Raw genomic sequence first — 56,219 nt, 5'->3', positions numbered from 1 at the left:
CGTGCTGGCAACGCCAAACGTTGCATTCACAATGATTGGCCCCATTACATTTGGCAAAATATGCTTCATTAGTATTCGCGGAGTGTTGTATCCAAGCGCAACGCCGGCACGGACAAAATCCATTTGTTTCATGGATAATACGCTTCCCCTGACAAGCATTGCTATTGTTGGCCATTTGAAGAGTGCGAGAACAAGGATGATCGTGGTTGCACTTGCACCCAGCACGCTCACGATGACCAACACAACCATCATGTAAGGAAAACTTAAGAAAATATCAGTCAAACGCATAAGTGCCATATCCAGCCATTTGCCATAGTAACCAGCGATTAGTCCAATGAATGTTCCGAAGGTTACGTACAAAGCAACTGTAAAAAAACCAATCATCAAAGATACCCGTGTTCCATAAATCAACCGGCTTAATACATCCCGCCCTACTTGATCTGTGCCTAACCAGTGTGTAAGCGAGGGATGGGCTGAGAACGCATCTGTAATTTCATTAGGATGACTCGGTGCAAGCCACGGAGCAAAAAGCGCGATACTAAGCAGCAGGAAGGTAGTTGCAAGTCCCCATACCGCCAGCTTGTGCTTGATAAACTTACGCCTCACTATTTGGGCATGACTCTCTATTACATCCACTGACAGTTCGTCTTCATCACCATGATCTGAAGAAAATGCATCTTTCCTCATCCATGGCATTTCACTAACGGACATTGGCTATCCCCTCCAATCAGCTGTATTTAATGCGTGGATCAACGATTGAATAAACGATGTCGGTGAACAAATTCGTGAAGAGTATGACGCATGCAGCAATCAAATTAATGCCCATTAAAGTCGGATAATCGCGTGAGAGAATGGCTTCCATCGTTAATTGCCCGATACCCGGCCATTGAAATACTTGCTCAATAATAATGCTGCCGCCTAATACCAAAGGAATTTCTGCACCGATGATCGTTATGATCGGGATTAAGGCATTGCGAAGCGCATGCTTATTCGTAACTAGAAATTCACTAAGGCCTTTCGCTCGGGCTGTACGCAGATAATCCTGATGGAGTACATCGAGCATACTGGCGCGAACATAACGAACCTTTTTACCTGCAATCGTAATACCAAGCACCATGACAGGAAGAATCATATGCATGAGGATATCTCCGAAACTTCCAGAGCCACCTAACGTTGACATTCCCCCTGTTGGAAGCCACTTCAGCTTAATTCCAACCACATAGATGAATCCAAGGCCTAGGAAAAAGGGAGGAATCGAGGTGCCTAGGAAGGATAACCCTGTCATGACATAATCCAATTTTGAATTCTGTTTGACAGCACTGATCACCCCTACGGGTACGGCAATCAATATCCCAACCAGCATCGATGCTGCAGCCAGCAGCAAGGTAGGTCCGATTCTGGCGCCAATCAGCTGTGATACGGGGGCGAAGCTGCTAAATGAATAGCCGAGTTCTCCTCTAAAAAAACCGCCCAGCCATTTTACATACTGTATATACAATGGGTCATTCAGACCAAGCAGCTCTTTTTTAATCTCTAGCAGCTCTTTCGGGATATTAGGATTGATTAACATATCCACGGGATTCCCGGGAGCCATATTCATGATAAGAAAATTAAGCAATGTGATTCCAAGAAATACTGGTATGGAAATCAGCAGCCTTCGAACGATATAATGGCCCATCGATGCCTTCTCCTTTCCTAGCCTTTGTGCTATGCAAGCGGATAGTGGCATGCAACAGAGTGATGCTCTTTCGTAATTACCGGTTCTGTTGTTCGGCACAGCTCTTGCACATAAGGACAACGAGTATGAAATCGACAACCAGATGGAGGCTCAGCTGGGCTAGGCACATCTCCTTGAATGATGTGACTGTTCGTTGTTCGAAGCGTTGGGTCCGGCGGAGGATACGCATTTAATAGAAGCTGCGTATACGGGTGCTTCGGCTTGCGGAATAGCTCCTCTGTAGGTGCCAATTCTACGATTTTCCCCAAGTACATGACGGCGATTCTTGTACTGATCTGTTTAACTGCTCCAATGCCATGGGCGATAAATAAATACGTCAGCTTCAACTCATTTTGCAAATCCTGTAAAAGATTTAAAATTTGAGCTTGGATGGAGACATCAAGCGCTGATACTGGCTCATCGCATACGATCAATTTGGGTTTGAATGAAATGGCTCTAGCGATTCCGATCCTCTGGCGCTGCCCCCCGGAAAATTCATGAGGATATCGATTGGCAGCCGAACGCGGCAATCCAACTAATTGAAGCAGGTTATCAACCTCACGCTGCACCTCACTGCGCTTCACCAGCTTGTGAACAATTAAAGGCTCAGCAAGCGTATCGTATATTCGAAGCCTTGGGTTTAAGGAAGCATACGGGTCCTGAAAAATCATCTGCATTCGTGTCCGCAGCGGTTTTAACTGTCGCTGAGAGGAAAATATAATATTCTGATTTTCAAAAAGAATACGTCCAGCTTGCGGATTCTCAAGTCGAATGATTGAACGACCAATCGTCGACTTGCCGCATCCCGATTCGCCAACTAAACCGACGGTTTCCCCTTCATACATCGTTAGGCTCACATCATCAACCGCCTTGATATGGCTGACTTGATTCGAAAACACGCCACTACGTATGGGGTAATACATTTTTAACCGTTCGATTTGCAATAGTGTGTTGAGGCTCATAATCTAACCGCCTGAGTATGTTCTTCATTCGATACGTTTGGAAGGTCCATCAGCCAGCAGCGTACATGATGTCCCTGTCCATTCGTCGTAAGATCAGGCTGTTCTTGCTGGCATCGTGCGATTGTATGTGGACAGCGTGGGTGAAAGCGGCATCCTGCAGGCATCTTCTGGAAAGAGGGAACTGAACCTGGAATCGTCTGCAGCCGCTCCCTGTTGACTTGATCGAGTCGGAGGGTTGATTTCATTAAGCCTTGCGTATACGGATGCTTTGGTGCTCGAAAGAGAGTGAAAACGTCAGCTGATTCGACGACTTGCCCCGCATACATGACGACCACCGTATCCGCCATTTCAGCTACAACTCCTAAATCATGCGTAACTAGCAAGATAGCAGCACCGCTTTCTGCCTGCAGCTGCTTCATCAATGCAAGGATTTGTGCTTGAATCGTAACATCGAGTGCAGTCGTTGGCTCATCGGCAATGAGCAGCTTGGGCTGGCATGCCAGCGCCATTGCAATCATTACCCGTTGTCTCATGCCTCCTGAAAGTGCGTGAGGGTATTCCTTTATAATCGATTCAGCTCTAGGAATACCTACTTTCCTTAACAAATCTACGGCTAAGCGCTTCGCTTCCTTTCGAGACAGGTTCAAATGCTGGCGAATCGTTTCTTCAATCTGCTCTCCGATGGAGAAGACTGGATTTAGAGAGGTCATCGGCTCTTGAAAAATCATCGCGATTTCGCTGCCTCGAAGCTTACGAAGCTGAGCTTGCGAGCAGCTGATTAGAGATGAGCCGTTGAACTTGATTTCTCCTTGACGAACTGAACCATTAGCTCCGAGCAATCCCATGATGGAAAGGGATGTTACACTCTTTCCACAACCGGATTCGCCAACAATAGCGATGGTTTCCCCATGTTCAAGTGTGAAGCTCACATCATCTACAGCGTTCACTTCTCCTTGATCCATCCGAAATGCCACCTGTAATCGATCAACTTCTAATAGCTGTCCTATTGCATTCACCAACTTTTTATCATTTGGTATACGTACTTTACAATCAATCCATATAATTCCTATGTGTTTTATGAACTTTGATTAATCCTAGCATACAGAATTTTGAAAAGATTGAATAATAGAATAATTCTATATATAAATAGAAAATTGTTCCAATCCATACATAAATAGCTACGCAAGCTCGTTATGACTAGCTATTTAGCGGGGTTATTAGGATGATATGGAACATAAAAAAGTGCCGCAATAAATCGTCGCGGCACTTTTTATAAGTTAAATGATGAAATTGATTTTGATTGCAATTTAGTTTTTAGCGGTATGTTTCTTAATTGCAGGCATAATTTCAGTAGCGATAAGTTCTATATTTTTTGCAATTTTATCAAATGGAACACCGCCAAAATCAATTTGAGCCATAAAACGCTGATGTCCATATAATTCATATTGGTAAAGCATTTTTTCAATGATTTGCTGCGGGCTGCCCACCATTAAAGCATCACGATGATCGGTCGACTGAGCAAACTGCTGTTTTGGATATCCGCCTCCACGCAGTGCTTGCATTCCAGCGTTAAGATGTGGATAGTACTCACGAAGAGCGTCTTGTGTCGTTTCTGCCATATAAAATAAACTCGTCGTTGCTATAGGTAAAGCTGCTGGATCAAAACCTTTGCTTGAAGCAGCTTCACGATAAGCATCTACCGAAATTTTAAAGTTGCTTGCTGGACCTCCAAGCGTCGTCAGCATCATCGGAATACCGGCATATCCTGCTTTAATAGCACTTGCAGGAGGTCCGCCTACTGCTCTCCAAATGGGCATATGTCCATTTTGGGGCTGCGGCAAAATCGATGCTTGCTTAAGAGCTGGTCTAAACTGACCTTCCCATGTTATCGTTTCTTCATTGTTTAATTTCATTAGAAGCTCTAGTTTCTCTTCAAATAGTTCTTCATAATCCCGCACATCATAGCCTAGCAAACTATACGCCCCGACGCGTGAGCCCCGTCCTGCCACAATTTCCGCACGTCCCTTGGAAATTAAATCGATCGTTGCAAAATCTTCGTATACTCGAACAGGATCAGATGTACTTAGCACTGTTGCTGAGCTGGCAATCTTAATGTTTTTTGTGGCCTGAGCGATAGCTCCTAAAATCACGGTATGGGCTTGTGTCGTGAAAAATGTTTGATGACTTTCCCCTACAGCAAATACATCTATTCCTGCCTCATCTGCCAGCTTGCTTGCATCAATGAGCTCTTGAATACGCTGTTCAGCACTTATCATTGTGCCCGTATGCGGGTTAGGCAAATGATCCCCAATAGAATACAATCCGAATTCTAAGCCTTTATTTTTATCGATTCGATATTTTTCCATGCGTTCTCTCCCCTTTTGCGTATTAATTCAGCGGTACTAATTTTGCTTCAATATCCGCCCGTCTGGCTTCTAAAAATGGCGGTAAATCCAGTGCTTTACCTAGCTCTGCGACGGATGAATCTTTCGTAAACCCAGGCCCATCCGTCGCTATTTCAAACAAAATGCCATTTGATTCTCGGAAATATAAGCTTTGAAAATAATAACGATCCACAATGCCGGAGGAGTGGAAGCCGCGTTTTTTAACGACCTCATCCCAATAGCGCAGCTCTTCTTCATTTTTAACACGGATCGCTAAATGATGAATGCTTCCTCTTCCAGGCTTCTCGATTGCTCCATCTGCTTGTTTGACCAAAATTTCTCCATAGGAACGGCCGGCAACAGATTGATAAATGGCTTCATTATCCGTACGTGACACTTCGCTATAACCTAACATGCTCGTTAATGTAGCGGCTAAACGATCTAAAGACCGAACGGTCATTTCGACAGTTCCCATGCCAAGAATACGATGATCTTGCTCGATAATTGATTCCTCCCATGCTGCCCATTTCTCAGGAACTTCCTCACCGTTATTGTTTAGTAGAACCATTCGCAAACCTTCTGTATCTTCAAAATGGAGCGCATTTCGCCCCGCATATTTTGTGATTTCGCCGTGTTCTACCTTTAATAATTCAAAACGTTTTTTCCAATAGGCCAAACTTTCTAAAGAAGGCACGAGCAAGCCAATTTGAGTAATCGCATTAGTACCGCGCACAGTTCTTCCTGCATTTGTCATTTCAAAGAAGGATAGCTCCGTTCCCGCACTGCCCGTTAAATCACCGTAAAATAAATGATACATGGATGGATCGTCTTGATTGACCGTCTTCTTCACTCTGCGCAGTCCTAGTACTTCTTGATAAAAATGATTATTAATTTTTGCGTTTTTTGTAATCATCGAAATATGATGATGTCCAGGGATGGTATACATAATTGTTCCTCCTCTATTTAACTTGACTAGTCAATTGATATTGCAAAAAAATTACTCTGACGGCAATTTCTTTTTCTGGCTATGTTTATGGATGCGAGTCATCAATGAGTATAGTGTTTTTTGTTCGTCCTCATTTAATACATCTTCAAAAAATGAAGTTTGAAAAGCAAGCTGACTCGGCATTGCGATATCCAATATGGCTTCGGCCTTTTCTGTTAAACTAATCGTTTTGGTTTTCCAGTCTTGCTTGCGCACAATATAACCTTCGTTCTCAAGTCGTACGAGCATGCGAGATATGCCGCCTTGCGTAACCGTTACTTTCTCGGCCAGTACCATTTGAGTTAGAGGCTGATAGACACGAATTTGCATGAGTACATCAAATTGAGCAGTCGTTAAATCAAATTGTTTTAAAAACTCATTTGACATCTGGTTGCTCTGATTCGTAAACCGCATCAGCCGAAGCCAAATTAACGAACCTAACGTATTATTCTGCATTTCGTTCCCCCTCTCAATGACTATGCCATCACTTTACTACTCAATTGATAAAATGGCAAGTGTGAATGTTTAAGTTTAAAAAGCTACAATTAATGGAAAGATTAATGCACTTAATTAATTATAGTTACTTGACAAAGAAATTTATATTCGCTATTATTATCTCATATTAAAGATACTCAACGTAAAGGAAGTTGGCGTATTTTTATTATCCATCTTTCATTAAGAATAACCCTTCCTTGTTTAAGAAATACTGATCATTAACTATTTGTTATTCTAAGGACGGTTCTTGTTCTAAAGCTTTACAACATGATTTGGCAGTGTCTGCAAAAGGTTTTCTAGACAAATGATTTGGTAGAACAACTATTGAGGAGGAAAAAACAGTGTCAAAATTAAATATCGGTATTATTTTAGGAAGTACTCGTCAAGGTCGTCTTAGCCCGCAAGTTGGTGAATGGGTGAAGAAAATCGCTGATCAACGCGGAGATGCTAATTATGAAATCGTTGATATCGCGGATTTCAAGCTCCCGCTCTTGGGAGAAAGCGATGCTACTGAGCAAGCAACAGCTTGGAATACGAAGCTTGCTAGCTTGGATGGATTCGTATTTATTGTACAAGAATACAACCACAGTATTTCAGCATCACTGAAAAATGCGCTTGATTATGCTCGTGACGCATGGAACGATAAAGCAGCAGGTATCGTAAGTTACGGTTCTGTAGGCGGTGCTCGTGCAGCTGAGCATTTACGTGGAATTTTGGGCGAATTGTCTGTAGCTGACGTTCGTGTACATCCTGCATTGTCACTCTTCACTGATTTTGAGAACGGTTCTGTTTTCAAACCAGCTGATCTTCATCTTACTAATTTGAACGGCATGTTAGATCAAGTACTCGCTTGGAGCGGTGCATTGAAAACATTGCGTTAATCGTCACTACCAACTACCACCTCTTTATGAAGAGGTGGTTTTTCTTTGTGTCATTTAATGGAGCAGATCATTGCCCGGTGAAAAGGGATATAAATTTCCTTCCAAGCTGAAGGAAGCTTGTCCGGTTTCTTCTGATACGATGATAACAAGCGCATCACTTAATTCTGATAAACCAAGACCGGCACGATGTCTAGTTCCAAGCTTCTTCTGCTCGCTGTCTCTTTGCGTTAACGGCAGGACATTGCCAGCAGATATAATTTTATCATTTTGGATTAAGACTGCGCCGTCATGGAGCGGACCGCCAGGGGTGAAAATAGATTCTATTAACGAATGCGTCAGCATGGCAGAAATTAATACGCCATGAGTAATATACCTATCGATTGAATCTGATCTTTGCACGACGAGAAGCGCCCCATGGCGCCGTTTCGATAAATGGGATATTGCATGGGACAGCTCGTCATATTTGGCGGTATAAGGTGCAAGATAACATTTTAAATAAAAGGTTGTTGCAATCGATTCCGTTTCAAAAACTTGTTCTTTCATAGAATGGAACTCATTTAGCAAGCAATTGCCAGCATCATGATCCAAATCCTTTATCAAAGCTTCAAGGGATTCACGCAAATGTAGAAGCTTGCTCTTCACTTCAACTTTCATTGGAGAGAAATCACATTTTATATCATCCATACGTCCACCCCACTCAAGTGACTACCGCAAATTGAAGTTGAATACTTCCTTTATTTTGCTTAGCCCCTCTTTTTTTATACATAATGGCTAATGGCAACAAAAAGACTGGCCCTATAATAGGAACCAGTCTTCTTAAAGTTCTTGTCAGTATATCTGCGATTGCAGCTTACTGATTGTTTTCAGGAATGCTTATTTTTTTGGACCATGTTTTGCCGCCATCGGTTGTTCTGTATACAGCTGCATTAGATAGGCTTGTATCGGCCATCCAGCCTAGCTCCTTGCTTGTAAACGAAATAATGCTTTCTCCCCCAGCGATCGGTGTAAGATTATTCCACGTTTTCCCTGAATCAACCGAACGACCAACGCCAATGACTCCAGCGGCTGGAGAGTAACCTCCGAGTATCGCAGCTCCATCAACAAGCTCCATATTGCTAGGGTGTCCACCAGGCGCAGCAGGTCCTTCTTTAACAAGTCCTGCAGCACCGCCTGGTGCTGGTCCGCCGCCTGCTGTTTCCTGGCTAATTACTTTCCTCCAGCTTGAACCATTATCTGCAGAGGCATAAAGGGAATAAGATTGCTGGGACATCCCTACTCCACCGTAAAATTGTGCCCATATTTGATTTCCCTTTGTGTAAAGCTTACCGCCTATGCTCTCCTCTGATTTAACTGTTAGTTTTGTGGACCAATTCATACCACCATCTGTGGTTTCTGATAGTCGATAGCCAAATCCAGGTACTACGATAAGTGACCATCCATGCTTCACATCTGTAAATTCTGCATAGCGGTTATTGGGAGGAGTAGAGATTTTGGTCCATGTTTTCCCGCCATTTGATGTTTTATAGGCAAAAGCCTTCGTATAGCCGAAGCCATTTGAAGCATCCACAAAATGAATACGTTCAAGCGCGAGCGGATTGGTTACTATTTTGGTGAACGTTTTTCCGCCATCCTTGGTGTGAATTAGGGCATTCGTTCCGGAAGCAGAAGATTTCGCCAATGCCCATCCAGTTGTGTTGGAAATGAAATCAAGCTGTGTAAATTGCCAAGTACCCTTATAGATCGGTTGCCATGTTGAGCCGGCATCAGAAGTTCCAATGAGAAATCCATTGCCAGCAGCGCGTCCGGTTGTACCGTTCAAAAATTGAATATCACTGAAATGGTATGTGGTATCCCCTGCTGGTGTTCCGCTGAAAAGATCCTTTGCTGTTGTGCTGCCTGCTGCTTGCGTTAACGGTGCGATTGCTGTTAGGCCAATCATCAGTGCTGCTACAAGACCGTACTTAAGTTTAGCTTTGATCATGTTTTTCCTCCTCCTGCTGCTAAGTTAGTATTAGAGCCTTTATAGAAGAAAATACCCTGCTTTGATCAAATTGAATCTTAAACGTTATTGATCGTTATGCTGTAACTTTCTTACGAGCACCGCTTATTTTAAATACAATGATGCCACAGACGATTACAAGGACACCTAACCCTTTATTCGTTGTGAAAGCTACTTTTTCGATACCTAGCCACCCTTGCGAGTCCCACAATAAAGCAGTTCCCAGCTGTGCGGTTAGAACGATAGAGATGGCATACGTCGGACCAAGCCGCCTAATGCCTTGTACCAGACAAGTAACAACGCCTACGCCGATTAGACCGCTGAACCAGTACCATGGCTTCATATTTTGTAATGCAAATAACTGTTCGCCTTCGAATACGAATCCGATAACAAATGAGGCAAGGAATCCCATGCCTAATACTAACGCAGTTGTTGTCCATGTATTTATTCGTTCATTGACTTTGCTATTGAATATATTTTGCAAACTGACCAAACAACCAGTGAGAACTGCAAATATAAGTCCAATCATCATGTTTTCTACTCTCCCATTGGCTTATTGATTTGAAATAGCTCATGATATTGTTTTACTCATAAATATTTTGGCTGGCGAGTGCGCGTAGTCCATCCTTGTTTTTAACAAGAATGCCTCCATTTTTTCGCTCAATTAAACCTTTTGCACAAAATTGCTGGACAACCCGATTGAGATGTCTATAGCTCGTTCCGATCAAGTTAGCCGTATCCTTTAAGCTGATTGTTTTCCGCTGCCCTTTAATTAGATATTCTGAATCATCATAGGAGACGGACAATAGATAGCTCGCCAATCGAACCTCCACAGGATGCAAAATATTGAAGCTTAATGCGTTCGAATTTTTCAAAAATTTCCGAGCTATAATTTTTAATAAAAATTGCAGCAGCGGCGAATGATCTTTGCCATATTTATTCAACCACTGATGATGAATGCCAATCATGTATACAGTCGACACGGCTTCGACCGTGTTGATAATGTCAATGTCTTGCACATATTCAATATCCCCTACTACATCAAGGGAGGTTTTGAAAGTAAGAATAAGTGTTTTCCCATCTTTCGAGGTTGTGTAGATCTTTATCTTTCCTTGAACGAGAAAATAGAGATATTTTGAAGATTGACCTTGGGAACAAATAAGCTCCTCATGGTCAAAGCAGAATAGTGATAAATGGGGTAATAATTGTTCCCCGAATGTTGTTTCCAATTGATGCGTTTGTAAAAAATGGTGGAGCTGCTCGCGATCTTTAATTTCTTGCATCTGTACGAATCACCTCCAGAGGAATACGGTTAAGGGCTTGGTATATTTTAACTATTATAACCGCAATATAACCACCCCAGCTATCATCATCCCAATACCGATGAATTGAGGCAGCCTCATCTTCTGCTTTGCAACCCCAAACCATCCTTGACTATCGACGATAAAAGCCAGGCTTAACTGGGCAATCAGCATGGCAGATATGCTAAGAGTAACGCCAATTTGTTGAATAGCAGTGACATTGCTGAAGATGATAATAGCTGCAAAGGAACCGCCGATTAGATATAAGGGTTTTACTTGTTTAAAACCGGACCACTGTTTATCCCTGACGAATAACAGAATAATCAAGGCTGCTATGAATCCGGTGAACTGGGTAATCGTTGCGGTTTGCCAAGTGCCGATATCTTGACTAATTCTTGAATTAGCAACACCTTGTAGTGTAATTAAGACCCCGCCTAAAAATGCGAAAATGCTCCCTTTCATATCATTGCTCTCCTCCATATCAATCTTTCCATCATTAAACGATACATTTCAAGGTTTAGGAAAGGACATATGTCCTAAATCAATGTAAAGCAGTTTTTTGCATAAAAAAAGAACGAACGCTCGATCACTGTTCGTTCAATTTATTCGTTTGGGATAGCCTCCTACTCGCTCCAACGTATCTTATTGCGGAACCCCAGTTCTTTGGAGATGAGATCCGCATACTTTTTTGCTTGCTGACCGTAGCTCTCGATTTTACTTGGCGTAAACCGTATCGCGGGACCAGCTACATTCAGTGATCCAATAACGGTATTATCATAAGAAAAGATGGGAGCCCCGATGCCAGTTGTTCCATCCGTTGCTTCTCCTGATGTGATGGCATAACCTCGGGAGCGAATGATCTCTAGATCAGTCTGAATCATTTCTTTGGATAATGGAATCAGCGACGGTACTGTTGTCCAATCCACACCCTGCAATATAGCTTCCTGCATCGTGGATGGCAAATGAGCAAGAATAGCGCGATTAGATGCTCCTATATATAGTGGCAGCCTAAGTCCGATAGGTTCGGAAATTTTCAAAATTTGCGGTGAATCGATGGAATCAATATAGACGCCTTCTTGGTTCTCTCTTGTAGCCAAATAGATCGTTTCTTTCGTTTTTTGCGATAGTTCGACCATGAATGGTCTAGCCAGTGACCTGAACATTAGACTGTCCCACATCAAAAAACCGTATTTCATAATGGAAAGTCCTAATTTATATTTTTTCGATTTTTTATCTTGAGCAACAAATCCATGTTCGGATAAAGAATGAAGAATCCGATGCGCGCTTTGTACAGGCATGTCGAGTTCCCTGCTGATTTCTGTTGCACTCATTTCTTTCTCGCTGCCATGCGGTACAAGCAGATCCAATATGTGAATAGCTTTGGAAATGACCCCGGACATTTGCTGCACCTCCGATTAGGAATTGATGTTATATTGCTTAACATGATTTTAGCATATAGATCTTAGCAACGAAATATTACTCCGTTGATTCCTCATGATTATGTAGAAGAATTGATAGATTCATGATGTTATCCGAGTCGATTCCCTCATCGGCAAAGCCCACCTTTTTAAAGCATCGGATGCTCGCTATATTTTCAACTTCAATACCTGCTGTAATGATCTGTACGGCATCTAATTCCTTTCTATTCTGCAGCAACTCCAGCATTCTTTTTCCGTAACCCTTATTTCGAAGGCTTGGATTGGTTAATAAGCTTACAGAAGCAGTATGGTCGGGATAAATTTCAACACTGATTTGACCAACGGGTATTTCTTGCTCATAAACTATCCAAGCATAATAATTAGAGCTTTTATTAACGAACTTATACCAGCGTTTTAATGGCAATTTGCCGCTTAACCATTTATAAACTTCTGCATCTTTAAACCAGTCTTCTAATACATACAAGTTGGGCTGTTCCAGCTCCCTAAACTCCATTGTGCTTCATCTCCTATTTTTAATTTATTCATTTATACTAAACGGCTCTCATGAAGGTTTCTATTTTTTTATATCCAAAAAGGCGAAATGATAGAATGGTTTCCTTCTCTTTTTATTCTTCTTTTTCGAAAGTATAATCATTTGCAACAGTACGAGAATGAGGAGAGAAATCACATCATGAAGCGCATAAAGCAATTTGCAGAGCCCGCTGCTCCAACCTTTATTCATTTATGGCGGCATCCAGGATTCCTTATCCTGTTTCTAACAGGTGGAATTATCGCCTTTGGCAACAAAATTTATGAGCTGGCGCTGCCGCTTATTTTGTACGATTTGAGCCACTCTGCGGTGAAAATGTCAACGATGCGCGCCATCGAGCTTCTTCCAAACCTGCTGCTTGCCATGTTTATCGGTGTACTGGTTGACCGCGTGCACAAGAAAAGCTGGTCATTATGGGCCATAGGACTGCAAATCTGCGTTCTTCTAGGTCTATATGCAGTCATTTCCTACGGCAATCCACCCATCTTTGTGCTATATGTAAGCGGCTTTTTGCTCATGCTGTTTGGTTATGCATTTAATAATGCCCGTGTTGGAATTGTGAAGCATTCACTCCCTGCGGAAATGCTGACACCGGCTAACGCTACCTTCAACTTTATGTCAACCTTGGTTGGCATTATGGGTCCTGCTGTAACAGGGCTGCTGCTCATGCTTCCTGTGCTGTATGATGCCTTATTCATTACTTCGTTTTTGTTCTCTATTGCATTTGTTTTGCTGATATTCTTACGCAGCGATGAGCCGCCTAATGCTCAGCAAGCTGGTTTCTGGCGTGAGCTTCGAGCAGGTTGGGCTGAATTTCGCTCTAATAAATTATTATGGCAGTTGACGATCGCTGTAATTTTTTTGAACGCGACGTCAGGCATGGTGGATACAACGATCATTTTCTACGCCAAGGATGCGCTCAGACTGAATAATGCAGAGCTAGGTACCGTGTTGGCAGCAGCAGGTGTAGGTGGGCTTCTTGGCAGTCTACTTATTAGCAGGCTTCGACGCACCTATTCTGTTGGTGTCTTGGTCACGATCACCACGCTATGTGTTGCGTTATCTTATTTACTGATGGCTTTATCGCAATCCAGTATGATGTTAAGCTTCAGCCTGCTGCTTAATGGATGTTTTGAGATGATCAGCACCGTTTGTATTTGGACATTTAGACAGGAATCTACACCACATCAGCTAATCGGACGTATCAGTGGCATAACTGGCTCATTATTCAAGCTTGCTATGCCGATTACGATTGTTTCTGCGGGTTGGATCTCTGAGCTCGCGTACCCAACAGTAGTATTTTGGCTAGCTGCTCTAGGAAACCTGCTCATTTTCAGCTACTGTAGATTTAGCTCATTATGGAGTAAATGATGGATGAATGGTCAGCGTAATAAGCAGTACCTAATCTCAATAAATAACACGTACCTCCGATCGGAAAAGCATCAACGGTACGTGTTTTTTTATGCTATTGATTTATAAACGTTCTCACTCGGTTCTGTATCAGATTAGTAACATCCTTTGCAGTTTATTGTCTTGTAAAGTAAGCTTTGATTTGAATAATTTGTCTCCAGCCGCTACAAAATGTTCTCATTCATCTACAAATAGACTCTTTATTTAGTTATTCTTTACTGTATTCGGTAAATACACATGAAATAAAGTCCCTTCATCACTTTCAGCCCAAATTTGTCCTCCGTGACGTTCGACAAGCGTTTTCGTAATAGCAAGACCTAAGCCCCCGCCTCCCGATTTCCGGTTCCGTGATTTTTCCACACGATAGAAACGTTCGAATACATGCGCGAGCTGCTCAGTTGGTATTCCGATTCCAGTATCCTTGACGGTTATTTGAACACCTTGTTGAACTAATTTCCCATATACCGATACCTTTCCACCATTAGAAGTAAACTTTAGAGCATTCGATAATAAATTCGTCCACATTTGAATGAGTCGGTATTCATCAGCATGGATAGTCATTTCAGGGATGAAACCTCTTTCCAAAATAATTCCTTTATCTGAAAAGGAGGGCTTCATAAGATCTAAAACTTGTTCTATAGATTTTGTTAGTGGAACATCTTTTAAGCTTAACTGCTGTGCTGTAGAAGTAAGTGTTTGCAGTTCTTCCAAATCATTAACCATTTGGACTAAACGGTGAATTTCTTCTCTGCATGATTGTATGCGTTCAGGTGTAGCTTCCCAAATTCCATCTTGAATCGCTGATAAAAAACTATTTAATGTCGTTAAGGGGGTTCGAAGCTCATGAGCAATATTTTCGGTCATCGTTACCCGTAATTGTTCTTGCTGTTCAAGCTGTTCAGCTAAATGATTGATAGAGGCGGCCAGTTGATCGACTTCATCTTTTGGAGTGCCTTTTAAAGGAAGACGAGCATCTCGTTTTCCTCTTGCCATAACGAGTGTTATGTTCTTCATTTTAACTAAAGGAGAGGAAATTTTTTTAGCGATGTAAATGCTCATAATAAGCGTAATAATGAGTGCTCCGCCTACTGTCAGTCCAATGGATTGAAGCACGGCTTGCTCTAAATGTGAATTTAATGACTCTGTCTTATCGTGGCTGCCTTGCGCTATCTCTTCACCATAAAGCTGGAAATGATGATGAGTGGCTGTAACTAAAGCAATGGAAGCAATGATTAAGATGGCTGTTGTATAAAAGATAAGAAGAATACTAATCCGATTGGATAGTGTTTTTTTCATTTGTCTCCTCCATGAAAGCGATAGCCGGCACCAAAAACCGTCTGAATGAACATTGGATTTTTAGCATCCTCCTCTATTTTTTGCCGTAAATTTTTGACATGCTGATCAATTGTACGAGCATCCCCTTCAAAATCGATTCCCATCACCATATCAATTAAATGTTCGCGGGAAAGTGTTCTTTCAGCATTTCTAGCCATAACAACAAGCAGTTTATATTCATTTGGTGTTAAATTTATGGGTTCTTGATTGATGTAAACCTGTTTAGCTTGGCTATCCAAACTTAATCGTCCATTACCGTATTCCAAACGATCAGCGAGAAGCTCATGATGATTGGTACGCCGCAGGACGGAACGAACTCTAGCCAACAATTCAGGGGGATCAAATGGTTTCACGATATAATCGTCAGCTCCATCAGATAACCCTTGGATGCGATGATTTAGAGAAGCTTTAGCCGTTAGCATAATGATAGGTACCGGATTAGTTCCTCGTATTTGTCTGCACAGCAGCTCTCCATTAATGTCAGGGAGCATCAAGTCAAGAATGATTAAATCAAAGGGCTGCTTATCGATTTCATTCATTGCACTTTGGCCATCACTAGCTTCACATGCACTATAACCAGCCTTGTTTAGATAAGCGATTATAACCTCTCTAATTTTATCTTCATCCTCAATAACTAAAATTTTACTCATGGTTGCTCATTCCATTTCAATGTTTTTAGTTCGTCTAGAGTAATTCGATTAATAAATTTGCTGAACTTTTCCTTTCCTTTAGCATGTTCTTTATAATAGTTAATGAGATTAATTATTGATGATATTAACTGATTTTCTGATAAGCCTGAAAGTAAAAGCTGGGCAAAGGAAGGTTTTATTCCCTTGGGCTCTCCGCCGACATAAACGTCAAACACATTCCGCATTTTTACGACCCCAATATCTTTTAATAAAGGTTCACTTGTACCTAATGCGCAACCTGCATAACCGACTTTCATTGGCGTTGGTGTTCCGATTCCCGCGATTGCTTCGTTTAATTTAATGGCAATATCTAAGCCGGCATCCTGGGCTCCTTTGCAAAAGTTGCATGCAATCAAGCTTTTTGTCGTAAAGCCTGAAGGATTAACCTCGAGGCCGACTGCTCGTAATTGTTCGGTTATTTCATTTTGTTGATCTAACGGTATTTCCACATAAAGCTGCTTAAAAGGTGTCATCTCTATATTTGCATCTGTGTCAATGAGTGAACCTATGGTTACCAGTTGATGAGGTGTGAACAGGCTGCCTCCAACCTGAATGGCTGGTGAGACTGCGATTTTTATTTTATCATACATTTGGCATCTCTCCTTTACATCATAACCATTATAATATACCCCCTAAGGGTATGTAGGTCAAGAGTTTTTACTATACCCGGGTTATGTATCTATATTAGTCTTCATGATGTCATTGCATCAGTCTAATTATCTGCACAAAAAAAAGAGCGAGCCGAATAGTCGGCTCACTCTTTATAAATATTACTAATGGCTGCATTCAAGTTTCATGCTTATTCTAAACCAAACTTGACCATATCATTTGTTTTGTACCATGTACCGATTCAGGTATCCATGAGTAAATGGAAGGCACCATGAGTACAACAACGAGCTTCTCAACCGGGTCCACAAAAAATCCGGTTCTTCCTGAACCCTCCAGCTGGTAGGTGCCTACTGATTCATATGAAAGATGATGAATAGCTAAATCTAAACCAAGAGCATGGCCTTTATCTTTGATTTTACCTCCCCAATGATAGGCGGGAACGTTAAACAGATGTCGGCGAGTCATCAGATCTACTGACTTTCTGCCAAGGATACGCTGACCTTCAAAGGTTCCGCCATTCAACAGCATTTGTCCGAATTTCCACATATCAAATAGTGTTGAATAAAGTCCACTATCCGAACGAGGCGGCATAGGTGAACCGTCATTTTCTCTGCTTAACCTTTCGATATCCATCCGATCTACACTGCATACTTCAGAGTGCAGATGCTCAGGCACATCAAAAAAAGTACGTGTCATTTGGAGTGGTTCGATAATGTTCTCCGTAATGTAGTCCTCATACTGCTTACCAGATACTCTTGAGATGATCTCGCCCAGCATAGCGAAGCCCACCGTAGAATAATTATAGGCATCCCCGGGTTGGCAAACGAGCGGGCCTTGCAGCACTTTTCGAATCCAATGATCCATGCCGCTAGCCCCCCACCATTCTCTAGGATAGGGCTCATTGTAATATCCGGTGACTGGCAAAATACCAGACGTATGCGTTAATAAGTGGAACAAGGTGATATCTTTATGTACAGGATTATTGAATTCTTCCAAAATGTTGGACACAGGCAGATCGATATAAAGCTTACCGTCCTCTATGAGCTTCATGATCGCAACACTTGTGAATGCTTTCGTTATGGATGACATTTTACGCAAGGAATCCGGCTGCAGTTCACCTTGGTCAGTGGAGCCATGCAGTCGACCCATTGATTTCCATGCGGCGATCTTTCCTTCTCGTGCAACGAGAAAACTGGCTGCTTGAATTTTTTGCTGTGCGATCAGATTCAGAAAGTGATTATCCAGCTTATTTAATTGATGTGAGCTGAGCCCAACCTCTTCGGGCACAACATCCAAGTGGCCCTCCGTTATTTTCCACTCGCTTAGCAATTCATTCATCTGTCACGATCCCCTTCCATTAATTAGGAACAATGAATCTATACTACACGAGCCGCTCTAATTTCGTCCATAAGGATGTAAAGACTGCCGTTAATATTATAAAAAATTGTTCGTTTGTATCAAGTTCAGGGCTGCTTTCCATTCGTATGGTTTCTCATCAATGATCCTTTGTTTTCGTGAGCTTTACCCTTTTTAATATTTCATTTATAAAATCAGTTTTACCTGCTGTATAACCGGACCGATCTTGAGCGTGCAAAGCCAATTCCTTTTTTAACTGTTCATACGCAATGACAGCCTCGGGATGCTCCCTAAGATAATCGCGGAATGCCAAATGTCTTGCTAATTCTTCGCTATCACGATTGCACACGTACAAGTGATGCTCCATCCATTTTCCACGCTGTTTATGCCAAGGAACCGACATATCTTTTCTGCCAAAGGCCTCTCTTCCTTCAAAACTCCATTCTTGTTGATGGAAATAACCAATCTTCTCAAGCCCTTGGATGATCAGAGGCAGCATACTATAATCTTCAATGACGATATCTATATCCAAGATGGGCTTAGCACCAAGTCCTTTAACAGAGGTGCTTCCTACATGTTCAACTGACCTAATGAATTGCCCAACTTCAGCTTCGATAGTAGATCGTATTTCACAAAATTCGTGCTCCCAAAGAGGATTATAGTTTTCAATCTCAACTATTGTACTCATCATACTGATTCCTTCCTCTGCGCGGCAAAACCCATTCTGCACATCGACCAATTAAAGCTTGTGGTTGCAATTTTATCATTCAAATCCCACAAATTATCGATCATGCGAACCTCGACATTTCTGCGTATGAGTTCTCCAAACAAATCATGAACAATTATTTTATTGATAGGGATCTGTGTTTTTTCGCTCACATAGTAACCAGCACTTTTATCTGCGCCATAGAAATCAGTCGTATCGAATTCATATAAATACAACGTGGTTTGCCTCATGATTTCAAACCATTTATGCTCAATCGCAATAACATGGTCCAACGAATTTGAGCTTAAATAAAGTTTTTTATGCTCATCTGTGGTCGTTTCATGACTATGATAAGTTACTCTAGGACAATTGCGAGGTGTTAGGAAATTCGGCAAGCATTGTTCATTTATTGCCCATACCAACCTTTTGCTTTGATCCATATCCACTCGAGAAGGTATTCGAGGTTCAAAAAGTGTAATATCACTTTCTTCGCTCACATGAAATAATCTCAAATGATCCCTGCTTTCTGATATAAAATTGTTGTGCACGAACAGCATTATTTTCAACATACGAGGAGATTGTACCATAATCTGGTTTAGAGTGGACGCAAAAAAACCGCGATATACGCGGTTCATCAGTCACTTGAAAAGTTATCTATGCACATTGTTGGCTTCTTACAGTAAACAGCTGGCTGAAACCATGTTTTTTAAGGATTTTCGCAGCCTTTTTACTTTTATAGAAACTGTCCGACAAAATTAAGACAGAATCATTTGGTGCAAGCTCTTTGTTCCACAAATAAGGGAGCCGACCAATTGATATATTAATCGAACCATCCACATGACATTTCTCATAGTCAGTTGAATCGCGGACATCGAGTATTTTGCTGCTGTCAGGTATAACGCCTTTTTCATTTAGCGCTTTTTCGTCGACATAAGTTAAATTTTTTAGGGGTGAGAATCTTCTATAAATGAACCACATTACGAATAAACCAGTTAGAGCAATTAAAATCAACATATCCTAACCTCCCCAATCCGTTTAATAAGGTACGCATATTCTATTGCAATATGGATGACCACACTTTAATCGCTGTAAAAATGAGTAATACAACAAGCCCATATCGCAAATATTTCACGTTTATTTTAGAGCTGATTCTAGATCCAATTGGAGCACCGATCAGGCTGCCCAATACAACAAATACAGTTGGCCATATCGGAATGGAACCAGCGGATAGCTTGCCGATTACGCCGCCAATTGCCGACACAAATACGATCGCTAATGATGAGGCAATGGTTGTCCTTGTCGGAATTTTTAAGACCGTCAACATTATTGGGATTAGAATAAAAGCACCACCTGCTCCAACAACTCCTGACACAATGCCAACAATGAAAGCAGACGTTACCGCAATGAGCTTATTAAAAGTGATTTCATTTATATTTAATTGTTGTTTTCCCCGGTTTGGAACGAGCATTAAAACAACAGCAATAACCGATAATGTTCCGTATATAATATTAATGGCATCTTCATTAAGAAATCGTGATCCGAATCCGCCTATTAAACTGCCCATTAATATACTGCTGCCCATATAAACAACAAGACCTTTATGAATGACTGCTGTTTGATTGCTTTTTTGACGGAAAGCGATAATCCCAGCTAACGAAGCGAAGAAAACTTGAAACATGCTGATGGATGCAACTTCTTTTGCCGTAAACTGCGCTAAGCCAAGACTGGATGGAACATATAATAAAAGGGGAAAATTTATTATGGCCCCGCCTATGCCAAGTAGTCCCGAAAAAAAGGAACCAACAAAACCGAGCAGCGTCATGATGATGTAAAGGATAATGTCCATAAAAACTCTCCTTGTTGGAATGCAATAAGTAAGGTATAATTAAAACCAAGTAACTTCATGTGAAATGAGGTATTTATGAAATGAAAAGTATATTCAAAAAAATATTTGAAGATAAATGCCCGACCTGCAATGAACCCTTGCTGTCAATCAATGAAAGCTTGTCCAGCACCAAGTATTGTGAGCATGGACATTACAAAGAAGAAAATTACAGCTCCCTAGGTGTAAGAATTATATATGACGTCTTAGAATAAGCGAACACGCTCTACCGTGTTCGCTTATTTTTTGTTATCGGTCAGTTACAAAAAAATCTCCAAAAGGCCTATTACAATGAGTATCATACCGCCGATGAGAGTAGAATATTTACCTAACCATGTTCTAGCAATCTCATGTCCAATCCGCAATCCGATAGCAACGGTTATTAGTGAAAATATACCAACTGAAATTGCAGTCATTATCGGTGACGCACCACTAACACCTGCTCCAAATCCTGTAGCGATACAATTTAATGATAAAGCAAAACCTAATGAGATCGTTTCCTGCCAAGTAATAGATCTTTCCGAATCACTTGTCTCACGTAATGGACTTGTTGCAACCCTTGTCCTCTGTTTAGGCAATATGCTCCAAAGACCTAGAAGTATGATGACAGAACCACCAATTAAATCTGCATGCTTTTGACTCATAAAACCAGATATAAGGTGACCCATTGTTATGGCTAAATATGCTGCAGCCATGGCCAATATGGCAATAAACAAGTTTGAGACAATTGGAATTTTTGTTGATCGTGTGCCAAAGGATACACCAATTCCTAAATTATCAATATTAGAAGCCAGTCCAATGAGAATGATTGAAATTAAATGCATAACTATACCTCCTCTACCATCCATTCTACTAAGTAGAGTATGCTAGAGAAGGTTATTAAGCTTGTGTTCTTTTACCGACTTTTCACGAGCAGCTCAATCGCTTCTTTAACCAGCTTATTCGCATCGCCGCCAGCAGACTGTTCTTCAATAATACATTGATGAAGGTTTTCCGCAACAATTTGGGCCATTGCTTTATCTGCTGCATTACGTACTGCTGACAGCTGGCTTACTACGTCCTTGCAGGATTGCTGTTCATCCATCAATCTCAATACGCCTCGAACCTGACCCTCTATTCTTCTTAGTCGTGTTTTTATTTCATCGGTATAAACATATGCCATGTTCTTAACCTCCCATTCGATAACGTGTACATGTATGGGTATATTATAAACCAAAAAAGAGTATCATTTCATTGATTATATAAATAAATTCACTTTTGCATCGGTGGCGTCGCCTAAGTAACCGGCTACACCAGCAAGTTGAATATCATCAATCAGCTCTTCACGCTGCAAACCAAGAAGATCCATTGTCATTGTACACGCAACAAGCTTAACCCCTTGCTCCTGCGCAAGTTCAATGAGCTGCGGCAGTGATAACGCATTATGCTTCTTCATAACATGCTTAATCATTTTAGGTCCCATGCCGCCAAAATTCATTTTGGATAAGCCTAGTTTTTGCGGTCCTCTTGGCATCATCCAGCCAAAGGCTTTTTCAAGAAGCCCTTTTTTGGTATGGATTGCTTCATCCTTGCGCAAAGCATTTAGTCCCCAAAAGGTGAAAAATATAGTTACCTCGTGATCATAAGCAGCTGCTCCATTTGCAATAATAAAAGCAGCTATCGCTTTATCAAGTTCCCCGCTGAAGAGGACTATCGTTGTTTTTTCAGTTACTGCTTCCATTTATGTTCTCCTCTCCATAATAAAATTCAGTTAAATTTTTTTCACAAGAAATGTGAACACGCCGTTTTCTTCCGTATGCTGCACGAGTTCATGATTTGTTTTTCTAATCCAAGCCGTAAAATCATTTAAAGAACCTTTATCGGTTGATAATACCTCCATAAATTGTCCAGGCTTCAATCCATCCAGTGCTTTTTTTGCTTTTACGATTGGCATCGGGCAAGCCAGCCCTTTGGTATTAACGATTAGATCAGCTTTCATTATTCATTTCCTCCTTTAATTATCGTGAACGGCACAACGATTGGGGCCGATTTCCATTTCGCGCTGCTCTTCTTCGTCAGGTGTGATTTTCCCCATATTCGTTTGGCGTATTTCTTGGTAAGCGTTCGGATGCTGCGGCAGATTGTTGGTCACCATGCTGCGAAACGCAGCTTCATCCGATATTTGCAAGCCTGTATTGTTTTTATATACATCGGATAAAACAGCGGCTACCCGCCCATCTTCTCCAAGCTCCGAGAACTTTCCGAAGTGTGCAGGAAGTATAATTAAATCCTGAGACAACTCCGGATAACGACTATATAACGTTTGACGAAGATCACCAACCCAATCTTCAGCGAGTCCAGCCAAATCTGGTCGTCCAATGGATTCAATAAATAAAATGTCACCAGTTAGCAAATACTGATCATCTACTATAAACGATGTACTGCCGATCGTATGACCAGGTGAATAAATGGGTTGAATTTTTAAAGTGGTATTGCCTACCTCAATATCGTGACCGTTCTCAAGTTTCGCGTATTCAAATGTGACTTCTGCAGCATCTTTTGGAGGAAGCCAGTACGTTGCAGATTGTTGTTCTGCAAGCTTACGGCCGCCCGAGATATGATCCGCATGAAGATGGGTATCTATCGCATGCATAATGCGATACCCATTGTCCTTCGCAAATTGCTCCAATACATTCGTCATTCTAGGGGCATCTACGACAGCAGCTTCACCGTCTGATACGATCATGTAGGACAAACAGCCTTTACCCATTCGTACAAACTGAAAAATAGTACCGCCTTGGCGCAAATCGCCAATTTTTACGGGCTCCAAATGCTCGCTCCACGACTTCATCCCACCCTGCAAGTAATAAACATTAGACCTGCCTGCTGCCACGAGCAACTCTCCAACAAATATAGAAGAACCTTCTTTGGCGCATACAACCAGCACTTTTTTGTCTAATGGAATTTGTTCGATTATCTCCTCTACTCCCTCTAGCAGTTCAAAGTAAGGAATATTGAGAACCTCTATTCGACTTCCTTCGATTTTCCAATTCGCAAAGTCGCTTTCACTACGTACATCAAGGATGAAGAGATCTTCTTTTTTGCTTAAAATAAGTTTTGCTAGCTGCCCGGCACTCATTTCATTTAACTGGTTTGATGAACTCATGGTGTATTCCTCCTACTATGATGAGTGAGTGGTATTACTGTACATCATTCTCTAGTGGTCCTTCCCATTCGGACATACCTGGCAAGACATTGTACACAAGTTTGAACCCTTTATCAGCTAATAGCTGGCAAGCGATATCGCTGCGGGTGCCAGTGCGGCACACGATATAAAGCTCCTGATCAGGATCGAGTTCACTCGTTCGAATATCAAGCTCTCCTAACGGAATTGATTTGGCTCCAGGGATGTGGTTAAAAACATACTCTGCAGACTCACGTACATCTAAAATCATCATGTTCTCATTTGAAATAAGCTTCTTTATTAAATCTCCGTTGTTCATTGTCTTCAAATATTTGATTTCTTCTTTTATTTCATTCGGGTTGGATTTTCTAAGGTAATGCTTCAATACCTCGCCCTCCGTAAGCGTACCTAAGTATTGATGCCCCGCATTTCTGCTCCACCCTTGGATGTCTGCCAAAGATCCTTTGTCCGTGGCAACCACTTCAATGACTTGTCCAGAAAGAAGCTCATTCATTGCTTTTTTCGTCTTGATGATGGGCATAGGGCAAGCCAAGCCTTTGCAATCTATTGTTTTGTCTGCTTGAATGTGATTCATCATTTCTTGAACCTCCTTTGCGTTTATTAATAAATCATTTGAACAACATACCCACGGGGGTATCGAAAAAGGCGAAAAAATGACGCCGTACATATACCCCTATGGGTATAAGGCGTGATAAAAATATACATGTTTTAAATGCAGATGTCAACGTGGCATCACAAAAAAAAGACCGCCATTCAGCGGTCTCTTAGTAATCTCTTTCTTTATCCCTTTTTCTTCTTTCCTGATCTCTCTTCAAAGCACGCCTCAATTCATCTTTATTTTGATTTCTTTTAGGCAGCTTTCCGTTTATTTCAAATAATAAAATAACAATCATCGTTAGCAGTAAAACGACTATAAACCCCATCTCTTTCCTCCTAGGATAAAGCTATACTGGGCGCTCTGAAAATTAAAAGGTGAAATAAACAATAAAAGATCTACTCTTTTTACCAACGGACTCAGATCGCATAATGAAAGCATAAGCATTGATTGGTAAGAGGAGGAATGGATCATGTTGTTTCATAACTATGTAGCAGAAAGTTTATGGAGGGATCAGCAGCAAGCTTTGGATAAGAGAATTCGTAGAGGGGATTTTATTGATTATGATATCAAAGCAGCTTCACCCGATAAATCAATTATTAAAAAATGGTTATCAACACGTAAAAAAAAAGGGGTTAATCCTCAAGTATGAAGATTAACCTTATTGGCAATTAGGATGAATGATTAATCATCCAGCAAGGATTTCACAAATCGTAGTGCGAACAAAATGATATTAACCAAATCAAGATAAATATTAACGATCATCAGTGGAATATCTTTGTCTTCAAAACCTTCCTTGGACATACGGCTAAAGTCATAAAGTGTATAACCGATGAAAATGAGTAATCCAAAGCCGGCATAAATAGTCTCCATCATCCCTCCGAAAGGGAAAATAAATTGCATAAGACCGATAACGATAAGCCCAATTAATGATGCGAACAAAAACCCGCCAAGAAAGCGAAAATCCTCTTTGGAGTATGTAGCGTAAATCGCAAGGCCAGCATAAACGAGTACGGCAACGGCAACGGTTTGAATGACGACCGATGTACCCATGGAGGCGATATAATAGCTTAAAGAAAACTGCAAGGTTGCACCAGAAACAATCATAAACACGTACATCAGTGAGTAGCCAATTGCTGTTGATTTACGCAAAAACATGATGGCAATGATTAATCCAATCTCGACAATAAACAGTGGGATTCGTGCGGCGCTGGGAAGCATTGTTCCTATGTACATGCCGCCTACTGAAACAATTAAGGCAAAGAAAAAGGTTAGCATTAATTTTTGCATCGGTTTACCATAACCGCTTGACTGTGTATAGCTCATCTTATTTTTCTCCTGTCATCCATATTTATGGATCAATAATAGCATGAAAAGCGTGAATACAAAATGTTCTTTTTATTTTTTCATAATGGATCTCGTCCATGCGATATGTAATCCGGCTCTTTCCATATTATGTTGACTGCTTGATCCGAAGCTAGCCTGTGCTACGACGAGCTCACAGCCTGCAAGATGCGCTTCATGTAGACGCCTGCTTAATAGTGCTGTTTGCAGCCCTTGATTTCTAAATGTAGGGGCAGTAGCCGCTAGAGCACACGAGGCGATTCCATCCTCATTCATATGCATGACACCTACACTAGCAGGTATGTCATTTAAATACGCTAGATAGATTTTCCACCCTTTTCGATTCAGTAAACCAATATTGTTATTAACAAAATGGTGTTTATCGGACAATGACATGCCTGATCCTAGGCAATGGATTTCAGCATAATGATCGAACTCCTCCTCGGTTATGACTTCCGAAATCGTGATATGAGGATGCAAAACAGGTTTCTCTTCACTTGGCAGTCCATAAAGAACAGAATGAAAGCCATTTTGTCGAAAACCGAGCTCTGCCAATTTCCCAAACAGAGCAGCTGTGCATTTTATAGGATCCAAATCAATTTGAAAGCTTCTGTCTCTTGCTTCATAAAACTTGATAATCTCCTCCAGCTTGTCGCTGTCCTCATCGCCCAAACCTTTTACCGAATTAAAAATGCCCCAAGGCATTGTTTTTATATAGTAAGCTGCAGCTTGGCCATAATGAGTAATCTCGACTCCTTCAGGATTGCCTGGTCTCTCCCCTATGGAACTAATTCTTGATGTAAGATATTCCATTTCTGATTGCTGTATTCGTTTAATTAACACTTCATTCAAAATGGGAAGTTTCATCTCCATCCATCCTTGCGCATTATAATGGGATTCATCTGAAAAGTGAAATCTGCATTAACATTCATAAAGAACATTTCCTGTCTGTGATAAGTCATAGCCGGAAATAGCTGCAAGCTCCTGTTGAAATGAAGCGGACTTCAAAATTTCGATAATCAAGTTAATGAGATCGCTATTCTCTGAATTTTTCATAATGACAAGATCGTAACGTTCACTAACTAAAGGAATAAAGTCCACTCCAGTTACGATCGCTGCTGCTTTTTCTATCCCAACTCCAACATCTGCCTCGCAACCCGCCACTTTTGCTGCAACGCCTAGATGATTTGTCAGTTCGTCCTCATAGCCGAGAAGCTCACGTGCCGAAATACGATGCAATCGAAGCTGTTCCTCTAACAATACACGAGCCCCGGAGCCTTTTTCTCGATTAATAATACGTAAGTCTGTCTGAACAAGATCGCTCCATCCTTTTAGGTTTCGCGGATTCCCTTTTTGGACAAATAATCCGGCTTTCCTAGATAGCAGATTAATAACAACGTATGACGAGCCGACGAGCAGCTTGCGTATGTACGGAATATTGTATTCGCCCGTATCGCCGTCTAACAGATGGGTGCTTACGACATCGGATTGCCCATTATACATGGAGATCAAACTGTCTAGACTGCCGGCATTAGACCGCAGTGGGCGAAGTGCGTGTGTATATTTCTCAATATGCCTTCCGAGTATGTCGAGGCTGATGTCTTGTCCTGTGATGACAATGGAGCGAGCGCCAAGGCTCTGGCGTGCTGTGCTTGCAGCATCTGGTTGAATAATTAAAGCGTCACGCAAGCTTTGCTGGTTCCCCTTTGAGCGCTGCTTATAGGCTTCTAAATCAGAAGCATCCACTCTCATTTGTTTACCTACTCGGTATGAGGCCAAATCCCCTTTTTTGATAAGATCATAAACGGTTAATTTGGATATTTTGAGCAGCTTAGAGATTTCCTCTGTCGTATAGGAAATATTTTCAGATATGTTAATCACCTCTTAAGGATTGTATGCAGTAATCATTATTGTAGCATAAACAACGGAAATACTGTGGTGATTCGCTTTACAAATCTATTTCCTTCACCTTATAATCGGAAAATGGATTATGTCTATTTATATCTAAACATAACGAAAGAGGGTATTAAATGATTGATTTACTTAAAAAAAGCTATGTTTTATTGTATTTGGTTATGATTATGGTCGTTGTAACGGCCTGTGGTTCGAATCAAACGAATCAACCAAGCTCCACCAATCAACCAGAATCAACAGCAATTAGTACGGAAACACCTGCTGAAAATGTTGATTTAACGATTTCGGCAGCTGCAAGTTTAACGGATGCGTTAAAGGAAATTGAAACACAATTTAAGGTAATTCACCCTAATGTAAAACTGAATTTTAACTTTGGCGCTTCAGGCGCTCTTCAGAAGCAGATTGAAAATGGCGCGCCTGCGGATCTTTTCCTCTCAGCTGCTTCCAAAAACATGAAGTCACTAGTAGATGCGAAGCTGATTGCTGAGGATAGCCAAACAAATCTCCTCTCTAATGGTCTCGTGCTCGTCACTTCAAAAACGTCAAAAACGCAGCTTGCAAAGGTTAATGATCTGTTGAACGCTGATGTCAAAACGATTGCAATTGGCATCCCAGAGAGCGTACCGGCTGGAAGCTATACGAAAGAAGCCTTGGAACAAGCAAAGCTATGGGATAGCTTGCAACCGAAGGTTGTTCAAGCGAAGGATGTCCGTCAGGTTCTTCAGTACGTTGAAACAGGCAATGCAGACGCGGGTTTTGTTTATAAGACTGACGCTTTAACATCAGATAAAGTCAATATTGTCCTTACCGTTGATCCTGCAACATACACGCCGATCACCTATCCGATTGGTATCGTTACAGCAACAAAGCATCTTCCAGAATCGAAGCAATTTTATGATTATCTTCAAACGGCAGAGGCAATGGCTGTGTTTGAAAAATTCGGTTTTTCGAAGCCATAATGCATGTAAGAAAAAGCAGTACTTAAAAAACCTCTATTCTTCCACTGGGAAGAATAGAGGTTTTTTACTTATGTCTGCAATTTTATTAAGGGTTCAATATAAGCTTAAGGCCTTCAATTTTGAGCTGATCCATACGAATAACCCAGTTTTTAATGGATTCGCAAGTTTCTTCGTCTAGATTAAGAAGCTCTTTCATATCCTTTGTTAATTCTTTTTCATCGTCATTGTAGTCGCCGTCAGCGAATATGAGAAGCAGAATTTCTGCGAAAAAGATTTTTTTTACATGATCATCATTAATATTTACTAGTATATCTGCTAACTGCTTTTCGGATGAAAAGCTTATTACGGCTTGCTGCATATCCATCTCTTGCATATACGATTGAAGAAATCCTTGTTCTTTCTTGTGAATGAACCCATCAGCATTTGCTGCAAGATGTGCTAATTCGAGAAATGCTTCTTTTTGCTCCTTGGTTTGTAGAAAATGTAAAAACATAAGGTCCACTCCCTTCATTCGAAAATATTTACTCATACTCTTATTCGACATGATTTGACTATTTCCTACTTGCTGCTTATCTTTTCTATTTCAATAAATGTTTTGTAGCCTGCTATTTTGTTTAGTTTTATATCAAAAGGATGGTGGTCTTCATGAAACAAAAATTCAACACGATGCAATTTATAAAATGCTTATACAGCCGTTTTCGTGAGGATGATGTGCCTGCGCTTGGCGCACAGCTGACGTATTATTTGATCTTATCGTTTTTCCCCTTTCTTATATTTATGGTCAGTTTGCTTAGCTTTATCGAAATGTCTGGCGATAGCGTGATCGCAGAGTTTATTCGCCTTCTACCTGCAGAAGCAAGTGATACGATTAGCGGAATTCTTGCTGAAGTTGTAGATAACAGCAGCGGAACACTGCTGTCATTCGGTATGATTGCGACCATTTGGTCTGCCTCAAACGGTATTAATGCGATTTTGAAAGGATTGAACAAAGCGTACGATGTTGAGGAACAGCGACCGTTTTGGAAGGTACGCGGAATTTCGCTGCTATCAACAATTTTTTTAGTGGTCGTTATTGTTTTGGTCATGGTTATGCTTATTTTCGGTAAAGCTATTGGCGAATACTTATTTAAGTGGCTTGATTATCCAAATGGATTCGAATGGATTTGGAATGTATTGAAGTATGTCATACCAATTTCCGCAATGACAGCCGCCTTTTCCTTGCTTTATTGGATTGTTCCTAACAGAAGGCTGAGCTTAAAAGAAGCTGTGCCAGGTGCTTTATTTGCAACTTTTGGTTGGATTGCGACTTCACTTGTTTTTCAGTTCTATATGAACAATTTTGGGAACTATTCGAAAACATACGGCAGTCTTGGCGGAGTAATCATCCTGTTGATTTGGCTCTACATTAGCTCTATCCTCATCATGCTTGGCGGTGAAATCAATGCTACGCTTGCTTCAGCAAAAAGCATAATTCCACCCAATAACTCGGCTAGACATCGCTTTCGCATTCCGCTTAATCAGAATAAGGATATTAAAACGATAACATAAGTGGGAAATTTACAGCCTTGAACAGATACTGGGCGATGATTAACCTTAAATGGATTATAGGCATATGCTGAATAATCTGATTTTGAGGAGTAATGCTGCATGTATCAAATTGAACAAAACACGATTAACTACGCATATCCATACTCGGATGTTTTCGCAACCAGTGTAAGATTGATGCAGAGCGAACAGCCGCTCACTTTTGTTCTCGTTCATGGCTCCTGGGCGGATGCGAGCTTTTGGAATGGCATCGGTTATGAATTAACCAGTATGGGCCATACCGTGTTCGCGCCTGAATATCCCGGGCATGGTGCAGATCCTAATAAAAACGTCACTCATGAAATGATAAGTCATTCTGTTGCTGCTTCTATTGCGTCAAGAAATCTTCAGCAAATCATACTTGTGGGTCATAGCTTCGGAGGCTCCGTTATCCAAAAGGTTGCAGAGCTGATTCCAGAGCGTATTAGGAGGCTCGTGTTTTTGGATGCTTTTGTATTAAACGATGGTGAAATGGTCGCCGATGAATTTCCAGCCCCTGTAAAAGCTAGTTTCCAGCAGCTTAGGGAAAGCTCGAAGGATGATACGATCATGCTGCCATTTTCGCTGTTTCGTGAAACTTTTGTTAATTTGGCAAGCCTCGGCTTAGCAGAGAAAATGTACAGTATGGTAAGTCCAGAACCAGCAAAACCTTTTTATGAAAAACTCGATCTTAAAGTATTTTATAGTTTGAATATGCCGAAAAGTTATATTTTCTTAACGGAGGATAATGTTCTTCCACAGTACAACAGCGAATATGGATGGCATCCGCATATGTCCAACCGACTGGGCTTGTTCCGATACATCCAAGGTCATGGCGATCATATGTCAACTGCAAAGACGCATCCTGAGATGCTTGCTCATCGTATCTATGAAGCTGGAAGAGATTAAACGGATAAATCAGATTGAAGAAAATATAAACGTTATTTCAAAAGCATCAAGTGAAACATAAAAAGCGCGTGCCGATTAAATATCGGCACGCGCTTGTTGTGTTGCTTCTCTCATAAATGTAAAAGGTTATTTAAGGAACGAATTGCTGGACGATGCGTACGATTTCCCCGTTCTTGATCGTCATATGATAAGGAAAGCTCTTCATATCGAAGTCGTCTTCCGTATTGATGAGTTCAATAAACTTTTTAACTGAAATCGGTTCATTCCAAACAATATCTGCTTCATTAATATTGCCCGTTCGATTATAGATTTGCATAAGCACCTCAGCGTTATCGGCTATCGGTAAGTCACGCAATGTTTCATCATCATTCTCAATGTAATAACCATCTGGCGGGGCATCGAGCCCAGAATCCTTTTCACGCTCAAGGAAAATTTTTGTCGCTGCATCACCCTCGTACCAATCGATTTGGTCGATAGATAATGTGTAATGATTATTTTCCCCTTTTGTCATTGAAACGTAGCCAGTTATCATATCCGGTGTTTGTTCTACCGGTGTATATTCACGGCCTCCCGCCGGCGCAAAGCTAAAGGCCGTGAGACAAGCTATCGCAACAGTTGCGATCAATACATATTTTTTCATAGCGCAGACGCTCCTTCTATATGGTATATATTCTTATTCGGCTTACTTATACAATATAACGAAATGGGGGTGCAGAAAGTTACAGAAAAGCTACAAAAAAAAATAGATTTTAAAAAGAAAAACCTGCGCTGTACGCAGGCATTTACCTAAATAACAAATAGTTCCATAAACTGCTGTACGGGCGTGTTCTCTAATACGTTTTGGTCTTGGCAAAGCTCTAATATCGCTTGTGTTTGCTTGGATGGGAACCTGCTCTTCAAACTGGCATCAAACTTCGCAAGCAGAAGCGGTATGGCTTCCTGACGTCTGCGCCGATGGCCGATTGGGTATGCAATCTCGATCTTCTCAGTGGATGTTCCGTCTTGGAAAAACACTTGAATGGCATTGGCAATCGAGCGTTTATTAACATCCAAATAATCATGTGAGTAAGTGATATCTTCAGTCGTAACCATTTTCTTGCGAAGCTCATCGATACGACTGTCACTCGCATAATCATCCTCATAATGATCGGCAGTTAAATGTCCATGAATCAGGCCAATTGCGACCATATATTGAATGCAATGGTCACGATCCGCAGGATTATGGAGCGGTCCTGTTTTATCGATGATTCGCAGTGCGGACTTATGTGTAGTAATGATTATTTTATCAATTTCATGCCATCTGTCATTCACACTCGGGTGCAGCAAGATAGCAGCCTCCACCGCAGTTTGGCCATGGAATTCAGCGGGGAAAGATATTTTAAACAATACGTTTTCCATAACATAAGCTTCAAAATCCCGTTTAATGGAAAAGGAATTCCCTTTAAACAGCACATCATAAAATCCCCATTCCGGCGTAGTTAGTGCAGCGGGATAACCCATCTCTCCTTTTAGCGCCATCAATGAAAGCCTAAGCGCGCGAGCTGTGGCATCGCCGGCTGCCCATGACTTTCTCGAACCTGTATTTGGCGAATGACGATAAGTACGAAGCGGATGACCATCAATCCACGCATTGGATAAAGCATCAATAATTTCATCTGTCGTCCCGCCTAGCAGCGCAGTCACTACAGCAGTTGAGGCAATCTTTACGAGAATAACATGATCGAGCCCTACGCGGTTAAAGCTGTTTTCAAGTGCAAGAATGCCTTGAATTTCATGAGCCTTGATCATAGCCGAAAGCACATCTCTCATGACAAACGGCGGTTTGCCCTCGGCTATGTTTTTCCTGCTTTCATAGTCCGCAGCAGCTAGTATAGCTCCAAGATTATCTGATGGATGGCCCCACTCCGCTGCAAGCCAAGTATCATTGTAATCGAGCCAGCGGTTCATACATCCAATGTTAAATGCTGCAGTGATCGGATCAAGCTGAAATGAAGTTCCAGGAACACGAGCTCCATTCGGAACGAGAGTTCCCGGTACGGCCGGGCCTAGCAGCTTCGTGCATTCGGGATACCTAAGCGCTAACAACCCGCAGCCAAGCGTATCGATGAGACAATATCGAGCGGTATTATAAGCTTCTTCGCTAGCTATCGTATAATTTGCAGCATATTGTGCAATAGCAACCAACACTTGATCCGGCTTTGGCCTCTCATTACTCTTTAAAGTGGACATTATTTTCGCATCCCCCTCCTCATTTAGGATCGTTGCTCGATAGGCAGCCAAGGCAGCAAATCACTGCCTATATAATCGGCATTTGGACGAATGATTCGATTGTTTGCACGTTGTTCAATGATATGGGAAGCCCAGCCGCTGGTACGAGAAATAACGAAGATCGGTGTAAAAAGTGAGGTTGGAATGCCCATAAATCGATAGGCTGACGCGCTGTAAAAATCCAAATTGGCAAATAGTTTTTTCTCTTGCAGCATTATTTTCTCTATAGACTCGGAAATTGGATAAATGATTGAATTCTCAGCCCCTGCAGAGAGTCTATTTGACCAGTATTTAATAATATCGGATCGTGGGTCAGAAACAGAATAAACACGATGTCCAAAGCCCATAATTAATTTCTTGTCCTTCAGCATTTGCATAATTCCGATCTCGGCTTCGCGCACGCTGCCGAATTGTTCAATCAGCTCCATCGCGGCTTCGTTGGCACCGCCGTGAAGAGGTCCACGGAGTGTGCCAATGCCAGTCGTAATGGCGGAATACATATCTGATAAAGTAGATGCAGTAACACGTGCTGCAAATGTAGAAGCGTTGAATTCATGCTCCGCATACAATACAAGTGAAACATCAAAAGCTTTCTCATGAAGCTCGTTCGGGCGTTGATCATGAAGCAGCTGCAGAAAATGTCCAGCAACACTTTGTTGATCTGTCTCTGTATCAATCCTTCTCCCACTCTTCTGATAATGATACCAATATAATAAAATAGAGGCGCTGCAGGCTATTAATCTATCAGCGATGTGGGAAGCGTCACGCTCCTCATTTTCTGGTTCGAACGCAGCTAACGCCGAAACCCCCGTTCGAAGCACATCCATTGGATGTGTGCTGCTCGGCAGCTGCTCCAATATGTTCAATACACCTGCTGGCAGTTGTCTAAGTGACGCAAGCTTCTTCCTGTAATCTTTTAACTGGACATCGCTTGGCAAGGCTCCATATAACAGTAAAAAAGCAGTTTCTTCAAAGCTGCCATGAAGGGCGAGATCATCAATCGAATAACCTCGATAGGTTAAGCCCTTTCCTGCTTTTCCGACTGTCGAAATCGAAGTCTGTCCCGCTATAACGTCGGCGAGACCGCCTTGTTTTTTAGTTGTCATGACGGTTCTCCTCCTCTTTGACTCCATAAAGCTGATCCAGCTTCTCTTCGTAGCTCAAATAATCGAGGAGGTCATAAAGCTCTGCTCTAGTTTGCATAACATTTATGACATTTTTCTGTGTTCCTTCTTGTTTTATCGTTTCATAGACATGAAGAGCTGCTGCTGACATTGCGCGAAAGGCGGATAACGGATAAAGAGCTAAGCTGACACCTGCATGCTCAAGCTCATTTATCGTATACAGCGGAGTTTGCCCGAACTCCGTAATGTTTGCGAGTATAGGAACCTTCACCGCATCAGCAAAGGCTTGATAATCCTCAAGTTTTGTTATTGCCTCAGGGAAAATCATATCTGCTCCGGCCTCCACACATGCGCATGCCCGTTCAATCGCTGCTTCTAACCCTTCTACCGCAAGCGCATCCGTGCGAGCCATAATGACAAACTGATCATCTTCTCTTGCGTCTGCAGCTGCTTTAATCCGATCAATCATTTCCTCCTTGCTTACGATTGCTTTGTTAGGGCGATGCCCGCAGCGTTTAGCCAGGATTTGATCTTCAATATGAACGCCGGCGGCTCCCGCACGGTTCATCAGCTTAATCGTTCGCGCAATTTGGAAAGCTCCTCCAAAGCCCGTATCCACATCTACGAGCAGCGGCAGCTCTGTAACACTCGTTATTCTTCTTACATCCTCAAGACAATCCTGCAGCGTTGTAATCCCAAGATCAGGCAGACCGAACGACGCATTAGCAACACCTGCACCAGATAAATACAAAGCGCGAAACCCTGCTCTTTCCGCCATTATTGCCGAAAAGGCATTAATAGCGCCTGCGATCTGCAAAGGCTTCTCGACTTGAAGCGCCTCGCGAAATCGCTCTCCGGGAGTATGACCCATCTCGCCACCGCCTTTTTAGAAATCATAATGATTTGAGTATTTTGCCGCTAATTACGATTCGGTGAATTTCGTTTGTTCCCTCGTAAATTTGAGTGGCTTTCGCATCTCGGAACAGTCGTTCTATCGTTGATCCTTGCAGGCAGCTGTCTGATCCGAGCATTTGCATAGCCTGGCTAGTCACTGCAACTGCTGTATCAGATGCGAACATTTTGGCCATGGATGCTTCCTTCGTACAAGGCAAACCTTCTTGATGCAAATACGCCGCGCGATAAACGAGCAATCTCGCTGCCTCTACTTTAGCTGTTATGCCAGCGAGTTTAACTTGCTGATGCATTGCCTTCTGATCTGGCTTTAACAACAATGAAGCCTTCGGTTGGAAGCGGTCATTTAGAATGTTTAGTGCAGCTTGCGCAATTCCGAGCGCTTGGGCGCTGATTCCGATACGTCCGCCATCAAGGGAGCCTTTGGCTATGGAAAAGCCTTTGCCTTCTTCGCCAAGTCTCTGGGAAACGGGTATCCTTAATTGATCAATTATTAGCTCACAAGTATTCGATCCGTGCAAACCTAATTTTTTTTCTTTTCTTCCGATCGTTAGCCCTTTTGTTTCACTTTCAATAATAAAAGCGGTAATGCCGTATGCCCCTTTGCTTGCATCAGTCACTGCAAATGCAACATAAACATTGGCCGCGCCGGCATTCGTGATAAATACCTTTGATCCGTTCAAAACATAATATTCTCCGTCTAATACTGCTGTTGTTCTTATAGAGGAAGCGTCCGAACCCGCGTGAGGCTCTGTTAACGCGAAAGCGCCTAAGCGCTCACCCGAAGCAAGCTTGGGAACATAGCTTGATATTTGAGTAGGCGTACCATAATGCAGGATTGGCAAAGTGCAAACCGAAGTATGAACGGACAAGATGACGCCAAGCGCTGCGCTTATCTTTGATATTTCGTTAACCGCAGCAATATAGGAAATAAAATCGCAGCCTGCTCCTCCCCATTGCTTAGGAATTGGAATGCCCATAAAGCCTGCTTGTGATAGTTTTTCAATGAGAAGGCTGGGAAATTGATCATGTTGCTCCATGATCGGCACAGCGCTGACTACTTTTGTCTCAGCAAAATGTCGTACCGCTTGTTTTAGCTCTAATTGTTCCTTTGAAAGTCGGAGTTCCATCGCCCGTCTCCCTTCGGATGTGCCTATTCCTTCTCATTTGAGTACACATAAAAGCCGCGTCCGGCTTTCCTGCCTAGCCAGCCAGCCTGCACATATTTGCGCAGCAGCGGGCATGGTCTATACTTTGAATCGCCGAATCCAGCCTGAAGTGTCTCCATGATTGCTAAGCAAGTATCGAGCCCAATAAAGTCGGCAAGCGCAAGCGGACCCATCGGATGGTTCATGCCAAGCCTCATCACTTGGTCTACAGCTTCAGGCTCAGAGACCCCCTCATACACCGTGTAAATCGCTTCATTTATCATAGGCATCAGAATTCGATTGGAGACAAAGCCTGGGAAATCTTGAACCTCAATCGGCGTTTTCTTGATTGTGAGCGTCAATGCTTTTATTTTTTCAAATGTATCGCTCGAAGTCTCAAGACCTTTAATAATTTCGACTAATGGCATAATAGGTACGGGGTTCATGAAATGCATGCCGATTACAAGTGAAGCTCTTTTTGTTGCTGAAGCTATTTCTGTAATTGATAACGAGGATGTATTGGTAGCCAAAATGGCATTTGGTTTACAAATTTGATCAAGCTTTTCAAAAAGCGCTTTTTTCATCGTCATATTCTCTGGCGCAGCTTCAATCATTAGATCAGAGCGATTGGCGCACATTAAGTCTGTCGAAGGTATGATGGATTTTATGGTCTGGGTTCGATCAGCCTCGCTAATATTTCCTTTGGCGGCAAGTCGAGTCAGCGAAGTATTAATTGAGGCAATCCCCCTTGCCACGGCAGCTTGCTCAATATCGTAAAGGGTTACCTGCAACCCATTTTGCGCTAACGTCTGTGCAATTCCGCTGCCCATTTGTCCAGCTCCAATTACGGTAACGGTTTGGATAATCATGAGCACCCCCTTTGCCTTAGCCCTCCACCTGAATGAGCATGGCATCACCCTGGGCTCCGCCGCTGCAGATGGCAGCAATGCCTAAACCGCCGCCGCGGCGCTTCAATTCATAAATTAAAGTGAGTAAAATTCTTGCGCCGCTTGCACCGATTGGATGGCCAAGCGCGATCGCACCGCCATTCACATTGACCTTCTCCTCATCCCAGCCTACTATTTTTCCGCAGCTGAGGATGACAGAGGCAAACGCCTCGTTCACCTCAAATAAATCAATGTTTTTTAAAGGAATGCCCGTTTTTCGCAATAGCTTTTGGATTGCAAGCGCTGGAGCAGCAGCTAAATTAGGAGCACTCGCACCAATGGTGCTATGTCCGATAATTTTGGCAAGCGGCTTGTGTCCGCCTCGTCTCGCTTCTTCCTCCGACATGAGGAGCATAGCGGCGGCGCCGTCATTCACACTCGGAGCATTCCCAGCCGTAATCGTACCGCTCGGACCATGAATCGGTTTTAGCAGCGCAAGCTTCGACAAATCCGTGTTAAAACGTGGTCCTTCGTCGATGGCCAAGATAGCGTTTGCAGAAGTGTAGTAAGGCTGAACTTCATCCTCAAATAATCGCAGATTTGCAGCTGAGCTCGCACGGTCATGACTCCTTAATGCCCATTCATCTTGTTCCGTTCGGCTAATATTATGATCTGTTGCAATTTTGTTGCCATAAACAGCCATCAGTACATCTTCGAAAGGACAAAGCAGACCATCATGAATCAATAAATCCGTCAGTTCGGCATTTCCCAGCTTGTTTCCCCATCTAGCCGTTCGAACAGCAAATGGCGCCTGACTCATGCTCTCCATTCCGCCAGCTAATATTATGTTTGCATCTCCAGCACGTATGATCTGATCTGCCATAGAGATGGCTCGCAAGCCTGAAGCACAAACTTTGTTAATCGTTTCCGCTGGAACGCTCCAATCGATTCCGGCAAGAATGGCAGCTTGTCGAGCTGGATTTTGGCCGCAGCCTGCTTGAAGCACCATTCCCATCATGACGGCATCAGCTTGACTTGCGTGTATGCCCGTTTGCTGCATGGCTCCTTTAATGACGGCAGCGCCCAGCTCAACTGCTTTCTCATTTTTGAACATGCCGCCTAGCTTTCCGAATGCTGTTCGTTTCCCTCCTATAATAACGGTCTGGCGCATGGTGATATACCTCCTACTCCTTCAGCATCCGATGGATGCAATCCACTTCCATCCCGCCTGTGCCAAGCCCCGTTTCCACACATTTTGCATCCCTTAAAAACCGTTCCATCCGATATTCTTGCATATAGCCATAACCGCCAAATATTTGTACAGCCTCAATCGCAACGGCAACAGCCATTTCTGCCGCGAACTTACGCGCGATGGCGGCTTCCTTTGCAAAACTTAAGCCTTCATCCTTGCGCCACGCCGCTTGATAAGCGAGAAGCCTGGCTGCTTCCAGCTGAGTTGCCATATCTGCAAGCTTGAAAGAGATGCCTTGCTGCTTTCCAATTAAATGACCGAATTGCTTGCGTTCCTTGGCATAGGCAGCTGCAGCTTCAAAAGCTCCTTGGGCAATGCCAATGGATTGCGCAGCTGCACTCAAATGCCCGATATCGATGGAATTCAAAATGATTTCAAATCCTTGACCATCTTTTCCGATTTTGTTTGTCTCAGATAACTCACATTTATCCAGCTTCACATTTGAAATGTGGAAAGAACGCAATCCCATCGTTCGTACTCGCTGCCCAATTTGCCATCCAGCTGTACTCGTTTCTATTAAAAAAGCAGTACATAACGATTTCTTTCGTTTTAACTCCGTCTTTGCAATAACAATGCAATAATCCGCAATATCTCCATGAATGACACATTTATGCTCGCCACATAGCTCCCAGTGATCTCCTCGTCGACGTGCTGAAATGCTGCTGCTCAATCCCTCGTTCCCCACTACTGTCGATGGCAGAGCGCATCCACCCAGCTTTACACCTTTTGCGAGGTCCTTAAGATACAAAGCTTTTAAAGCGTCGCCGCCAAAAGTGAAAATCGGCATAGCAGCATAAACCGTATGGGCGGCAAGCTGAGCAGCTGTAGAAGCGCAGACACGAGCCAGTTCTTCTATCACAATAATGAAAGTCATCCAATCGCTGCCGGCACCGCCATTTAAGTCATCAATAGGTATGCCTGTTATGCCTAGTTTAGCCAGCTGGTCAAATAACGATCGATCATACTGCTCCTTCTCATCACGTTCGACTGCTCTAGTTGCAACCTCGCTTTCTGCAAATTCCCTTAACACTGCGCGAGTCATTTCCAGCTCATCGGATATAGAAAATTGCATCTCACTCCACTCCTTCTTATAAGAGGCATGGTTAGTGGACAATGTTCGACGGTATCCGCACGTATCGTAGTATATGAAGACAGACCGCTGAAAAATGACTTCGATCTCTCGCCTTATATGCAGCTTATCTTTAACATTTGAGCTCGGATAAACAAAAAAAAGCCAACCCCATTAGGTTGGCTTATACTATGTTTTGCTGTGAGCTATACACTTTGTTGAGTAATTACTCCACCCGGTTCGAAGGTCAGCAGCTTTGTAGCTATTTTATCAATGAAGAAACGATCATGGCTTACGGTGAGTACTGCTCCAGGGAAATGAATTAACGCCTGCTCCATCACCTGTATGCTGGTCAAATCCAGATGATTGGTAGGCTCATCCAATATGATGAGTTCGGCGCCGGACAGTAAACATTTTGCGAGTGCCACACGTGCCTGTTGACCGCCGGATAAACTTCCGATCACTTTTTGAAGGTCTGCTTCCGAGAACTGCAGCATAGAAAGAAATTTATTCACTTTCTTGCGAGGGGCATTAAGGCCAAGGCCATAGATGTTCACTGCATGGCTTACCGTATCCTTCTGATCGAGCTCGTCCCACATGCGATTGAAATAGGCGTAGCTTACGCCTTTGCTAAACTGCACGGCACCTGAATCAGCCGGTTCTTGTCCTGTTAACACTTTAATTAAAGTGGATTTTCCGCTGCCATTTGAACCGATAATAGCAATCCGGTCTTCCTTCTGGATATCAAAGCTGACATCTTGAAAGATAACACGCTCAGCATAGTTTTTGCTTATTGCATCGACAGTGCATAAGTTGTCTGGAAAACGCAAATTTTCATAAATATCAGTAATCAGAACGTTTACAGGATGCGGCTCTACTCTTTTCTTCATATCAGCCAGCTTCCGCGACAGACGATCTTTGGAAGACTTCCTGCTCGAACGGTTGTCGATTTCTTCGGCTTCCATAAGCAGAAGCTCCTCTTCCCATTCGAACTGCCGATCAAGTTCTTTCTTGCGCAGCTTCTTCTTCCGAATATAATCGGTATAATTGCCTTCGTATTCTTGAAAATGATAATTTTCAATCTCAATGGTACGAGTCACTACCCGGTCAATAAACTGCCGATCATGAGATACCAAAATCATTGTGCCGCTAAAGCGATTTAACCATTGCTCCAGCCAAGCCAGCCCGTCGAGGTCTAGAAAGTTCGTCGGCTCGTCCAGCAGTACGACGTCTGGCAGCTCAATTAACATTTTGGCTAGTGCGGCGCGGTTGCGCCAGCCGCCTGACAATTGATCGATAGGCTGTTGACGCGATTGCTCATCAAATCCAAGCTTAGTGAGTACGGTATCGATCTCTACAGCAGCATTCCAGCCATTATGATGCTCCATCTGCTCGAAGAGATCTGCTTGACGATTCAGCAGCTGATCCATTTCATCAGCATCAACGGTAATACCAAGCTTTTCTCCGATTTCCCCAAGCTCGCGTTCGATGCTCCAAATATGCTCATAACAAAGCTCCAGCTCTTGTTTGACGGAACGATTGCCGCTAAGCTCTGAGAACTGTGAGAAGTAGCTCACCTTAACCTTCGGATCAACCTCTACCTTCCCTGCTGTAGGCTCTTCTCTGCCTAAAATAAGTTTAAATACGGTCGATTTTCCTGCGCCGTTACGGCCTATAAGACCGATTCGTTCCCCTTTGCTTATACGAAAATAAATATCTCGAAAAATAAGTGTATCTTCATACTTTTTCGTTACGTTCTCCAACCGAATGACGCTCATGTCGCTCACCTCTGTATATGGTTGTAAACCACTTTCGGGTGATGTGTCAAGCTAAGTGCAGCATACATCTATTAGACAGCTTTACAACAGCTTCACTGTACCATTGGTATAACCTACGATGACCTTAGTTGCCATACCGATAAACAATCCGTTATCGACGACACCAGGGATGAGATTTAATGTATGTTCCAGCTGTTCTGCTTGTGAAATGATACCAAACTGACAATCTACAATAAAGTTGCCATTATCCGTTACAAACATTTGATTTTCTTTCGTTCTCACTGTCGTCTCAGCGCCGAGATTACGCAGTTTTCTTATTGTCATTTCGTAACCAAACGGAACGATTTCTACCGGGAGCGGGAAACGTCCCAATTGCGCGACATGCTTGCTTTCATCTACGATGATAATTAGCTGCTTACTGGCGGCAGCTACGATTTTCTCTCGGAGCAGCGCGCCTCCTCCGCCTTTGATTAAGTTCCATTCGTTATTTACTTCATCTGCGCCGTCAATTGTCACATCAATTTGCTCAATCTCTGCGAATGGAAGCATCGTTATGCCAAGCTCTATCGCAAGCTCTTCAGAAGCTCTCGACGTAGCAATCGCCTTAATCGATAGGCCCTCCTTTACTTTTTGGCCGATTTTTTGAATCGCCCAATAAGCGGTTGATCCTGTTCCTAATCCCACGACCATTCCGTCCTTAAGAAACTCGACAGCTTTTTCGGCGGCTAATTTTTTTGAGTCCATTTATACAGCTCCTTCACTCAATCAATCGTATTTTGTAAAAAAATATTGTACTCACTATATTAATGGAGAGTCATCTCAAATGAACGCTATTTATGTCGTTAATTATTAATTTTCACATGCATCAACCGACAAACATCACATCACGAATCTGGTAGACTAGCAATTAGGTTGTCCCACCACAGAATAGGAGCGCTGATTATGCACACAATTTCGAATGAACAATTTACGAATGAAACGATTGCTTTTGACGGATTTAGCTTTATCGGGTGTACCTTTTCGAACTGCGTCATCATTATCACTACGCTGGACTTTAATTTTGAACGATGCTCTTTTTATGATTCTTCCCTGCACGTCAACCCGAAACTTCCCATATTCGCGATCTCTCACAAGCTTTCACAGTCTACTTATGATTCAGACACGAACTGTTATCAGAACGATTATAAGTATCCCCAAACCGTTGTAGAATTACCGGAAGCCGTCCATCGCTGATTCGGTTTAATTTTTCTAAACATACTATTCCCTAATAGGGAATGCAAGTCTGTAATCAAAGGATGCCCTATAAAAAAAATCGCGCTTCTTATCGAAGCGCGATTTTTTGTGCTATTCCTTAATCTAGTTAACGATTCGACTAGCCAATCGTTCGATTCGCAGCACAAGCTCCTGCATATGAAATGGCTTAACGACGTAATCATCTGCACCAATTTGTAGTGCATTGACGATATCAGAAGTATTATTGCGGGCCGTCAGCATGACGATCAACAGCTGTTGTTCAGGATAATTGAGGCGCAGCTCCTTTAATACCTCTAATCCGTCCAAATCAGGCATAGAGCCATCGAGCAGGATAATATACTTTTCACTCTCTTTGTACCAGTTGGAGGATAAGAACGTTCTACCGTCTGCATAACCTTCTGCTTTTACCTTCGTATGATTCGTAGGTTTCCAGTTAAAAAATCGATTGATGATAATCTCTCGGATTAATGGATCATCATCAACGACAATGATGTTTAATATCGATTCGTTTTTGGAATGGTTTAATGCCTTGGAATAAACAACCGTTTGGTTTCGTCCTCCGCGTTTCCCACTGTATAAAGCTTGATCCGCTTCATCTACCAGGGTAGCAGAATGGCTATTAAGTTCCGTTATTTCTGTGATTCCTGATGAAAATGTGACTTGAAAGTTAGAATCACTCGTTTGAAATTTAATAGCATTAAATTTAGTGCGCAGACGCTCCATAAGGTAAGCGGCTTGAACTGCATCCGTATTCGGTAAAATAAGAGCAAATTCTTCCCCGCCATATCGGCATAAAATGTCTCTTGGCCTGATCGCATGTTGTGTAGTTGCCACAAAGGCTTGAAGCACCTCATCCCCTTGAAGATGACCATAGGTATCATTTACAAGTTTGAAGTAATCCAAATCAATCATAACGAGTGAGAAAATATCGTTTGAGCGCTTAAAGCTGTCGATATGCTGCCGCATCATTTGATTGAAATGCTTGCGATTGTAAGCGCCTGTTAACTCATCAATAATGATCGAGCGTTCCCAGTCCATCTTCATCGCAAATCGATTGTCGATGAGAGCCTTAAGCAGCTCAACATCAAACGGCTTGGCAAGAAAGTCCATCGCACCGGATCGATAGGCGTTAACTTGTTTTTCGACGGATACATTCCCGCTGACCATAATAATCGGAATATGCTGCTGCTTCGCCTTATCAACGATTTGATTAAGAACATACATGCCGCTTCGATCGGGCAACACGATATCAAGAAGGATGAGATTAGGCTTCCATTCGTAGAACAGCTTTAAACCGCGCTCCGCATTCAGAGCAATGCTTACTGGATAATCATTTTTCTCTAAAACTTCTTTGACATAGGTTACAAATTCAACATCATCATCAATGACAAGTACACGATTGTGATGCTTTGAATGATCATCAAGGGAATCGGCCTGACCCTCATTTGCATTGTCGAGTCCGTCTAGCAGCTGCAGTACTTGAGGAAACATGGCCGTTAGTGGCAGCAAATGCTCTGACCACTCCTCGCGTATGTACGTTTTTTTGCTTTTTTCAGAAAACAATTGTTCTTTGGATTCCGAAAACTTTTCAACCTCACGCAGCCCAATCGTACCGCTTGTCCCTTTAAGATTATGGAAAAATCGATGAATATCTTGTTCCTCAACTGCTGTCTGATTGGACCAATCATCGATCGTCTGTGTAATTCGCTGTTGAATCAGTTGTTTATATTTTTCCGTCTTCATGAAAATGGGCTCCCCCAATTATCGCAGCAAACGAGAGATTGCTGCACTTAGTCTGCCAGGTAAATAGGGTTTCACAAGGAATTCATTAATTCCCCATTGTGCAGCTTTTTCTTTCTCTTCGAATGCGCTCGAAATGATGATTGGCGTATTTAGCAATACATCGGATTTCTTGATTTTGCTAATAATATCCCAGCCGGTAATTCCTGATTCCAGCATCAGATCGATGACCACGATATCCGGTTTGAGCTGTTCAATTGCATTAATAGCCAATCCACCTTCTGTGAACAGGTGAACATGAAATCCACTAGACCTCAATTCATCACGGAGTAAAGTGGACAAATTAAGGTCGTTTTCAATCAGCATCACTTGAATGGACGTCTCAGAAGAAGTATTTTCCTTCAACTCATCGTTTTGTATTCGTTCTTGCTGCTTAGCCAGTGGAAGCGTCACGATAAAGGTACTTCCATGTCCGAACTCGGAAAAAACTTCTATTTTGCCATCATGTCTTGTAACAATCTCTTTTACGATTGCCAAGCCTAAGCCAGTCCCGCCAATTTCTCTTCGATCTGAATTATCGACACGATAAAACTTGTTGAAGAGATTAGGCAATGCATCCTTTGGTATGCCAAGTCCCTCATCTTCTAAGCGAATGACGATCATATCTTTGTTAATGCTGCTAAACAAAGTGATTTGTCCGCCATTTGGCGAGTATTTAATAGCGTTGCTCAATAAATTAATGAATACCTGAAGCATTTTATCTTTATCTGCAATTACAATTGCTTCTTGTGCATCATTTTGCCATGTGATTTGATGGATGCTGGCAGACATTTGCTGCATGTCGATGGCTTCTTTAATTAATGGCGTTAATGATGTGCTTTTCATTTCATAGGTTTGTTTACCTGATTCCATTCGTTGCAAATCTAAAAAGTCATTAATTAACGTCGTTAATCTTCTTGCTTCTTGATAAATCGTCGATACATATTTCCGCTGGCGCTCCGGCTTCAGTTCCCGGTGAAGCAGCAGCTCTGCGAATCCAAGCACACTTGCAAGCGGCGTCCGCAGCTCATGACTAACTGTACTTACAAACTCAGATTTCATCCGGTCAACCTCGTACTCCTTCGTGATGTCACGGTGAACGAGCAATAACCCGAATTGTTGACCATTGCGGTACAAGGGCTCGCAATAAATTTGAATGAATTTTCTTTCTGGTTCTGTAATTTCATAGTTCATGCTGCGCAAGCCATTATAATGTCCATTTGAGATAAGCCCAGTCATAAATTGAATTAACGGTTCAGATTCAACAACAGAGGATTGGACAAAACCTTTGAATTGCTCAAAAGGCATATTGATTGTCCCTTTTTCATGATTGAAAAATCCGAATATCTCAGCCATTTTGTGATTAATTTGAAGCGTGCTGCCATCTAGATCAAGCAATTGTATGCCTTCTTGAATGGTGTTCAGTATATCTCCAGTCATCAAGCGCTGCTTCTCCGACAGCTCGTACAAATGCAGTTTATCGAAGGCTAATGACACTTGTGTCATCATGCCAACGATCTCTTCTTCCTCTTGCTTCGTAATCGTACGATTGACCTTCGTAATGACTAGGCAGGCAACCATTTCTTCTGATGCATTCAAAATGGGCAAGATTAAATCGGTAGCTTTCATAGCAGAATCGTGATATCCCTGTTCACCAAGTGAACATTCACGAATCATACTGTATGCTTGTTTGGTCTGTGAGGCACGTAATACGATGCCATCTTCCATTTGCTCAATAAACTGATTGGCTGAAGCATTTGAAATCCCTACGGATGCGCAATCATGCTCTCTATTCATCATCACAATTAAGCCTTTATCGGAATCGGTGATAGCGACAATATTAGAAATGATGCTTTGCAGCAGCTCTTGTTTATCGAGGGTATTAGAGAGGGATTGTACAAGCTGGTTGCGCTTCTCCAAATATTTCTCATTTTGCTCCATTACGCCTACGGCGATCTGCAGTTCCTCTTGCTGCGCCTGCAGCTCATCCTGCTGCGCAATAAGTTCTTCGTTTTGAGCGAGAAGCTCCTCTTCTTTACTTTGGATTTGCGTCATCATTTTCTTAAAGGTTCGTGCCAGCTCTCCAAGCTCATCTTCTCTTGTGAGATCCTCCGGCTCCGAATATTCACCATTCGCGAACTCACGAGCGTGGTTCGTCAATCTCATGAGCGGCACGCCAATATCTCTAGCCACTTTTCTCGTAATAAATGAAGCTATAATTAAGATAATAATGATGTAGCCTATTAATATAACGGCTTGGAGCGTTAGGCTGCGAAATAATTCATCGTTTTTTTGTTCAGCAAGCAGCTGTACTTGTTTCTCAAAATCACGTGAATAGCTAATTAGTTTATTTACAGGGTTATCCTCACCTGCGGATACAAGGACGCGAAGCGCTTCATAATTTTGAGCTTTTGAATATTCAATCGCTTTCGGCAAAATGTTTTCAAAGTAATTAACGAAAAAGGACTCAATATTGTTCATCACTTCTTGTTCCGTTGCATTAATCGGATAGGTTTTGATTTTTGCTAGAGATTGATCCAGCAGCTTCTTCTCCGAAAAAATCTGCTTATATTCGAAATCTGTTAAATAGACATAGTAACCGCGCGCTCTCAAAATAATATCATTGGAATGATCGGCAATTTGCGCGACAAGCTCTTGCTTCTCTCTCATTTGAACCGTTTCGGACTCATAATTTTTTAATATAATAACCGAGATTGTCAGCACGGCAACAGCCCCAATAAGAATAAGCGATAAAGCAAGCACCATCATCGCTACGAACTGTCGTGTAATTCTTTTCTTATAGAAGAGACGCAGCTTACCCACGTAACATCTCCTCTACCTTATCGATTAGCTCAAGCGGACTGAAGGGCTTAGACATAAAGCCATCGGCGCCAGCGAGCAGCACTTTCTCTTGTTCGGCTTGCTGGCTCTTCGCTGACAGCATAAGAATGCATGAATGCTTGCGATCCTCCAGCAGCCTTGTTTTCTCTATGACTTCAATACCTGTCATCTTTGGCATCATGTAGTCTAGAATAATTAAATCAAAGTTAGTGTCCACAATTTTTTGTAACGCTTCTTCCCCATCAGCCGCTTCTTCGAGCGCATAACCTTCATCTTCGAGCGTATCCATAATAAGCATGCGCAGAACCGGCTCATCTTCTGCAATTAATAATGTTTTCATTTTCTTAATCCTCCACTGCCATTTGTTCTAGTGTTCATTCGACATCTATCGCCAAAAATACATCCATTAACATTTCGACGTTCGACAAAAAATCCCTCTTAAAGGTTTGTCTTAGTTGTGTCAATCCTACTTTTTACTCAATAATGACAACAAAAAAAGCAGATGCTCGCGGCAATCTGCTTTTTTTCAATATTTTTTCATTATCGTGATTTAACAATGATCTTACGAATGCTTTCGCACGATAAATGATATTTCCGCTCTAGATCAGCAACAGTCCAACCATTCGAATAATACAGGTAAATTTCTTTGTTTCGTTCGGCAAGCAGTTTCCGTGTGCCGCTTACCTCACCCCAATGCGCACGTTTCTCCGCAAGCTTAGGCACATAGATCAAATCACCTTGAATGTATTTTTGCAGCTCTTGCAATAGACTAGGGGGAAGCACGTCTCTCCCATTTTTGTAGTTCACAATAAATGTCCTCCTCGAACAAGCTAATCTTTTTAGAATTGTTTGCAGCAGTAGTGTTAATCAACATTTTTTGCTTCCTCCTTTCGATTTTTGGTAACGCTGAGTTTTTGTTGCAAGCAATAAAAGCCATGGATGTTATTCCCTCCACTTGAACTTCTTTCTTGTTGCACTTTCTTATTATATTGTAAGCATTTTCAGATGACAAGAAATGTTTAACAATAATTCCATTAATATTGGTTAGAACATTTTTAAAAGTAAAAAGGAGACCTTGCGGTCTCCTTCTAATGAGCGATCTCCGTTAAACGGAGATCACCTCCAAGTTGTTAATCAAATCGATCAGCTCCTTTCCTCAAGATTCGTCGGCCCGACTTCATCAGTATATATCCTGTATCCAGCTTGGCGATAGAGTAAAAACACTTATAAATGAACTTTACCAAATGGACAGCTGTCAAGTGAGAAAAAGTGAGTATTTTATCATCACTTTTTAATAAAGTTGTTTTTATTCAGCAGCAGCAAGGGTTTGCTTCCTCATAGGTAATTAGTGGGCATTTAATGTATGTTATGGTATTTCTAGCACATCACACAGACTACCTAATTTCAAGGAGGAACATCATGAATAACACAAAGAACAAAAAGATTAGTAGACTTATCGCAGGTATTGGAATCAGCTTATCTATTGCCATTGCCAGCGTGCCTGTCATAGCGCCTCAAGAAGCAAATGCAGCAACGGTATCAAGTACGTCCAAAGCAAAAAGTGTCATTGCAACTGGAAAAAAATATTTGGGCGTGCCTTATAAATTTGGTGCAAAATCTGGTATTACTAGCGCGTTTGACTGCTCGTCTTTCACGCAGTACGTATTTAAGAAAAATGGCATTAGTCTGCCTAGGTCTTCTAAACAGCAAGCGAAATCAGGCACTTATGTTTCGAAAAGCAATCTTAAACCAGGCGATCTTGTTTTCTCTGACACGAATCGTGATGGCATCATCAATCACGTAAGCATATATATCGGTAATGATAAACTCCTTCACACTTACAGAGTAGGTGTAGGCGTAACCATTTCCAAATTCAAAGGCAGCACATGGGACAAGCGTTATGTAACTGCTAGACGCGTAATTAAATAGTACGATAATAGGCAGATCTCTATTAAAGAGATCTGCCTTTTTTTATTTTACACATGTGAAGAACCGCGAGGCGTGCCTGCCCTAATCTTTTAATAAACCAAGCATGCGCAGGCCATACATAATGCCGTCCTCCGTTACATCCTTCGTTACATAACGTGCGGCTTGCTTCACTTCATCGGGTGCATTGCCCATCGCAACGCTGTGATAGACATATTGCATCATTTCCAGATCGTTTAAACCATCGCCAAATGCATAAATATTTTCACGGTCGAAACCGGATCGTTCAACAAGAGCATGAATTCCTTTTGCCTTTGAGCCACCAGGCGGTAAAATGTCACTGCCAAACAAATGCCAACGAATGAAGCCGAGCTCAGAAAAATTTTCCTTGTAGCAGCCCTCATCCTCTTGCTTGCAATAAAGCAGGCACTGATAAATATCTTTTCCTACATAATAATCAGGTTCCATAGGCGGCAGCTTCTTTTTTAACGGTTCGTGGGCATCCTCTAAATAAGCGGTTTCATGTGTACTGGAGCGCATACCTTCCGGTGTCATATAGACTAAAGGATGATTATTATTTAGAGTAATTTGCGTAAGCTCTGCAAGTCGGTCAGGATTAATCGAATGGCTGTACACAACTTCTCCATTGTACACCACGTAAGAGCCATTAAAGCTAACATAGGATTCTATGTTTAATTGTTCGCTAATGGGCTTCAGCATAAAGGGCCCTCTTCCCGTCGCAATAACGAGTTCATGGCCAGCTGCTTTCAATTGCTCAATCGCTTGGTGCGTAGATGGCGGTATTTTCTTCTCGTGATCAACCAAGGTACCGTCAATGTCAAAAAAAATAAGCTTGCGAGTCATCATTGTTTGCCTCAATCCTTCATATTCTATTCCTCTATTATAGCTTATTTCATAAAATTCTGCGTGGAGCTGCATACAGCAAATAAACCGACGCCTGCTGGCATCGGTTTTTTTCTTTATTGCTTATGCAGCCATTTGCACATTCACTGGGTTAGCAGCAAACACATGTGCTCCGCTTCTTGAGGCTTTGCGCTTATTGTTCTGTGCGATACCTACTAGGATTGGCGCTTCAGAAATATCTCGTTGTGCAAGCTCAACTAAAAGAGCTACATCCCCCGTCTGATAAGCAACCGCCATCGCTCTTAAGAAGCTTCGCAAATACTCATCATCAGGTAGTATAACAGCCTCTGCCTTCAGTTCCCGCTTGACTGCTTGCAAGGCTTCACGCGCGCGGTAATGGGCAGCCTTGATTGCACCAGGCGTCGTATTTAGCCGCTCGGCAGTTTCTTCGATTGAAAAATGAAGCACATCGCGCAAAAGAAACACAGTTCGTTGTAAAGGTGACAGATGTTGCAAGAGCGCGTACATCGCTTCTTCATGGTCAAGACTGCTTGAATAAGCTGCTATATCCAATGGCTTCGCTTGCTGGATGAGAAGTTGATATTGATTTTTTCTTCTTCGCTGGTCAATCCATGTATTTTTGGCGATGCGCAGCAACAAAGCTTCCGGATTATTGTGATTTGAATCAACAGCTGCCCGCAGCCCTTTTAGCCATGTATCCTGCACTAAATCCTCTGCATCCCATTTTGATTTTGTTAAAAACAAACAATATCGCTCAAGTGTTTTTTGAAGCTGATCAAGGTCAGCCTCTGTGCTTTTTACTACTGTATGGGGTAAAGATTTCAGTTCATTCATCATTATACCTCCTCGGCATTTACCTCTCTTCATCTTCTCAAAAAGGAGAACATCCTTATTGAAGTAAACGAATGAAGTGCGTCAAAAGATACGCTTCTTTCAAAAATTTTTCCCGTATCTTTTTTTAATTGTTATTCGTTTACTAATCGAAACCAAACAACATCCATTTGGAGGTAAAATACGATGAGTAATTATGTACCTTATGTAGTCGAGCAATCCAGCCGCGGTGAAAGATCCTACGATATTTATTCGCGATTGCTGAAGGATCGCATCATTTTTTTGGGCTCTGCAATAGATGATGTAGTCGCTAACAGCATCGTTGCTCAATTATTATTTCTTACCGCGGAGGATTCTGAGAAAGAAATCTCGATGTACATTAACAGCCCAGGCGGCTCCACTTCTGCCGGATTCGCCATTCTTGACACGATGCAATTTGTGAAAGCTCCAGTACACACTATCTGCACGGGATTCGCTGCTTCTTTTGCAGCTATACTTCTGCTTGCTGGCGAGAAGGGTCATCGTGCTGCGCTGCCTAATAGCGAGATTATGATTCATCAGCCCCATGGCGGTGTCCAAGGGCAAGCTAGTGATATTGCGATAAGTGCAAATCGGATTTTGAATATACGCTCTAAATTGAATCGAATTAGTGCAGAAAGAACAGGACAGCCTATAGAGAAAATCGAAAAGGATATGGATCGTGATTATTATATGTCATCGGAAGAGGCATTGGAATATGGAATTATCGACAAGGTCATCACCTCTATGTAGATAATAAGCTCTTATGAATCCATATTGCCGCTTGGCTGCCATCCCCCATTGCTATGGTCAACATTTCAGAATGCGCAGTTACGTCTCCAGCGGCCCAAATGTCTTCGACACTTGTAAGCTTTGTACGCGGGTCAACGACAATATGATTGTTCTCCATAACCTCTACTCCAAGCTGTTTGGCAATGGAGGAACGAACCTCATTACCGCCAAAAGCAACAAAACAGCGCTGACGATAAATAGATGAACCGTCCGCAAGAATTATCCCTATAAATTGTTCACGCTCAATCAGAACGGTTTGAATGGCTTGTTCTATACAGGGGATTCTTTTTTGGTCAAGCTTGAGTCGTAGCTCTTCTTCAATCGGTGTGAGCTCATGATTTACATAAATGAGCTCCTCCGTCCAATGCGTAAGTGTTAGTGCCATTTGTGCTCCGGCATTTCCAGAACCTAGAACAATCGTAGGCTGGTCTCGTACTTCGTATCCATCGCAGTCAGGGCATACGTATACGCTCGTTCCTAAACATGGAATAAGCATATCCAAATTCGAAAGCCGATCCTTCACACCTGTCGCAATAAGCAGCTTCTTACCAAGATAAGTTTTCATATCCGAAGTTTTTAGAAAAAAAGCCTCATTTAATCTTTCCGCATGTACAACTTCAGCTTGTATGAATGTGACTCCAAGCTGCTCTGCTTGCTTTCTCCCTGCAAGGCGAAGCTCCACCCCGCTAATGCCATCAGGAAAACCGATTAAATTATGATAGCTTCTGCATACCGAAGATCTTCCATTGCCGGAATCGATAACCGCAACGTGATGACGATATCTTCCTAATTGTATGGCAGCCTGTAAACCTGCAATGCCGCCACCTACAATTACACAATCATAGATCATCAAATGCCTCCCAGAAATAGGATTAGTGTAAACAACATCAGTTGATTATTTATTATTTATAACTGGCTCTCCACTTATACAAAGGAATAAGAATACGGCTAGGAATAGTCTCTAATTCAAAAGAAGCCAGCTGCACTAATTCAGGGCAGCTGGCTTCTTTTTCATATATGTGATTATTGCACGCTCAATCTTCTTCGCTTCATTTTGATGACTTCTGGAAGCGCAATCCCTATGAGTACGACGATGACACCAGCCCATTGCAAGGCGCTGACATGTTCATTCAGAACGAAGGATGAAAGCAAAACAGCGACAGGAAGCTCCGACGCACCCAAAATCCCTGCCATCCCTTCTCCGACATGCGGCACGCCGATTGCAAATAACACGGGTGGAATAAACGCACCGAACATACCAAGCAAGAAACCGTAAAGCATCAAATCTCCAAAAATGAGTCCATTAAACAAGAAGGTTGGAGGGAATAAAATAAATACAAGTACCATGCCTCCGGTAATCATCCATGCGCTTCGATATGCAGGATGTACAGAAGGAACTGCTTTTCCGCTAAAGAGAATAAATAATGAGTAACTAACTGCAGATAACAGGCCGAGTATAACTCCCATTATATTGAACTGACCTGTGCCCTGCTCAATGATGCCTGCTGCAAGCAAAGTACCGCCGAATAAGATAGCAATTGTAAAAAACATAATGCCGTTTGGACGTTTCCGCTGTCCTACCGCTTGAATTAATACACCAATCCATGTGAACTGAAAGAGCAATATAATCGCAAGCGATGCTGGGATGTAGCGAAGAGATTGGTAATACAATAAACCTGTAATAGCGGTTGGAGTTCCAGCGGCCATTAGAATGAAACGTTGTTTCCATGTCATGCTGCTCGTGCGAATAGATGTATTAACCTTACTTTGATTAGTTGAGCTCTGGCTGCGCTTCTCACGCCATTTCATAATGAAAGTGAGTATCCAAGCGAGCAAAAAACCTGTTAACAATTGACTGCCTACAACTTCACCAAGCTCATAGCCTCGGCCATAAGCAAGCACAACAATAGTGGATAAAATGCCATAGCTTGCAGCACCTAGAAAAACCGAAAAAATATACTTCATCTGTGTGAATCCCCCTCATGAAAATTTGAAAATTTGCGCATAAAAAAATCCCAACTGCGAATATAGGATCAATGATGATTGATCTCATATTCGTAGTTGGGAAGTAAGGCTTCCCGTAGAAACCCTCACCCTGTTCAAGCTGTAACTCCGTGAGGTTATACGAATTATTTAGTTGTGGAATACGTCTTAAGCACATTGAATATTACATGACAAGTAAAGTGCTGTCAATAGATAATAAACTGGAAGCTCGGAAAATAGGCGATTTTCACATCACTTTTTTGCATCTTGCTCCCTATGCTGCATGCGATTATGCTATGATAATACGACGTGAATATGGCTGTTATATGGAGTGAGATAGATATGAGCAAATCAATAATAAATGGTACCGTAAAATCGGTTTGCCCTTTTGATTGCCCGGATACTTGTGGTCTGAGCATCACCTTCGAGGAAGGCAAAATAACGAAAGTAACAGGTGATGCAGAGCACCCGGTAACCCGCGGAGCAATTTGCAATAAGGTAAGACAATTAAATGATCGCGTGTATCATCCTGAAAGACTGCTCTACCCTCTTCGCCGCGTAGGTCCCAAAGGCGAGCATTCATTCGAACGGATATCTTGGGAAGAAGCATATGAGGAAATTGCCTCACGGATGAAAGGGATTATTTCCGAGCATGGAGCGAGTGCCATATTGCCTTATAGTTTTTATGGCAATATGGGCGTTTTGAATGCAGAAGGAATGGATCGACGGTTCTTTCATCGACTCGGCGCTAGTCAATTGGACCGCGCAATTTGCAACGCTGCTGGCTCAACAGGCTATGCTTATACGATGGGTGCTTCCAGAGGAATTGATCCCGAAGAAACGATACACACGAAGCTGTTTCTTATATGGGGCTGCAATCTCGTATCCACAAATATGCATCAAACGATGTTGGCAACGGAAGCACGTAAAAACGGAGCAAAGGTTATTCATATTGATGTGCATCGCAATCGTACCTCTACTTGGGCGGATCAGTTCATTCATTTGCGTCCGGGAACGGATGCAGCGCTCGCTCTCGGCATGATGCATATCATCATCCGTGACGGGCTGACTGATCAAGCTTTTCTTGAGCAGTTCACGCTCGGTTATGAGGATCTCGCGAAGCAAGCAGCTGAATATACGCCTGAACGAGTGGAAGCTATTACGGGCGTACCGGCAGCGGAGGTCGAGGAGCTTAGCAGGCTGTATGGAACGACCACTCCCTCTTTTATCCGCATTGGCAACGGACTTCAGCACCATGATAATGGCGGAATGATCGTGCGAACAATTTCATGCTTGCCTGCATTGACTGGGCAATGGGATGTTCAAGGTGGCGGCGCAATGAAAGGCAACAGCTGGTATTCGCGGCTCAACGGTGAGAAAATTGAGCGCCCTGATTTAATGCCTGATCCGGATGTCCGTACGATCAGCATGAATCAGCTCGGCGATGCTCTTCTAGATGTCGCTCCTCCAGTAAAGATGCTGTTTGTCTATAACAGCAATCCAGCAGTCGTAGCGCCTGACCAGAACCGAGTGCGCGAGGGATTGGCTCGTGAAGACTTATTTACGGTTACACATGATTTGTTCTTAACAGACACCTGCAAATATTCGGACATTGTATTGCCTGCAACTTCTCATTTTGAAAACTTGGATTTATACACTTCCTACTGGCATCTGTATTTGCAGCTTCACCAGCCGATTATGGAACCAATGGGTGAATGCAAATCAAACTTTACGCTCTTTAAGGAGCTCGCGCTTAAACTTGACTTTGAGCCTCATCTATTTGACATTTCTGAGCAGCAAATGATAAGCGAGGCACTTGATAGCGAAAATAATCCACTTCTTAAAGGCATTACTTTTGAAGCGCTGCAAGCTAATACGTGGATGAAGGCTGGCGGTAATGAGCTTCCTTCCTATACCTCGATGATTCCGACTCCTTCGGGTAAAATCGAGCTTTATTCGGAGAAAATGCTTATGAACGGCTTGCCACCAATACCCAATCATACGCCGCTTAGAGAGCCGGAGACGTATCCTTTTTGGCTGACGACTGGCCCGAATCACAGCTTCATTAACTCGACCTTCGCCAACCAAGAGAAGTTGCAAAAGCTTGAGAAGGAGCCTCTCCTTCATATGCATGCGGATGACGCAGAAGCACTCGGGCTCCTTAGCGGGGAACGTGTTAAGATACGCAATGATCGTGGTGAACTGGAGATGACGCTGCGCGTTGGTCAAGATGTACTGCCAGGTGTACTCGTCACGCAAGGCTTATGGTGGGAAGACAAGAAAAAAGGCCATCAAGCCGTGAATACACTGACGCCGCAGCGACTC

At 42.4% G+C, this 56,219-nt stretch carries 61 protein-coding genes and 1 riboswitch (2 of these 62 cut by a window edge); of the genes, 10 read left to right on the top strand and 51 right to left on the bottom strand.

Features of this window, described 5'->3' with window-relative positions; all coding sequences use genetic code 11:
- The 7 genes from opp4C to AC1DM9_RS09865 form a co-directional block, all read right to left on the bottom strand.
- Positions 1–711: the 5' portion of an oligopeptide ABC transporter permease gene (gene opp4C, locus AC1DM9_RS09895; RefSeq protein WP_477579727.1), read on the bottom strand. Its footprint begins 213 nt before the window's first position; 711 of the gene's 924 nt are visible here — the first part of the coding sequence; its start codon is at positions 709–711; the stop codon falls past the left edge of the window.
- A 16-nt stretch (positions 712–727) separates the two neighbouring features.
- Positions 728–1,678: an ABC transporter permease gene (locus AC1DM9_RS09890; RefSeq protein ID WP_477579725.1), complete on the bottom strand. Its 951-nt coding sequence runs from the start codon at positions 1,676–1,678 to the stop codon at positions 728–730.
- A gap of 29 nt (positions 1,679–1,707) precedes the next feature.
- The gene (locus tag AC1DM9_RS09885; RefSeq protein ID WP_477579723.1) at positions 1,708–2,679 is read right to left on the bottom strand and encodes an ABC transporter ATP-binding protein; all 972 of its coding nucleotides are present in this window, start codon (positions 2,677–2,679) and stop codon (positions 1,708–1,710) included.
- Positions 2,676–3,641 (bottom strand): ABC transporter ATP-binding protein, encoded by a 966-nt coding sequence (locus tag AC1DM9_RS09880; protein WP_477579721.1) that lies wholly within the window; start codon positions 3,639–3,641, stop codon positions 2,676–2,678. The genes AC1DM9_RS09885 and AC1DM9_RS09880 overlap by 4 nt, the downstream gene beginning before the upstream one ends.
- A 345-nt stretch (positions 3,642–3,986) precedes the next feature.
- Complete coding sequence (locus tag AC1DM9_RS09875) at positions 3,987–5,045, bottom strand: LLM class flavin-dependent oxidoreductase (RefSeq protein ID WP_477579720.1); 1,059 nt, start codon at positions 5,043–5,045, stop codon at positions 3,987–3,989.
- 22 nt (positions 5,046–5,067) lie between these two features.
- Complete coding sequence (locus AC1DM9_RS09870) at positions 5,068–6,009, bottom strand: ring-cleaving dioxygenase (RefSeq protein ID WP_477579719.1); 942 nt, start codon at positions 6,007–6,009, stop codon at positions 5,068–5,070.
- Positions 6,010–6,060: 51 nt separating this feature from the next.
- Entirely contained in the window at positions 6,061–6,504 is a 444-nt protein-coding gene (locus tag AC1DM9_RS09865) for a MarR family winged helix-turn-helix transcriptional regulator (protein WP_441883285.1), read from the bottom strand.
- Between the two features lie 380 nt (positions 6,505–6,884).
- Here AC1DM9_RS09865 and AC1DM9_RS09860 point away from each other — a divergent pair, with 380 nt between their 5' ends.
- Positions 6,885–7,424, top strand: coding sequence for an NADPH-dependent FMN reductase (locus AC1DM9_RS09860; RefSeq protein WP_076265973.1), 540 nt, complete (start codon positions 6,885–6,887; stop codon positions 7,422–7,424).
- Between the two features lie 54 nt (positions 7,425–7,478).
- On the opposite strand, the gene cdaS is transcribed toward AC1DM9_RS09860, so the two are convergent.
- The 7 genes from cdaS to AC1DM9_RS09825 form a co-directional block, all read right to left on the bottom strand.
- Entirely contained in the window at positions 7,479–8,108 is a 630-nt protein-coding gene (cdaS, locus tag AC1DM9_RS09855; RefSeq protein ID WP_441907658.1) for a sporulation-specific diadenylate cyclase CdaS, read from the bottom strand.
- Between the two features lie 166 nt (positions 8,109–8,274).
- On the bottom strand, positions 8,275–9,405 hold the full coding sequence (locus AC1DM9_RS09850; protein WP_477579716.1) for a WD40/YVTN/BNR-like repeat-containing protein: 1,131 nt from the start codon (positions 9,403–9,405) through the stop codon (positions 8,275–8,277).
- 94 nt (positions 9,406–9,499) lie between these two features.
- On the bottom strand, positions 9,500–9,955 hold the full coding sequence (locus AC1DM9_RS09845; RefSeq protein ID WP_477512610.1) for a DMT family transporter: 456 nt from the start codon (positions 9,953–9,955) through the stop codon (positions 9,500–9,502).
- A 52-nt stretch (positions 9,956–10,007) separates the two neighbouring features.
- Positions 10,008–10,706 carry a Crp/Fnr family transcriptional regulator gene (locus tag AC1DM9_RS09840; RefSeq protein WP_477579714.1) on the bottom strand — a complete coding sequence of 233 codons (699 nt, stop codon included), beginning with the start codon at positions 10,704–10,706 and terminating at the stop codon, positions 10,008–10,010.
- Between the two features lie 54 nt (positions 10,707–10,760).
- The gene (locus tag AC1DM9_RS09835) at positions 10,761–11,186 is read right to left on the bottom strand and encodes a DMT family transporter (protein ID WP_339209338.1); all 426 of its coding nucleotides are present in this window, start codon (positions 11,184–11,186) and stop codon (positions 10,761–10,763) included.
- Positions 11,187–11,347: 161 nt separating this feature from the next.
- Complete coding sequence (locus AC1DM9_RS09830; protein WP_441883297.1) at positions 11,348–12,124, bottom strand: IclR family transcriptional regulator; 777 nt, start codon at positions 12,122–12,124, stop codon at positions 11,348–11,350.
- A gap of 76 nt (positions 12,125–12,200) precedes the next feature.
- Entirely contained in the window at positions 12,201–12,656 is a 456-nt protein-coding gene (locus AC1DM9_RS09825) for a GNAT family N-acetyltransferase (RefSeq protein ID WP_477579712.1), read from the bottom strand.
- Positions 12,657–12,833: 177 nt separating this feature from the next.
- On the opposite strand from AC1DM9_RS09825, the gene AC1DM9_RS09820 reads away from it, so the two are divergent.
- Positions 12,834–14,063, top strand: coding sequence for an MFS transporter (locus AC1DM9_RS09820; RefSeq protein WP_477579710.1), 1,230 nt, complete (start codon positions 12,834–12,836; stop codon positions 14,061–14,063).
- Positions 14,064–14,306: 243 nt separating this feature from the next.
- Here the strand turns inward: AC1DM9_RS09820 and AC1DM9_RS09815 are convergent, their stop codons facing one another.
- The 15 genes from AC1DM9_RS09815 to AC1DM9_RS09745 form a co-directional block, all read right to left on the bottom strand.
- Positions 14,307–15,398, bottom strand: coding sequence for a sensor histidine kinase (locus AC1DM9_RS09815; protein WP_477579708.1), 1,092 nt, complete (start codon positions 15,396–15,398; stop codon positions 14,307–14,309).
- Positions 15,395–16,087 (bottom strand): response regulator transcription factor, encoded by a 693-nt coding sequence (locus AC1DM9_RS09810; protein ID WP_477579706.1) that lies wholly within the window; start codon positions 16,085–16,087, stop codon positions 15,395–15,397. The genes AC1DM9_RS09815 and AC1DM9_RS09810 overlap by 4 nt, the downstream gene beginning before the upstream one ends.
- Complete coding sequence (locus AC1DM9_RS09805; protein WP_477579704.1) at positions 16,084–16,716, bottom strand: nitrite reductase; 633 nt, start codon at positions 16,714–16,716, stop codon at positions 16,084–16,086. The genes AC1DM9_RS09810 and AC1DM9_RS09805 overlap by 4 nt, the downstream gene beginning before the upstream one ends.
- 214 nt (positions 16,717–16,930) lie before the next feature.
- A complete protein-coding gene (locus AC1DM9_RS09800) occupies positions 16,931–18,073 on the bottom strand; it encodes a serine hydrolase domain-containing protein (RefSeq protein ID WP_477579702.1) in 1,143 nt (380 codons plus the stop codon).
- Positions 18,074–18,230: 157 nt separating this feature from the next.
- Positions 18,231–18,779 (bottom strand): GrpB family protein, encoded by a 549-nt coding sequence (locus AC1DM9_RS09795; RefSeq protein ID WP_441886208.1) that lies wholly within the window; start codon positions 18,777–18,779, stop codon positions 18,231–18,233.
- The gene (locus tag AC1DM9_RS09790; RefSeq protein ID WP_477579793.1) at positions 18,779–19,354 is read right to left on the bottom strand and encodes a DUF6886 family protein; all 576 of its coding nucleotides are present in this window, start codon (positions 19,352–19,354) and stop codon (positions 18,779–18,781) included. The genes AC1DM9_RS09795 and AC1DM9_RS09790 overlap by 1 nt, the downstream gene beginning before the upstream one ends.
- Positions 19,355–19,451: 97 nt before the next feature.
- A complete protein-coding gene (locus AC1DM9_RS09785; protein WP_477579700.1) occupies positions 19,452–19,811 on the bottom strand; it encodes a rhodanese-like domain-containing protein in 360 nt (119 codons plus the stop codon).
- A 40-nt stretch (positions 19,812–19,851) separates the two neighbouring features.
- Complete coding sequence (locus AC1DM9_RS09780; protein WP_076265959.1) at positions 19,852–20,643, bottom strand: sulfite exporter TauE/SafE family protein; 792 nt, start codon at positions 20,641–20,643, stop codon at positions 19,852–19,854.
- Between the two features lie 296 nt (positions 20,644–20,939).
- Positions 20,940–21,503 carry a manganese efflux pump MntP gene (locus AC1DM9_RS09775; protein WP_441886218.1) on the bottom strand — a complete coding sequence of 188 codons (564 nt, stop codon included), beginning with the start codon at positions 21,501–21,503 and terminating at the stop codon, positions 20,940–20,942.
- A gap of 71 nt (positions 21,504–21,574) precedes the next feature.
- A complete protein-coding gene (locus AC1DM9_RS09770) occupies positions 21,575–21,841 on the bottom strand; it encodes a metal-sensitive transcriptional regulator (RefSeq protein WP_441886221.1) in 267 nt (88 codons plus the stop codon).
- A 75-nt stretch (positions 21,842–21,916) separates the two neighbouring features.
- Positions 21,917–22,399 carry a DsrE/DsrF/DrsH-like family protein gene (locus tag AC1DM9_RS09765; RefSeq protein ID WP_339209355.1) on the bottom strand — a complete coding sequence of 161 codons (483 nt, stop codon included), beginning with the start codon at positions 22,397–22,399 and terminating at the stop codon, positions 21,917–21,919.
- Between the two features lie 30 nt (positions 22,400–22,429).
- Positions 22,430–22,657 (bottom strand): sulfurtransferase TusA family protein, encoded by a 228-nt coding sequence (locus AC1DM9_RS09760; protein ID WP_441886225.1) that lies wholly within the window; start codon positions 22,655–22,657, stop codon positions 22,430–22,432.
- A gap of 15 nt (positions 22,658–22,672) precedes the next feature.
- Positions 22,673–23,797: an MBL fold metallo-hydrolase gene (locus tag AC1DM9_RS09755; protein WP_477579791.1), complete on the bottom strand. Its 1,125-nt coding sequence runs from the start codon at positions 23,795–23,797 to the stop codon at positions 22,673–22,675.
- A gap of 61 nt (positions 23,798–23,858) precedes the next feature.
- Positions 23,859–24,437 (bottom strand): sulfurtransferase TusA family protein, encoded by a 579-nt coding sequence (locus AC1DM9_RS09750; protein WP_477579789.1) that lies wholly within the window; start codon positions 24,435–24,437, stop codon positions 23,859–23,861.
- A 190-nt stretch (positions 24,438–24,627) separates the two neighbouring features.
- A complete protein-coding gene (locus tag AC1DM9_RS09745; RefSeq protein ID WP_477579697.1) occupies positions 24,628–24,786 on the bottom strand; it encodes a hypothetical protein in 159 nt (52 codons plus the stop codon).
- 144 nt (positions 24,787–24,930) lie between these two features.
- Here AC1DM9_RS09745 and AC1DM9_RS09740 point away from each other — a divergent pair, with 144 nt between their 5' ends.
- On the top strand, positions 24,931–25,110 hold the full coding sequence (locus AC1DM9_RS09740; protein ID WP_477579695.1) for a hypothetical protein: 180 nt from the start codon (positions 24,931–24,933) through the stop codon (positions 25,108–25,110).
- Between the two features lie 32 nt (positions 25,111–25,142).
- On the opposite strand, the gene AC1DM9_RS09735 is transcribed toward AC1DM9_RS09740, so the two are convergent.
- The 3 genes from AC1DM9_RS09735 to AC1DM9_RS09725 all read right to left on the bottom strand — a co-directional run bounded on the left by AC1DM9_RS09735 (position 25,143) and on the right by AC1DM9_RS09725 (position 27,674).
- Positions 25,143–25,784 (bottom strand): Bax inhibitor-1/YccA family protein, encoded by a 642-nt coding sequence (locus AC1DM9_RS09735; RefSeq protein WP_441907642.1) that lies wholly within the window; start codon positions 25,782–25,784, stop codon positions 25,143–25,145.
- Positions 25,785–25,856: 72 nt separating this feature from the next.
- Complete coding sequence (locus AC1DM9_RS09730) at positions 25,857–26,669, bottom strand: GNAT family N-acetyltransferase (RefSeq protein WP_477579692.1); 813 nt, start codon at positions 26,667–26,669, stop codon at positions 25,857–25,859.
- Positions 26,670–26,723: 54 nt separating this feature from the next.
- Entirely contained in the window at positions 26,724–27,674 is a 951-nt protein-coding gene (locus tag AC1DM9_RS09725; RefSeq protein ID WP_477511667.1) for a substrate-binding domain-containing protein, read from the bottom strand.
- Positions 27,675–27,832: 158 nt separating this feature from the next.
- On the opposite strand from AC1DM9_RS09725, the gene modA reads away from it, so the two are divergent.
- The gene (gene modA, locus AC1DM9_RS09720) at positions 27,833–28,675 is read left to right on the top strand and encodes a molybdate ABC transporter substrate-binding protein (protein ID WP_477579690.1); all 843 of its coding nucleotides are present in this window, start codon (positions 27,833–27,835) and stop codon (positions 28,673–28,675) included.
- 85 nt (positions 28,676–28,760) lie between these two features.
- Here the strand turns inward: modA and AC1DM9_RS09715 are convergent, their stop codons facing one another.
- On the bottom strand, positions 28,761–29,168 hold the full coding sequence (locus AC1DM9_RS09715) for a TerB family tellurite resistance protein (RefSeq protein ID WP_477511656.1): 408 nt from the start codon (positions 29,166–29,168) through the stop codon (positions 28,761–28,763).
- Positions 29,169–29,320: 152 nt separating this feature from the next.
- Between AC1DM9_RS09715 and AC1DM9_RS09710 the strand changes: the two genes are divergently transcribed.
- Positions 29,321–30,223, top strand: coding sequence for a YihY/virulence factor BrkB family protein (locus tag AC1DM9_RS09710; RefSeq protein ID WP_477511655.1), 903 nt, complete (start codon positions 29,321–29,323; stop codon positions 30,221–30,223).
- 99 nt (positions 30,224–30,322) lie between these two features.
- Positions 30,323–31,147, top strand: coding sequence for an alpha/beta fold hydrolase (locus AC1DM9_RS09705; protein WP_477511654.1), 825 nt, complete (start codon positions 30,323–30,325; stop codon positions 31,145–31,147).
- Positions 31,148–31,277: 130 nt separating this feature from the next.
- On the opposite strand, the gene AC1DM9_RS09700 is transcribed toward AC1DM9_RS09705, so the two are convergent.
- The 10 genes from AC1DM9_RS09700 to rpiA form a co-directional block, all read right to left on the bottom strand.
- A complete protein-coding gene (locus AC1DM9_RS09700) occupies positions 31,278–31,787 on the bottom strand; it encodes a hypothetical protein (protein WP_477511653.1) in 510 nt (169 codons plus the stop codon).
- 146 nt (positions 31,788–31,933) lie between these two features.
- Positions 31,934–33,376, bottom strand: coding sequence for a bifunctional 2-methylcitrate dehydratase/aconitate hydratase (locus AC1DM9_RS09695; RefSeq protein ID WP_477511652.1), 1,443 nt, complete (start codon positions 33,374–33,376; stop codon positions 31,934–31,936).
- Positions 33,377–33,399: 23 nt separating this feature from the next.
- The gene (gene prpC, locus AC1DM9_RS09690; RefSeq protein ID WP_477511651.1) at positions 33,400–34,521 is read right to left on the bottom strand and encodes a bifunctional 2-methylcitrate synthase/citrate synthase; all 1,122 of its coding nucleotides are present in this window, start codon (positions 34,519–34,521) and stop codon (positions 33,400–33,402) included.
- Positions 34,511–35,410, bottom strand: coding sequence for a methylisocitrate lyase (gene prpB / locus AC1DM9_RS09685; protein WP_477579686.1), 900 nt, complete (start codon positions 35,408–35,410; stop codon positions 34,511–34,513). The genes prpC and prpB overlap by 11 nt, the downstream gene beginning before the upstream one ends.
- A 22-nt stretch (positions 35,411–35,432) precedes the next feature.
- Positions 35,433–36,581 carry an acyl-CoA dehydrogenase family protein gene (locus tag AC1DM9_RS09680; protein ID WP_477579684.1) on the bottom strand — a complete coding sequence of 383 codons (1,149 nt, stop codon included), beginning with the start codon at positions 36,579–36,581 and terminating at the stop codon, positions 35,433–35,435.
- A 23-nt stretch (positions 36,582–36,604) separates the two neighbouring features.
- Positions 36,605–37,468, bottom strand: coding sequence for a 3-hydroxybutyryl-CoA dehydrogenase (locus AC1DM9_RS09675; RefSeq protein ID WP_477579682.1), 864 nt, complete (start codon positions 37,466–37,468; stop codon positions 36,605–36,607).
- Positions 37,469–37,484: 16 nt separating this feature from the next.
- Positions 37,485–38,657, bottom strand: coding sequence for an acetyl-CoA C-acetyltransferase (locus AC1DM9_RS09670; RefSeq protein ID WP_477511647.1), 1,173 nt, complete (start codon positions 38,655–38,657; stop codon positions 37,485–37,487).
- Positions 38,658–38,670: 13 nt separating this feature from the next.
- On the bottom strand, positions 38,671–39,810 hold the full coding sequence (locus AC1DM9_RS09665) for an acyl-CoA dehydrogenase family protein (protein WP_477579680.1): 1,140 nt from the start codon (positions 39,808–39,810) through the stop codon (positions 38,671–38,673).
- A 203-nt stretch (positions 39,811–40,013) separates the two neighbouring features.
- Positions 40,014–41,585 (bottom strand): ABC-F family ATP-binding cassette domain-containing protein, encoded by a 1,572-nt coding sequence (locus AC1DM9_RS09660; protein ID WP_441886276.1) that lies wholly within the window; start codon positions 41,583–41,585, stop codon positions 40,014–40,016.
- Between the two features lie 81 nt (positions 41,586–41,666).
- Positions 41,667–42,329, bottom strand: coding sequence for a ribose-5-phosphate isomerase RpiA (gene rpiA / locus AC1DM9_RS09655; protein ID WP_477511644.1), 663 nt, complete (start codon positions 42,327–42,329; stop codon positions 41,667–41,669).
- A gap of 198 nt (positions 42,330–42,527) precedes the next feature.
- On the opposite strand from rpiA, the gene AC1DM9_RS09650 reads away from it, so the two are divergent.
- On the top strand, positions 42,528–42,818 hold the full coding sequence (locus tag AC1DM9_RS09650; protein ID WP_441886282.1) for a hypothetical protein: 291 nt from the start codon (positions 42,528–42,530) through the stop codon (positions 42,816–42,818).
- 123 nt (positions 42,819–42,941) lie between these two features.
- On the opposite strand, the gene AC1DM9_RS09645 is transcribed toward AC1DM9_RS09650, so the two are convergent.
- From AC1DM9_RS09645 to AC1DM9_RS09630, 4 genes are all read right to left on the bottom strand, one after another.
- The gene (locus AC1DM9_RS09645; RefSeq protein ID WP_477579677.1) at positions 42,942–44,582 is read right to left on the bottom strand and encodes a diguanylate cyclase; all 1,641 of its coding nucleotides are present in this window, start codon (positions 44,580–44,582) and stop codon (positions 42,942–42,944) included.
- A gap of 18 nt (positions 44,583–44,600) precedes the next feature.
- Positions 44,601–47,441, bottom strand: coding sequence for an ATP-binding protein (locus AC1DM9_RS09640; RefSeq protein WP_477579675.1), 2,841 nt, complete (start codon positions 47,439–47,441; stop codon positions 44,601–44,603).
- Positions 47,434–47,799 (bottom strand): response regulator transcription factor, encoded by a 366-nt coding sequence (locus AC1DM9_RS09635; protein ID WP_076265936.1) that lies wholly within the window; start codon positions 47,797–47,799, stop codon positions 47,434–47,436. Before AC1DM9_RS09635 ends, AC1DM9_RS09640 begins: the two co-directional genes overlap by 8 nt.
- A 200-nt stretch (positions 47,800–47,999) precedes the next feature.
- Positions 48,000–48,266 carry a CD3324 family protein gene (locus AC1DM9_RS09630; protein WP_054024760.1) on the bottom strand — a complete coding sequence of 89 codons (267 nt, stop codon included), beginning with the start codon at positions 48,264–48,266 and terminating at the stop codon, positions 48,000–48,002.
- 612 nt (positions 48,267–48,878) lie between these two features.
- Here AC1DM9_RS09630 and AC1DM9_RS09625 point away from each other — a divergent pair.
- The gene (locus AC1DM9_RS09625) at positions 48,879–49,388 is read left to right on the top strand and encodes a C40 family peptidase (RefSeq protein WP_477579673.1); all 510 of its coding nucleotides are present in this window, start codon (positions 48,879–48,881) and stop codon (positions 49,386–49,388) included.
- A gap of 81 nt (positions 49,389–49,469) precedes the next feature.
- Here the strand turns inward: AC1DM9_RS09625 and AC1DM9_RS09620 are convergent, their stop codons facing one another.
- Both AC1DM9_RS09620 and AC1DM9_RS09615 read right to left on the bottom strand, forming a co-directional pair.
- The gene (locus tag AC1DM9_RS09620) at positions 49,470–50,249 is read right to left on the bottom strand and encodes a Cof-type HAD-IIB family hydrolase (RefSeq protein ID WP_441886354.1); all 780 of its coding nucleotides are present in this window, start codon (positions 50,247–50,249) and stop codon (positions 49,470–49,472) included.
- Positions 50,250–50,372: 123 nt separating this feature from the next.
- Positions 50,373–51,107: an RNA polymerase sigma factor gene (locus AC1DM9_RS09615; RefSeq protein WP_477511641.1), complete on the bottom strand. Its 735-nt coding sequence runs from the start codon at positions 51,105–51,107 to the stop codon at positions 50,373–50,375.
- Between the two features lie 180 nt (positions 51,108–51,287).
- Here AC1DM9_RS09615 and AC1DM9_RS09610 point away from each other — a divergent pair, with 180 nt between their 5' ends.
- On the top strand, positions 51,288–51,872 hold the full coding sequence (locus AC1DM9_RS09610) for an ATP-dependent Clp protease proteolytic subunit (protein WP_441886299.1): 585 nt from the start codon (positions 51,288–51,290) through the stop codon (positions 51,870–51,872).
- On the opposite strand, the gene AC1DM9_RS09605 is transcribed toward AC1DM9_RS09610, so the two are convergent.
- Both AC1DM9_RS09605 and AC1DM9_RS09600 read right to left on the bottom strand, forming a co-directional pair.
- On the bottom strand, positions 51,865–52,761 hold the full coding sequence (locus AC1DM9_RS09605; protein ID WP_477579671.1) for an NAD(P)/FAD-dependent oxidoreductase: 897 nt from the start codon (positions 52,759–52,761) through the stop codon (positions 51,865–51,867). The two genes, AC1DM9_RS09610 and AC1DM9_RS09605, sit on opposite strands and share 8 nt — an antisense overlap.
- A 173-nt stretch (positions 52,762–52,934) precedes the next feature.
- The gene (locus AC1DM9_RS09600) at positions 52,935–53,876 is read right to left on the bottom strand and encodes an EamA family transporter (protein ID WP_441886305.1); all 942 of its coding nucleotides are present in this window, start codon (positions 53,874–53,876) and stop codon (positions 52,935–52,937) included.
- A gap of 73 nt (positions 53,877–53,949) precedes the next feature.
- Positions 53,950–54,059, bottom strand: a riboswitch (purine riboswitch).
- A 177-nt stretch (positions 54,060–54,236) separates the two neighbouring features.
- Between AC1DM9_RS09600 and AC1DM9_RS09595 the strand changes: the two genes are divergently transcribed.
- On the top strand, positions 54,237–56,219 hold the 5' portion of the coding sequence (locus AC1DM9_RS09595) for a molybdopterin-containing oxidoreductase family protein (RefSeq protein ID WP_477579669.1). 72 nt of this gene lie beyond the right edge of the window; the window shows 1,983 of its 2,055 coding nt (coding positions 1–1,983); the start codon lies at positions 54,237–54,239; the stop codon falls past the right edge of the window.

The organism is Paenibacillus sp. 01T431, assembly GCF_056398625.1.
This window is presented reverse-complemented; position numbering and strand designations above follow the sequence as displayed.

What these genes read in the sequence shown, in the direction of transcription:
- AC1DM9_RS09880 (WP_477579721.1), bottom strand. Translation starts at nt 3,641, where the DNA reads ATGGATCAAGGAGAAGTGAACGCTGTAGATGATGTGAGCTTCACACTT.
- AC1DM9_RS09780 (WP_076265959.1), bottom strand. Translation starts at nt 20,643, where the DNA reads ATGGACATTATCCTTTACATCATCATGACGCTGCTCGGTTTTGTTGGT.
- AC1DM9_RS09665 (WP_477579680.1), bottom strand. Translation starts at nt 39,810, where the DNA reads ATGCAATTTTCTATATCCGATGAGCTGGAAATGACTCGCGCAGTGTTA.
- AC1DM9_RS09765 (WP_339209355.1), bottom strand. Translation starts at nt 22,399, where the DNA reads ATGGAAGCAGTAACTGAAAAAACAACGATAGTCCTCTTCAGCGGGGAA.
- AC1DM9_RS09680 (WP_477579684.1), bottom strand. Translation starts at nt 36,581, where the DNA reads ATGGAACTCCGACTTTCAAAGGAACAATTAGAGCTAAAACAAGCGGTA.
- AC1DM9_RS09885 (WP_477579723.1), bottom strand. Translation starts at nt 2,679, where the DNA reads ATGAGCCTCAACACACTATTGCAAATCGAACGGTTAAAAATGTATTAC.
- AC1DM9_RS09850 (WP_477579716.1), bottom strand. Translation starts at nt 9,405, where the DNA reads ATGATCAAAGCTAAACTTAAGTACGGTCTTGTAGCAGCACTGATGATT.
- AC1DM9_RS09775 (WP_441886218.1), bottom strand. Translation starts at nt 21,503, where the DNA reads ATGCATTTAATTTCAATCATTCTCATTGGACTGGCTTCTAATATTGAT.
- AC1DM9_RS09875 (WP_477579720.1), bottom strand. Translation starts at nt 5,045, where the DNA reads ATGGAAAAATATCGAATCGATAAAAATAAAGGCTTAGAATTCGGATTG.
- AC1DM9_RS09800 (WP_477579702.1), bottom strand. Translation starts at nt 18,073, where the DNA reads ATGAATGAATTGCTAAGCGAGTGGAAAATAACGGAGGGCCACTTGGAT.
- AC1DM9_RS09635 (WP_076265936.1), bottom strand. Translation starts at nt 47,799, where the DNA reads ATGAAAACATTATTAATTGCAGAAGATGAGCCGGTTCTGCGCATGCTT.
- AC1DM9_RS09605 (WP_477579671.1), bottom strand. Translation starts at nt 52,761, where the DNA reads ATGATCTATGATTGTGTAATTGTAGGTGGCGGCATTGCAGGTTTACAG.
- AC1DM9_RS09610 (WP_441886299.1), top strand. Translation starts at nt 51,288, where the DNA reads ATGAGTAATTATGTACCTTATGTAGTCGAGCAATCCAGCCGCGGTGAA.
- AC1DM9_RS09830 (WP_441883297.1), bottom strand. Translation starts at nt 12,124, where the DNA reads ATGTCCGGGGTCATTTCCAAAGCTATTCACATATTGGATCTGCTTGTA.
- AC1DM9_RS09615 (WP_477511641.1), bottom strand. Translation starts at nt 51,107, where the DNA reads ATGATGAATGAACTGAAATCTTTACCCCATACAGTAGTAAAAAGCACA.
- AC1DM9_RS09820 (WP_477579710.1), top strand. Translation starts at nt 12,834, where the DNA reads ATGAAGCGCATAAAGCAATTTGCAGAGCCCGCTGCTCCAACCTTTATT.
- AC1DM9_RS09810 (WP_477579706.1), bottom strand. Translation starts at nt 16,087, where the DNA reads ATGAGTAAAATTTTAGTTATTGAGGATGAAGATAAAATTAGAGAGGTT.
- AC1DM9_RS09650 (WP_441886282.1), top strand. Translation starts at nt 42,528, where the DNA reads ATGCACACAATTTCGAATGAACAATTTACGAATGAAACGATTGCTTTT.
- AC1DM9_RS09750 (WP_477579789.1), bottom strand. Translation starts at nt 24,437, where the DNA reads ATGAATCACATTCAAGCAGACAAAACAATAGATTGCAAAGGCTTGGCT.
- AC1DM9_RS09790 (WP_477579793.1), bottom strand. Translation starts at nt 19,354, where the DNA reads ATGCTGTTCGTGCACAACAATTTTATATCAGAAAGCAGGGATCATTTG.
- AC1DM9_RS09645 (WP_477579677.1), bottom strand. Translation starts at nt 44,582, where the DNA reads ATGAAGACGGAAAAATATAAACAACTGATTCAACAGCGAATTACACAG.
- AC1DM9_RS09600 (WP_441886305.1), bottom strand. Translation starts at nt 53,876, where the DNA reads ATGAAGTATATTTTTTCGGTTTTTCTAGGTGCTGCAAGCTATGGCATT.
- AC1DM9_RS09670 (WP_477511647.1), bottom strand. Translation starts at nt 38,657, where the DNA reads ATGCGCCAGACCGTTATTATAGGAGGGAAACGAACAGCATTCGGAAAG.
- AC1DM9_RS09730 (WP_477579692.1), bottom strand. Translation starts at nt 26,669, where the DNA reads ATGAAACTTCCCATTTTGAATGAAGTGTTAATTAAACGAATACAGCAA.
- AC1DM9_RS09815 (WP_477579708.1), bottom strand. Translation starts at nt 15,398, where the DNA reads ATGAAAAAAACACTATCCAATCGGATTAGTATTCTTCTTATCTTTTAT.
- AC1DM9_RS09675 (WP_477579682.1), bottom strand. Translation starts at nt 37,468, where the DNA reads ATGATTATCCAAACCGTTACCGTAATTGGAGCTGGACAAATGGGCAGC.
- AC1DM9_RS09760 (WP_441886225.1), bottom strand. Translation starts at nt 22,657, where the DNA reads ATGAAAGCTGATCTAATCGTTAATACCAAAGGGCTGGCTTGCCCGATG.
- AC1DM9_RS09745 (WP_477579697.1), bottom strand. Translation starts at nt 24,786, where the DNA reads ATGGGGTTTATAGTCGTTTTACTGCTAACGATGATTGTTATTTTATTA.
- AC1DM9_RS09710 (WP_477511655.1), top strand. Translation starts at nt 29,321, where the DNA reads ATGAAACAAAAATTCAACACGATGCAATTTATAAAATGCTTATACAGC.
- AC1DM9_RS09660 (WP_441886276.1), bottom strand. Translation starts at nt 41,585, where the DNA reads ATGAGCGTCATTCGGTTGGAGAACGTAACGAAAAAGTATGAAGATACA.
- AC1DM9_RS09840 (WP_477579714.1), bottom strand. Translation starts at nt 10,706, where the DNA reads ATGCAAGAAATTAAAGATCGCGAGCAGCTCCACCATTTTTTACAAACG.
- AC1DM9_RS09620 (WP_441886354.1), bottom strand. Translation starts at nt 50,249, where the DNA reads ATGACTCGCAAGCTTATTTTTTTTGACATTGACGGTACCTTGGTTGAT.
- rpiA (WP_477511644.1), bottom strand. Translation starts at nt 42,329, where the DNA reads ATGGACTCAAAAAAATTAGCCGCCGAAAAAGCTGTCGAGTTTCTTAAG.
- AC1DM9_RS09795 (WP_441886208.1), bottom strand. Translation starts at nt 18,779, where the DNA reads ATGAGTACAATAGTTGAGATTGAAAACTATAATCCTCTTTGGGAGCAC.
- AC1DM9_RS09845 (WP_477512610.1), bottom strand. Translation starts at nt 9,955, where the DNA reads ATGATGATTGGACTTATATTTGCAGTTCTCACTGGTTGTTTGGTCAGT.
- AC1DM9_RS09625 (WP_477579673.1), top strand. Translation starts at nt 48,879, where the DNA reads ATGAATAACACAAAGAACAAAAAGATTAGTAGACTTATCGCAGGTATT.
- AC1DM9_RS09770 (WP_441886221.1), bottom strand. Translation starts at nt 21,841, where the DNA reads ATGGCATATGTTTATACCGATGAAATAAAAACACGACTAAGAAGAATA.
- AC1DM9_RS09805 (WP_477579704.1), bottom strand. Translation starts at nt 16,716, where the DNA reads ATGTATGATAAAATAAAAATCGCAGTCTCACCAGCCATTCAGGTTGGA.
- AC1DM9_RS09825 (WP_477579712.1), bottom strand. Translation starts at nt 12,656, where the DNA reads ATGGAGTTTAGGGAGCTGGAACAGCCCAACTTGTATGTATTAGAAGAC.
- AC1DM9_RS09870 (WP_477579719.1), bottom strand. Translation starts at nt 6,009, where the DNA reads ATGTATACCATCCCTGGACATCATCATATTTCGATGATTACAAAAAAC.
- prpC (WP_477511651.1), bottom strand. Translation starts at nt 34,521, where the DNA reads ATGACAACTAAAAAACAAGGCGGTCTCGCCGACGTTATAGCGGGACAG.
- prpB (WP_477579686.1), bottom strand. Translation starts at nt 35,410, where the DNA reads ATGGGTCATACTCCCGGAGAGCGATTTCGCGAGGCGCTTCAAGTCGAG.
- AC1DM9_RS09705 (WP_477511654.1), top strand. Translation starts at nt 30,323, where the DNA reads ATGTATCAAATTGAACAAAACACGATTAACTACGCATATCCATACTCG.
- AC1DM9_RS09755 (WP_477579791.1), bottom strand. Translation starts at nt 23,797, where the DNA reads ATGAGTGCCGGGCAGCTAGCAAAACTTATTTTAAGCAAAAAAGAAGAT.
- AC1DM9_RS09695 (WP_477511652.1), bottom strand. Translation starts at nt 33,376, where the DNA reads ATGTCCACTTTAAAGAGTAATGAGAGGCCAAAGCCGGATCAAGTGTTG.
- AC1DM9_RS09890 (WP_477579725.1), bottom strand. Translation starts at nt 1,678, where the DNA reads ATGGGCCATTATATCGTTCGAAGGCTGCTGATTTCCATACCAGTATTT.
- AC1DM9_RS09835 (WP_339209338.1), bottom strand. Translation starts at nt 11,186, where the DNA reads ATGAAAGGGAGCATTTTCGCATTTTTAGGCGGGGTCTTAATTACACTA.
- AC1DM9_RS09740 (WP_477579695.1), top strand. Translation starts at nt 24,931, where the DNA reads ATGTTGTTTCATAACTATGTAGCAGAAAGTTTATGGAGGGATCAGCAG.
- modA (WP_477579690.1), top strand. Translation starts at nt 27,833, where the DNA reads ATGATTGATTTACTTAAAAAAAGCTATGTTTTATTGTATTTGGTTATG.
- AC1DM9_RS09715 (WP_477511656.1), bottom strand. Translation starts at nt 29,168, where the DNA reads ATGTTTTTACATTTTCTACAAACCAAGGAGCAAAAAGAAGCATTTCTC.
- cdaS (WP_441907658.1), bottom strand. Translation starts at nt 8,108, where the DNA reads ATGGATGATATAAAATGTGATTTCTCTCCAATGAAAGTTGAAGTGAAG.
- AC1DM9_RS09735 (WP_441907642.1), bottom strand. Translation starts at nt 25,784, where the DNA reads ATGAGCTATACACAGTCAAGCGGTTATGGTAAACCGATGCAAAAATTA.
- AC1DM9_RS09865 (WP_441883285.1), bottom strand. Translation starts at nt 6,504, where the DNA reads ATGCAGAATAATACGTTAGGTTCGTTAATTTGGCTTCGGCTGATGCGG.
- AC1DM9_RS09785 (WP_477579700.1), bottom strand. Translation starts at nt 19,811, where the DNA reads ATGTTGATTTTAATTGCTCTAACTGGTTTATTCGTAATGTGGTTCATT.
- AC1DM9_RS09700 (WP_477511653.1), bottom strand. Translation starts at nt 31,787, where the DNA reads ATGAAAAAATATGTATTGATCGCAACTGTTGCGATAGCTTGTCTCACG.